The sequence below is a fragment of the Pseudanabaena sp. UWO311 genome, assembly GCF_006937785.1.
Classification (GTDB): Bacteria; Cyanobacteriota; Cyanobacteriia; order Pseudanabaenales; family Pseudanabaenaceae; genus Pseudanabaena.
Genome location: NZ_SJEE01000003.1, coordinates 1 through 55063, shown reverse-complemented (window position 1 = coordinate 55063; position 55063 = coordinate 1). Strand labels below are relative to the sequence as shown.

The 55063-nt window shown below is 43.0% G+C and carries 64 protein-coding genes, 1 tRNA gene and 2 pseudogenes (1 of these 67 cut by a window edge); 20 read left to right on the top strand and 47 right to left on the bottom strand.

The features are described 5' to 3' along the window. Positions 1–144, bottom strand: partial view of a phosphotransferase enzyme family protein gene (locus tag PseudUWO311_RS03760; protein ID WP_142653741.1) — the 5' portion only. The gene continues 981 nt to the left of window position 1, outside the view; 144 of the gene's 1125 nt are visible here — the first part of the coding sequence; its start codon is at positions 142–144; its stop codon lies beyond the left edge, outside the window. Between the two features lie 187 nt (positions 145–331). On the opposite strand from PseudUWO311_RS03760, the gene PseudUWO311_RS03755 reads away from it, so the two are divergent. Beyond that, a complete protein-coding gene (locus PseudUWO311_RS03755; protein WP_223807435.1) occupies positions 332–2083 on the top strand; it encodes a SulP family inorganic anion transporter in 1752 nt (583 codons plus the stop codon). A 35-nt stretch (positions 2084–2118) separates the two neighbouring features. Here PseudUWO311_RS03755 and PseudUWO311_RS03750 read toward each other — a convergent pair whose 3' ends face one another. Both PseudUWO311_RS03750 and PseudUWO311_RS03745 read right to left on the bottom strand, forming a co-directional pair. Next, entirely contained in the window at positions 2119–2325 is a 207-nt protein-coding gene (locus PseudUWO311_RS03750) for a hypothetical protein (protein WP_142653740.1), read from the bottom strand. 334 nt (positions 2326–2659) lie between these two features. Next, the gene (locus PseudUWO311_RS03745) at positions 2660–3319 is read right to left on the bottom strand and encodes a HEAT repeat domain-containing protein (protein WP_142653739.1); all 660 of its coding nucleotides are present in this window, start codon (positions 3317–3319) and stop codon (positions 2660–2662) included. 51 nt (positions 3320–3370) lie between these two features. On the opposite strand from PseudUWO311_RS03745, the gene PseudUWO311_RS03740 reads away from it, so the two are divergent. Beyond that, entirely contained in the window at positions 3371–3952 is a 582-nt protein-coding gene (locus PseudUWO311_RS03740; RefSeq protein WP_142653738.1) for a phycobilisome protein, read from the top strand. Positions 3953–4051: 99 nt separating this feature from the next. On the opposite strand, the gene PseudUWO311_RS03735 is transcribed toward PseudUWO311_RS03740, so the two are convergent. Beyond that, the gene (locus PseudUWO311_RS03735; RefSeq protein ID WP_142653737.1) at positions 4052–4783 is read right to left on the bottom strand and encodes a phycocyanobilin:ferredoxin oxidoreductase; all 732 of its coding nucleotides are present in this window, start codon (positions 4781–4783) and stop codon (positions 4052–4054) included. 336 nt (positions 4784–5119) lie between these two features. Between PseudUWO311_RS03735 and PseudUWO311_RS03730 the strand changes: the two genes are divergently transcribed. The 5 genes from PseudUWO311_RS03730 (at position 5120) to PseudUWO311_RS03710 (ending at position 10603) form a co-directional block, all read left to right on the top strand. Continuing rightward, positions 5120–7180, top strand: a complete 2061-nt coding sequence (locus tag PseudUWO311_RS03730) for a M48 family metalloprotease (RefSeq protein WP_142653736.1) — start codon at positions 5120–5122, stop codon at positions 7178–7180. Between the two features lie 82 nt (positions 7181–7262). Beyond that, a complete protein-coding gene (locus tag PseudUWO311_RS03725) occupies positions 7263–7502 on the top strand; it encodes a DUF433 domain-containing protein (RefSeq protein ID WP_142653735.1) in 240 nt (79 codons plus the stop codon). Between the two features lie 11 nt (positions 7503–7513). Beyond that, positions 7514–7897: a DUF5615 family PIN-like protein gene (locus PseudUWO311_RS03720; RefSeq protein ID WP_142653734.1), complete on the top strand. Its 384-nt coding sequence runs from the start codon at positions 7514–7516 to the stop codon at positions 7895–7897. Between the two features lie 104 nt (positions 7898–8001). Next, a complete protein-coding gene (dnaG, locus tag PseudUWO311_RS03715; protein WP_142653733.1) occupies positions 8002–9966 on the top strand; it encodes a DNA primase in 1965 nt (654 codons plus the stop codon). A gap of 52 nt (positions 9967–10018) precedes the next feature. Further along, positions 10019–10603, top strand: coding sequence for a Uma2 family endonuclease (locus PseudUWO311_RS03710; protein ID WP_142654007.1), 585 nt, complete (start codon positions 10019–10021; stop codon positions 10601–10603). 19 nt (positions 10604–10622) lie between these two features. On the opposite strand, the gene PseudUWO311_RS03705 is transcribed toward PseudUWO311_RS03710, so the two are convergent. Beyond that, positions 10623–11867: a chromate transporter gene (locus PseudUWO311_RS03705; RefSeq protein WP_142653732.1), complete on the bottom strand. Its 1245-nt coding sequence runs from the start codon at positions 11865–11867 to the stop codon at positions 10623–10625. 162 nt (positions 11868–12029) lie between these two features. Between PseudUWO311_RS03705 and PseudUWO311_RS03700 the strand changes: the two genes are divergently transcribed. Continuing rightward, positions 12030–12605, top strand: a complete 576-nt coding sequence (locus PseudUWO311_RS03700) for a gamma-glutamylcyclotransferase (RefSeq protein WP_142653731.1) — start codon at positions 12030–12032, stop codon at positions 12603–12605. A gap of 124 nt (positions 12606–12729) precedes the next feature. Here the strand turns inward: PseudUWO311_RS03700 and infA are convergent, their stop codons facing one another. The 26 genes from infA to PseudUWO311_RS03570 all read right to left on the bottom strand — a co-directional run bounded on the left by infA (position 12730) and on the right by PseudUWO311_RS03570 (position 28261). Beyond that, the gene (gene infA, locus PseudUWO311_RS03695; protein ID WP_142653730.1) at positions 12730–12969 is read right to left on the bottom strand and encodes a translation initiation factor IF-1; all 240 of its coding nucleotides are present in this window, start codon (positions 12967–12969) and stop codon (positions 12730–12732) included. 114 nt (positions 12970–13083) lie between these two features. Next, positions 13084–13641: an adenylate kinase gene (locus PseudUWO311_RS03690; protein ID WP_142653729.1), complete on the bottom strand. Its 558-nt coding sequence runs from the start codon at positions 13639–13641 to the stop codon at positions 13084–13086. Then, a complete protein-coding gene (gene secY / locus PseudUWO311_RS03685) occupies positions 13641–14981 on the bottom strand; it encodes a preprotein translocase subunit SecY (RefSeq protein WP_142653728.1) in 1341 nt (446 codons plus the stop codon). Before secY ends, PseudUWO311_RS03690 begins: the two co-directional genes overlap by 1 nt. Before the next feature lie 174 nt (positions 14982–15155). Then, positions 15156–15599, bottom strand: a complete 444-nt coding sequence (gene rplO, locus PseudUWO311_RS03680; protein ID WP_142653727.1) for a 50S ribosomal protein L15 — start codon at positions 15597–15599, stop codon at positions 15156–15158. Between the two features lie 51 nt (positions 15600–15650). After that, positions 15651–16268 (bottom strand): 30S ribosomal protein S5, encoded by a 618-nt coding sequence (gene rpsE, locus PseudUWO311_RS03675; RefSeq protein WP_142653726.1) that lies wholly within the window; start codon positions 16266–16268, stop codon positions 15651–15653. 43 nt (positions 16269–16311) lie between these two features. Then, positions 16312–16677, bottom strand: a complete 366-nt coding sequence (gene rplR / locus PseudUWO311_RS03670) for a 50S ribosomal protein L18 (protein WP_142653725.1) — start codon at positions 16675–16677, stop codon at positions 16312–16314. 66 nt (positions 16678–16743) lie between these two features. After that, positions 16744–17307, bottom strand: a complete 564-nt coding sequence (gene rplF / locus PseudUWO311_RS03665; RefSeq protein ID WP_142653724.1) for a 50S ribosomal protein L6 — start codon at positions 17305–17307, stop codon at positions 16744–16746. Between the two features lie 86 nt (positions 17308–17393). After that, positions 17394–17795, bottom strand: coding sequence for a 30S ribosomal protein S8 (rpsH, locus tag PseudUWO311_RS03660; protein ID WP_103667427.1), 402 nt, complete (start codon positions 17793–17795; stop codon positions 17394–17396). Positions 17796–17818: 23 nt separating this feature from the next. Then, positions 17819–18364 carry a 50S ribosomal protein L5 gene (gene rplE / locus PseudUWO311_RS03655; protein ID WP_103667426.1) on the bottom strand — a complete coding sequence of 182 codons (546 nt, stop codon included), beginning with the start codon at positions 18362–18364 and terminating at the stop codon, positions 17819–17821. Between the two features lie 48 nt (positions 18365–18412). Further along, positions 18413–18796: a 50S ribosomal protein L24 gene (gene rplX, locus PseudUWO311_RS03650; protein WP_142653723.1), complete on the bottom strand. Its 384-nt coding sequence runs from the start codon at positions 18794–18796 to the stop codon at positions 18413–18415. Continuing rightward, positions 18796–19164 carry a 50S ribosomal protein L14 gene (gene rplN / locus PseudUWO311_RS03645; RefSeq protein ID WP_094530971.1) on the bottom strand — a complete coding sequence of 123 codons (369 nt, stop codon included), beginning with the start codon at positions 19162–19164 and terminating at the stop codon, positions 18796–18798. The genes rplX and rplN overlap by 1 nt, the downstream gene beginning before the upstream one ends. Positions 19165–19167: 3 nt before the next feature. Next, positions 19168–19419 (bottom strand): 30S ribosomal protein S17, encoded by a 252-nt coding sequence (gene rpsQ / locus PseudUWO311_RS03640; protein WP_094530969.1) that lies wholly within the window; start codon positions 19417–19419, stop codon positions 19168–19170. Between the two features lie 33 nt (positions 19420–19452). Then, complete coding sequence (gene rpmC, locus PseudUWO311_RS03635) at positions 19453–19656, bottom strand: 50S ribosomal protein L29 (RefSeq protein WP_103667424.1); 204 nt, start codon at positions 19654–19656, stop codon at positions 19453–19455. A 5-nt stretch (positions 19657–19661) separates the two neighbouring features. Continuing rightward, complete coding sequence (gene rplP / locus PseudUWO311_RS03630) at positions 19662–20075, bottom strand: 50S ribosomal protein L16 (protein ID WP_103667423.1); 414 nt, start codon at positions 20073–20075, stop codon at positions 19662–19664. A 26-nt stretch (positions 20076–20101) separates the two neighbouring features. Next, complete coding sequence (gene rpsC, locus PseudUWO311_RS03625) at positions 20102–20848, bottom strand: 30S ribosomal protein S3 (protein ID WP_142653722.1); 747 nt, start codon at positions 20846–20848, stop codon at positions 20102–20104. Positions 20849–20850: 2 nt separating this feature from the next. Beyond that, complete coding sequence (gene rplV, locus PseudUWO311_RS03620; protein ID WP_009625485.1) at positions 20851–21207, bottom strand: 50S ribosomal protein L22; 357 nt, start codon at positions 21205–21207, stop codon at positions 20851–20853. Between the two features lie 18 nt (positions 21208–21225). Further along, complete coding sequence (gene rpsS, locus PseudUWO311_RS03615; protein WP_094530961.1) at positions 21226–21504, bottom strand: 30S ribosomal protein S19; 279 nt, start codon at positions 21502–21504, stop codon at positions 21226–21228. 57 nt (positions 21505–21561) lie between these two features. Further along, on the bottom strand, positions 21562–22428 hold the full coding sequence (gene rplB, locus PseudUWO311_RS03610) for a 50S ribosomal protein L2 (RefSeq protein WP_142653721.1): 867 nt from the start codon (positions 22426–22428) through the stop codon (positions 21562–21564). A gap of 62 nt (positions 22429–22490) precedes the next feature. Next, positions 22491–22805 carry a 50S ribosomal protein L23 gene (locus PseudUWO311_RS03605; protein ID WP_094530955.1) on the bottom strand — a complete coding sequence of 105 codons (315 nt, stop codon included), beginning with the start codon at positions 22803–22805 and terminating at the stop codon, positions 22491–22493. 28 nt (positions 22806–22833) lie between these two features. Further along, entirely contained in the window at positions 22834–23508 is a 675-nt protein-coding gene (gene rplD / locus PseudUWO311_RS03600; protein WP_142653720.1) for a 50S ribosomal protein L4, read from the bottom strand. Positions 23509–23549: 41 nt separating this feature from the next. Continuing rightward, positions 23550–24191, bottom strand: a complete 642-nt coding sequence (gene rplC, locus PseudUWO311_RS03595; RefSeq protein WP_103667419.1) for a 50S ribosomal protein L3 — start codon at positions 24189–24191, stop codon at positions 23550–23552. Positions 24192–24623: 432 nt separating this feature from the next. Next, complete coding sequence (locus PseudUWO311_RS03590; RefSeq protein ID WP_142653719.1) at positions 24624–25679, bottom strand: acyltransferase; 1056 nt, start codon at positions 25677–25679, stop codon at positions 24624–24626. A 26-nt stretch (positions 25680–25705) separates the two neighbouring features. Next, positions 25706–26101, bottom strand: coding sequence for a DUF309 domain-containing protein (locus tag PseudUWO311_RS03585; protein WP_142653718.1), 396 nt, complete (start codon positions 26099–26101; stop codon positions 25706–25708). Further along, entirely contained in the window at positions 26094–26582 is a 489-nt protein-coding gene (locus tag PseudUWO311_RS03580; RefSeq protein ID WP_142653717.1) for a hypothetical protein, read from the bottom strand. The genes PseudUWO311_RS03585 and PseudUWO311_RS03580 overlap by 8 nt, the downstream gene beginning before the upstream one ends. 123 nt (positions 26583–26705) lie before the next feature. After that, positions 26706–27359 carry a hypothetical protein gene (locus PseudUWO311_RS03575; RefSeq protein ID WP_142653716.1) on the bottom strand — a complete coding sequence of 218 codons (654 nt, stop codon included), beginning with the start codon at positions 27357–27359 and terminating at the stop codon, positions 26706–26708. Between the two features lie 221 nt (positions 27360–27580). After that, positions 27581–28261 carry a glutathione S-transferase family protein gene (locus tag PseudUWO311_RS03570; RefSeq protein ID WP_142653715.1) on the bottom strand — a complete coding sequence of 227 codons (681 nt, stop codon included), beginning with the start codon at positions 28259–28261 and terminating at the stop codon, positions 27581–27583. Between the two features lie 86 nt (positions 28262–28347). On the opposite strand from PseudUWO311_RS03570, the gene PseudUWO311_RS03565 reads away from it, so the two are divergent. Together PseudUWO311_RS03565 and PseudUWO311_RS03560 are read left to right on the top strand one after the other, a co-directional pair. After that, positions 28348–29118 (top strand): hypothetical protein, encoded by a 771-nt coding sequence (locus PseudUWO311_RS03565; protein WP_142653714.1) that lies wholly within the window; start codon positions 28348–28350, stop codon positions 29116–29118. A 172-nt stretch (positions 29119–29290) separates the two neighbouring features. Then, the gene (locus PseudUWO311_RS03560) at positions 29291–30376 is read left to right on the top strand and encodes a PotD/PotF family extracellular solute-binding protein (RefSeq protein WP_142653713.1); all 1086 of its coding nucleotides are present in this window, start codon (positions 29291–29293) and stop codon (positions 30374–30376) included. A gap of 50 nt (positions 30377–30426) precedes the next feature. On the opposite strand, the gene PseudUWO311_RS03555 is transcribed toward PseudUWO311_RS03560, so the two are convergent. Both PseudUWO311_RS03555 and PseudUWO311_RS03550 read right to left on the bottom strand, forming a co-directional pair. After that, positions 30427–30993: a hypothetical protein gene (locus tag PseudUWO311_RS03555; protein ID WP_142653712.1), complete on the bottom strand. Its 567-nt coding sequence runs from the start codon at positions 30991–30993 to the stop codon at positions 30427–30429. After that, complete coding sequence (locus PseudUWO311_RS03550) at positions 30990–32072, bottom strand: sensor histidine kinase (protein WP_142653711.1); 1083 nt, start codon at positions 32070–32072, stop codon at positions 30990–30992. The genes PseudUWO311_RS03555 and PseudUWO311_RS03550 overlap by 4 nt, the downstream gene beginning before the upstream one ends. Positions 32073–32353: 281 nt before the next feature. Here PseudUWO311_RS03550 and PseudUWO311_RS03545 point away from each other — a divergent pair, with 281 nt between their 5' ends. Both PseudUWO311_RS03545 and PseudUWO311_RS03540 read left to right on the top strand, forming a co-directional pair. Further along, positions 32354–32662 carry a hypothetical protein gene (locus PseudUWO311_RS03545; protein ID WP_142653710.1) on the top strand — a complete coding sequence of 103 codons (309 nt, stop codon included), beginning with the start codon at positions 32354–32356 and terminating at the stop codon, positions 32660–32662. A gap of 42 nt (positions 32663–32704) precedes the next feature. Beyond that, positions 32705–34000, top strand: a complete 1296-nt coding sequence (locus tag PseudUWO311_RS03540) for an NAD(P)/FAD-dependent oxidoreductase (protein ID WP_142653709.1) — start codon at positions 32705–32707, stop codon at positions 33998–34000. On the opposite strand, the gene PseudUWO311_RS03535 is transcribed toward PseudUWO311_RS03540, so the two are convergent. Then, on the bottom strand, positions 33961–36903 hold the full coding sequence (locus tag PseudUWO311_RS03535) for a CHAT domain-containing protein (protein ID WP_142653708.1): 2943 nt from the start codon (positions 36901–36903) through the stop codon (positions 33961–33963). The two genes, PseudUWO311_RS03540 and PseudUWO311_RS03535, sit on opposite strands and share 40 nt — an antisense overlap. A 164-nt stretch (positions 36904–37067) precedes the next feature. Here PseudUWO311_RS03535 and PseudUWO311_RS03530 point away from each other — a divergent pair, with 164 nt between their 5' ends. Beyond that, positions 37068–37283 (top strand): hypothetical protein, encoded by a 216-nt coding sequence (locus PseudUWO311_RS03530; protein ID WP_142653707.1) that lies wholly within the window; start codon positions 37068–37070, stop codon positions 37281–37283. Positions 37284–37305: 22 nt separating this feature from the next. Here the strand turns inward: PseudUWO311_RS03530 and PseudUWO311_RS03525 are convergent, their stop codons facing one another. The 3 genes from PseudUWO311_RS03525 to PseudUWO311_RS03515 form a co-directional block, all read right to left on the bottom strand. Then, complete coding sequence (locus tag PseudUWO311_RS03525; RefSeq protein WP_142653706.1) at positions 37306–38217, bottom strand: Rpn family recombination-promoting nuclease/putative transposase; 912 nt, start codon at positions 38215–38217, stop codon at positions 37306–37308. 103 nt (positions 38218–38320) lie between these two features. Further along, the gene (locus tag PseudUWO311_RS03520) at positions 38321–40978 is read right to left on the bottom strand and encodes a CHAT domain-containing protein (protein WP_142653705.1); all 2658 of its coding nucleotides are present in this window, start codon (positions 40976–40978) and stop codon (positions 38321–38323) included. Between the two features lie 299 nt (positions 40979–41277). Next, positions 41278–43311: a hypothetical protein gene (locus PseudUWO311_RS03515; protein WP_142653704.1), complete on the bottom strand. Its 2034-nt coding sequence runs from the start codon at positions 43309–43311 to the stop codon at positions 41278–41280. A gap of 53 nt (positions 43312–43364) precedes the next feature. Between PseudUWO311_RS03515 and PseudUWO311_RS03510 the strand changes: the two genes are divergently transcribed. The 3 genes from PseudUWO311_RS03510 to PseudUWO311_RS03500 all read left to right on the top strand — a co-directional run bounded on the left by PseudUWO311_RS03510 (position 43365) and on the right by PseudUWO311_RS03500 (position 45436). Then, on the top strand, positions 43365–43940 hold the full coding sequence (locus tag PseudUWO311_RS03510) for an Npun_F5749 family FMN-dependent PPOX-type flavoprotein (RefSeq protein WP_142654005.1): 576 nt from the start codon (positions 43365–43367) through the stop codon (positions 43938–43940). Positions 43941–44051: 111 nt separating this feature from the next. Then, positions 44052–44618 (top strand): sigma-70 family RNA polymerase sigma factor, encoded by a 567-nt coding sequence (locus PseudUWO311_RS03505; RefSeq protein ID WP_142653703.1) that lies wholly within the window; start codon positions 44052–44054, stop codon positions 44616–44618. A 2-nt stretch (positions 44619–44620) separates the two neighbouring features. After that, complete coding sequence (locus PseudUWO311_RS03500) at positions 44621–45436, top strand: anti-sigma factor domain-containing protein (protein ID WP_142653702.1); 816 nt, start codon at positions 44621–44623, stop codon at positions 45434–45436. A 229-nt stretch (positions 45437–45665) separates the two neighbouring features. Here PseudUWO311_RS03500 and PseudUWO311_RS03495 read toward each other — a convergent pair whose 3' ends face one another. Then, positions 45666–46469 carry a Uma2 family endonuclease gene (locus PseudUWO311_RS03495; protein ID WP_142653701.1) on the bottom strand — a complete coding sequence of 268 codons (804 nt, stop codon included), beginning with the start codon at positions 46467–46469 and terminating at the stop codon, positions 45666–45668. A gap of 211 nt (positions 46470–46680) precedes the next feature. Here PseudUWO311_RS03495 and PseudUWO311_RS03490 point away from each other — a divergent pair, with 211 nt between their 5' ends. The 3 genes from PseudUWO311_RS03490 (at position 46681) to PseudUWO311_RS03480 (ending at position 47504) form a co-directional block, all read left to right on the top strand. Beyond that, complete coding sequence (locus PseudUWO311_RS03490) at positions 46681–46902, top strand: DUF433 domain-containing protein (RefSeq protein WP_142653700.1); 222 nt, start codon at positions 46681–46683, stop codon at positions 46900–46902. Between the two features lie 61 nt (positions 46903–46963). Continuing rightward, on the top strand, positions 46964–47215 hold the full coding sequence (locus tag PseudUWO311_RS03485; RefSeq protein ID WP_142653699.1) for a hypothetical protein: 252 nt from the start codon (positions 46964–46966) through the stop codon (positions 47213–47215). Then, positions 47208–47504: a hypothetical protein gene (locus PseudUWO311_RS03480; protein WP_142653698.1), complete on the top strand. Its 297-nt coding sequence runs from the start codon at positions 47208–47210 to the stop codon at positions 47502–47504. The genes PseudUWO311_RS03485 and PseudUWO311_RS03480 overlap by 8 nt, the downstream gene beginning before the upstream one ends. A 37-nt stretch (positions 47505–47541) precedes the next feature. Here the strand turns inward: PseudUWO311_RS03480 and PseudUWO311_RS03475 are convergent. The 5 genes and pseudogenes from PseudUWO311_RS03475 to PseudUWO311_RS03455 all read right to left on the bottom strand — a co-directional run bounded on the left by PseudUWO311_RS03475 (position 47542) and on the right by PseudUWO311_RS03455 (position 50421). After that, a pseudogene (locus tag PseudUWO311_RS03475) lies at positions 47542–47918 on the bottom strand (DUF5615 family PIN-like protein). Then, positions 47915–48247 carry a DUF433 domain-containing protein gene (locus PseudUWO311_RS03470; RefSeq protein WP_142653697.1) on the bottom strand — a complete coding sequence of 111 codons (333 nt, stop codon included), beginning with the start codon at positions 48245–48247 and terminating at the stop codon, positions 47915–47917. The pseudogene PseudUWO311_RS03475 and the gene PseudUWO311_RS03470 overlap by 4 nt, the downstream one beginning before the upstream one ends. 249 nt (positions 48248–48496) lie before the next feature. Next, a complete protein-coding gene (locus PseudUWO311_RS03465; protein ID WP_142653696.1) occupies positions 48497–49066 on the bottom strand; it encodes a hypothetical protein in 570 nt (189 codons plus the stop codon). A 303-nt stretch (positions 49067–49369) separates the two neighbouring features. Continuing rightward, positions 49370–50107, bottom strand: a complete 738-nt coding sequence (locus PseudUWO311_RS03460) for a Uma2 family endonuclease (protein ID WP_142653695.1) — start codon at positions 50105–50107, stop codon at positions 49370–49372. 83 nt (positions 50108–50190) lie between these two features. Next, positions 50191–50421 (bottom strand): hypothetical protein, encoded by a 231-nt coding sequence (locus PseudUWO311_RS03455; protein WP_009627882.1) that lies wholly within the window; start codon positions 50419–50421, stop codon positions 50191–50193. A gap of 137 nt (positions 50422–50558) precedes the next feature. Here PseudUWO311_RS03455 and PseudUWO311_RS03450 point away from each other — a divergent pair, with 137 nt between their 5' ends. After that, entirely contained in the window at positions 50559–51935 is a 1377-nt protein-coding gene (locus tag PseudUWO311_RS03450; protein WP_142653694.1) for an NAD(P)/FAD-dependent oxidoreductase, read from the top strand. A 31-nt stretch (positions 51936–51966) separates the two neighbouring features. On the opposite strand, the gene PseudUWO311_RS03445 is transcribed toward PseudUWO311_RS03450, so the two are convergent. The 4 genes and pseudogenes from PseudUWO311_RS03445 to PseudUWO311_RS23830 all read right to left on the bottom strand — a co-directional run bounded on the left by PseudUWO311_RS03445 (position 51967) and on the right by PseudUWO311_RS23830 (position 54306). Continuing rightward, a complete protein-coding gene (locus tag PseudUWO311_RS03445) occupies positions 51967–53571 on the bottom strand; it encodes a TROVE domain-containing protein (protein ID WP_142653693.1) in 1605 nt (534 codons plus the stop codon). Positions 53572–53712: 141 nt separating this feature from the next. Next, positions 53713–53836: pseudogene (locus PseudUWO311_RS23835) on the bottom strand. 151 nt (positions 53837–53987) lie between these two features. Then, positions 53988–54161 carry a hypothetical protein gene (locus PseudUWO311_RS23905; RefSeq protein WP_190303388.1) on the bottom strand — a complete coding sequence of 58 codons (174 nt, stop codon included), beginning with the start codon at positions 54159–54161 and terminating at the stop codon, positions 53988–53990. Positions 54162–54182: 21 nt separating this feature from the next. Next, positions 54183–54306: transfer RNA gene (locus tag PseudUWO311_RS23830), tRNA-OTHER, on the bottom strand. Positions 54307–55063: the final 757 nt, after the last annotated feature.

Sequence of the window (55063 nt, the reverse complement as noted above, 5' to 3'; positions counted from 1 at the left end):
TTGTAAAGAGACTAAAAAAGTATCATTGATATTGCCACTGCCAAAGGGTTGAATATCAGCAACTTGTTTTTGAGCAGAGAACTTGTGAGCGATCTCAATAATTTTCAATCTGTCGAATTCATCAAACTGATAGTTTTGACCCATAATTTTTAGGTGACATAGCTATAGACACTTAATGTTAGGACATAAAACCCATAAGAGAGTTACAGCGCTTTGCGCAGCAACTCTCTTGTCGCTTAACTTGCTATATCAGCAATACTTTGACTAAGCATAGTGTCATTTTTTAGGTAATCTAGACAATCTATCTAAAAACTTACATTGAGGTGCATTGTTGACAACGCCCCCACCAATTATTCCAGTTGCAGTGCGTCCTCATGGGTTGGCTAGATGGATGCCAATTATTGCTGTGTTGAGAAATTATCAACGCTCTTGGCTAATGCAGGATATCAGTGCAGGACTAGTATTAACCGCGATTTTGATTCCCGCAGGTATGGGTTATGCCGAAGCAGCAGGTTTACCCGCCATTTATGGACTATATTCCACAATTGTGCCGCTAATTGCCTATGCCATTTTTGGTCCTAGTCGGATTTTGGTATTAGGCCCTGACTCTGCGTTGATTCCCCTAATTTCTGCAACAGTGCTGCCACTAGCTAATGGTGACCCGCTGCGAGCGATTACGCTTGCAGGGATGTTATCAATTCTTGCGGGGGGAATGTGCGTTATTGCAGGACTAGTCAAATTTGGCTTTATTACCGAACTACTATCTAAACCAATTCGATATGGGTATCTCAACGGAATTGCAATGACGGTTTTGATCAGTCAATTACCGAAGATGTTTGGATTTTCTGTGAATGGCAATACAATTTGGGAAGAAATAATTGGCTTTGGGCAGGGCATTTATGATGGGAAGACTAACAATACGGCTCTGGCGATCAGCTTATCTTGTCTAATCATAATTCTTATTATCAAACGCCTTGCTCCTAAGATTTCAGGAGTTTTGATCGCCGTAGTTGGTGCAACTGTGGTTAGTTCTATATTCGACCTCTCCCAGCAAACAGGAATATTCGTGGTTGGGGCTTTGCCACAGGGATTACCCACTTTTCAAATTCCTAATATTGCTCCTGTCGAATTCAAAACCTTGTTTTCTAGTGCTTTGGCGATCGCCTTAGTATCTTTCGCGGATTTGAGTGTACTATCACGAACTTTAGCCATACGGGGCGGATATAAAGTTGATCGTAATCAAGAGTTAATTGCACTTGGAATAGCCAATATTGGATCAGGTTTATTTCAGGGATTTGCGGTTAGCAGTAGTGCGTCACGCACTCCTGTCGCTGAGGCAGCAGGATCAAAAACGCAGATTACAGGTTTGGTAAGTACGATCTGCATTGCCATAGTTTTATGGCTTGCCCCAACGTTACTACAGAATTTGCCTCAAGCATCTTTGAGTGCAGTGGTTTTTGCGGCTGGTCTAGGGATTTTTGAAATTAGAGGAACTTTACGCCTGTACCTGTTACGACCATTTGAGTTTGTTCTATCAATAGTCTGTTTTTGTGGTGTAGCGATACTGGGAGTAATTCAAGGTATCTTCGGGGCTGTGGGTTTGGCTTTACTTGCTTTTGTGTGGAGTGCATGGAGACCACACTATGCGGTGCTTGGTCGGATTGATGGCATCAAAGGCTACCATGATGTCCAACGTCATCCTGAAGCTAGACAGATCCCTGGGTTAGTAATCTTTCGTTGGGATGCTCCGTTGTTTTTTGCTAATGCCGAAATCTTTTGTGAGCGGGTGCTGAATGCGGTTGCCACAGCACCAACGGTCACAAGATGGGTATTAGTAGCCGCAGAACCAGTAACTGATATTGATCTTACGGCTGCCGATGCGATCGCTGAACTCGATAAAACCCTATGCGAAGCACACATCGAATTATGCTTCGCAGAGATGAAGGGCCCCACCAAAGATCGCCTAAAACGTTACGGACTCTTCACCAAGATTGGTAAAGATGACTTCTTTCCCACAATTGGACAGGCTGTGGATATGTATTTGGAAGTAAATAAAGTCGAATGGCATGATTGGGCTGAATAAAAGAGAAAGCGGTGCAATGCAACGCTTTCTCTTATTTAGGACTTAATGGCAATCCAATCTTTTTTAAGCAATGTGACAAAAGTAGCAATACCTTTAGAAAAGCCGACTGGGTCTTGCATCGCATATTCAGGGAAATCTTCGTAGTGTCGCCATTGTTCCGCTGCGTTATGACGTAAATGTAAGACACGTTCGCCGTCTTCAAGCTTCCAAATCATTTGACCGCCAGTTGGGATATTAGACATAGTCTCCTCCTGTTATATTAACCAGAACACTCAACATTGGCATGAGCTACCAGTTGTTATTCACAATTTTGGCGATCCCAATATTAAATTCTGTAAACATTGTTACTTTTAGTATAGCGTTTTGTTCCACATTAATGTACTGGCAAACGTTTTATGCTTATCTATACCTAAAGTAATGAAAAAGCATCAGAAAGTGCTATTTTCACATTACTAAACTGAAGTAATGTGATTTCAGAATTTCTTGAAACTGTTTCTGAGAGATGGTTTGCATAGCAAACCATCTCTCAGAACAAAAGGGAGTTGCGGCGCTTCGCACCGTAACTCCCTTTTGTTGTTAAGGAAGTAAATTTTCCATAGCAGCGCCAACTACTCGATAGTCACTATCTTGTCTGAGCGTAGACATGGCTTCCTTAGCTTCTGTAGTATCAAATTGCATTAAGGCATAGGCAAGTCTGACTCGGATATATTCCAATTCCGAATCTTTGAAACTTAAAAGTTTTGTAAGAGCTGCATCAGACTGACGTGATGAAGATAAAGCTCCTAAGCCATCGATACAAGCTTCTTTTACCCCTGCATCCTCTCCTTCTAGCCCAAGACTACAAATTTCCAAGACTTCTTCATGACATTCCATTTCTACTAGAGCCGCTAAGATACTGCGCCGCACTAGCCAATGATCATCTTTAACAAAAGCTTGAACTAGATGAGAAGCAGAAATTCGATCAAATAGAGATAGTGAGTTAGCTGCTTCTGCTCTAACATTGGGGGTATTGTCAAATCGCATGATTTGCAGAAGTGCCGCAAAGGATTCTGATGTTTTTTGTCTACCGAGTTCACGAGCAACAAAGGTTCGCACTAAAAATTCTGGATCTTTTATCTGTTTCGTTAAGATAGGAACGGCAATATCTGCTGAATAATCTTTAAGAGCTGCGATCGCTTTCAGCCGATATTGAAAATCAGGATTTTGGAGATCGGTTTCGATTTGAGTGAGATCCATAGGGTGAGATACTTCGATAGGATAACAATACTTTAATTAAACCTTTTAACTATGTCTCAATTTCAACTGAGTGATAAAGTTCGTGAACTAATTACAAAATCGCGAATCGTAAGTTTTATTAATTTACAAGATGTCTACCCTATTGAAGTAATGCATTGCTTACAGGCTGCCGATGATCAAGGTCGCTATCTTACGGATGCAGATTTGCAACAGATACAAGAGCTTGCTCCAGAGCTTGCCAAGTTTGTTCCTATTGTGCAGCTTCTGCGCGATCGCGTTAATGACATCATCGACGAAGCCAGAGCTGAGGTTTTACAGGCATTTCCACAAATCACCCAAGAGGGCGGCGGATTATATCCTGCCGAGAGAGCCAATGCTTGCTGGCGAGATTTCTGGCATTTTTTACGTTGTATTACTTATGGCATCACAGAACAGCGTACTGACTATCTAAGTACAGAGGGATTGCAATATATGAACTTGTTGTATCAGGAGTTGCAAGTACCGCTAGATGCGATGGTTGTTGGTTTAGAGGGGATTAAGACTGCAAGTTTAAAACGTTTGGATTCAGAGCAGAAATTTGAATTGCCTCCATATTTTGATTGCCTGATTGAGCAGCTAAAAATGTTTATATAGCAATGAAAGAGGATAGCTAAGATCTAGAGCCCAAAAAGTCTGTCTCGCACGCGCAGAGTGCGAGACAGACTTTTTGGGCTCTAGATTATGCCGATTTAACTATGCAACAGAATCAAATAACATCGTGGTCATGTAGCGATCAGCCCATTCTGTACCAAAGGATTTTTCTAGCACCCGACGAGTTTTGTCGTTTTGTTGTTGCTTTTCGCAATAGTATTGCTGACCTGCGATCGAGCTTGCCACGTCAATCTCAGAGATTAGAGGCATAGTCTCGCTAGCTATTTGGCAATGGAGAGTCAAAAAGTCGCCCACTCGTTGCAAAAATGCTTGCTCTTCCAGTTCACCCATTGGACGCACAAACAAACAAAATTCCGAGAAAATATCCGCCCATTCTGGCAAAGCACGGGGCTGAGAGAAATTGAGATCAGGCAAGGCTGATAGAGCTTGATTGTATCGAACAGGTAGCGATCTCTCAGCATTTACAGGCGAAAGATCTGCGATCGCGGCACTAATCGCACCGCCACGACCACCAACAATATCAGCACCAAATATAGGCAGTGCATATTCGGGATTAGGGAACATCACACAATGCAAAATATCCAGCCCGTTACCAACTTGAGCGAGCTCAAGATGCAGCTTACGAAATTGGGGAGCTTGATAGCAAAGATTTTCGATCACCAGCTTTTCGCCTTCCAGATGACCTTCAATATAGCCAAGTCCTTCTGGAACTCTATAGGAGGATAACTCTAGATTGCTCTGCCATACTTTTTCGATGCATTCAGCTAACTGGCAAATTAAAGCATGTTGGCGGTTTCGCAATGATGCTGGCATAAACTTTGATATACGTTTCTATTTGAGTATAGAACGGTGCTCGTAAAAACTCTACAAGAAATAAAAAGCTTTGCAAAGTAAAGTTTTTTAAAATAAAACCCAAAATTGTGTCGGCGGGCTCCGCCCGCCGACACAATTTTGGGTTTTATATGCACATGTTATTTAATCTTCATTCCTAAGTACCTTAAAATAATCAATTAGCCAGAGCCAAAATCTGTACCTCCCGCTACGCGGGAGGTACAGATTTTGGAGTTTTATATTTAATTGAGCCTAGCTACTTAATTAGTGCGGTAAGTGTCAAAATAAGTTTTAATGTTGCGAGATTGAGGCGAAACGATGTCACTAAAAGCTGGCAAAGCAGCCTTGCTGCGAAAGCATTACACCGAAGCGATCGCCATCTTGACTGAATATAGCCAAGAGAGTACCGATCTAACCTCCAAAGACTATGTACAAGCCCAAATATGGCTGGTTTCGGCATACAAAAAAACGGGGCGGGCCGATAAAGCGATCGCTATTTGTGAACAATTAGCAACAACTTCTGACCCACAGTTGCAAAAATGGGCGCAAAAATCCTTGATTACACTTCAGCAAGCGCTTGATGCCCCAACTGATGATCGGATCAAGCGAAATGAAGATGTCGCTTCGGTCATCAAATCCGATCCTCGCCGCTATCGCAAAAAAGACGTTACCTTATCGCTCCCCTCTAGATACAATTATTTTCTCGTCGCGGCGATGGTGTTGACTATCCTCGCAATCATTGGTTTGCAATTTTTAATCGGCTATGTAATTTCGCGAATTTTCACAGACTTCTTTTCTGAAGCATGGTTAAAGACAACGGCGATCGTTACGGCGATATTCAGCATCTTGCTGTTTTTTATGTCACCTTGGATTATCGACATTACCCAAAAGCAATATCACCGCATTCAATGGATTACGCTTGCCGATTTAGATGAAAGAAGTCCTGAATCCGTGGAGATCATTGAGAACTTCTGTGAAAAGTACAATATTTTTGTGCCGCGATTGGGATGGATTGAAGATGATGCTCCCGTTGCCTTTACCTATGGGGTAATCTCCAACTCAGCAAGAATTGTGGTCAGTCGTGGGTTATTTGACTGTCTAGATGATGACGAAATTGCAGCGGTTTATGCTTATCAGCTAGGACGAATTCGGAACAAGAGCTTTGCTGTTTTAACCTTTGTTTCTGCTCCTGTTCAAATTCTCTATTACATCTATGTTCTATTGAGCCGCCAAAGTTATCGCGCTAAAAGTGCTAAGCAACTCTGGCAAGTTGCTGCGAGCTTTGCCAATGTACTATATTCCTTGAGTAATTATCTATTGGTTTGGCTTTCACACGCGAGTACGATTGTCAGCGATCGCTTTGCCGCAGAAGTCACTGGAAACCCCAATGCACTGGCAAGAGCGCTCCCAAAAATGGCGCGGCAAATGTTGCCTTACAATCAGCCAGCCATGCCCACCAATCGACTTTTAGAATCTACAAGAGCCATTGGCATCTGCGATCGCCAAACGATGACTGCGATCGGGCTAGCAATGGAAATTGCTCATTCAGGACAAACCGATCAAGATCCCTATCGAGTATTTCTATGGGAATTATTTAATCCTTGGCGGCGTTGGCTAGAGATTCATTCCACACATCCCTTAGTTGGCAAAAGGATGAGATTTTTAGCTGGCTATTCCAAACAATTGGGGCTATCTACCGAATATGACTTTGCGGAACTATTAAAAGAAGAAAAGAAACTTAATAAAAAGCTTTTATATCAAAACTTTTGGCGCGATTTATTAATTCAAGTCTCTCCAGTTGTTGGTGTTGCGATCGCATTAATTACAGCGTTGCTATTATCGCAACTGTATAACCGATGGCTACTACTAAGTCTATTAATGATTGGCTTAGGCTTAGGATTTATGCTACAAGGCAGTTTACGCTATCCAGACTTTCGTAAAGTTACCGACACCGATCTGGTGAGCTTACTCATTGATCCGTATGCCAGCTATGTCCAAGGGCTTCCTGTGCAAATCCCAGGGGAGTTGCTCGGCTATGGTACTGATGAGTTTTATATTGGCTATTCGATGCGTTTGGAGGATCAGGGCGGTTTAGCTTTTATTAATTACATTCCCAATTTCCGTCAATGGATTATCGATCCTTCCAGTACCATCAAAAATCTAGAAATGCTTTGCGATCGCTCAGTAATTGCGACAGGTTGGTTTCGGCGTGGTAAGTTCCCAATTATCGATCTATCGACGTTGCAACCCATCATGGAAGATCGCCCCAAGCAACGCGCTTCTCTCACCAGCTATCACCAATTCTGGAATAATATCGGCAGTTCCATTCTAGTTCTGCTAGGTTTATCGCTTTTACTACTGACTTCACGGTTGTTCTAAAATGTAGAAGCCTTTTCTTATGCAAGTTAAGAAAGGGCTGTAAGATGTAAAATAAGAACAGCGATATATTCGAGATACTCCTATGGAAAACCTACTTTCAAGAATTACATTTAGCAGAGAAGTTCTTTGTGGTAAGCCCATCATTCGAGGTTTGAGAATCTCAGTTGCCATGATATTAGAACTGCTGGCAAAAGGAGCGAGTATCCAAGAAATTTTAGAGGATTATCCAGAGCTAGAAATAGCTGACATATACGCGGCTTTACTCTATGCACAGCGTCTTGTTGCTAATGAAGAAGTCTTTGATCGAGTGGCAGCATCCTAATAATGAGAATAATGAGATTTCTACATGATGTCAATGCCAGTGGTGCTTTATCAACATGGCTTTTAGAGTTAGGTCATGAAGTTATATCTGTCAGCGATGTAAATCCGAAAATGGCTGATGATGATATTATTGCTTGGGCTGTGAGAGAAGAGCGGATTATCATTACTACCGATGTTGACTTTGAGCAAATGATTTGGCTACAACAAAAGTCTCATCGTGGGGTTCTACGTTTAGAGAATCTGCCTAGATTAGAGAGAAAGAAACTACTTCAAGAAGTTTTGATAAAACATGGTCAAGATTTAGAATCGAGAGCAGTTGTAATTGCAACTAAGCAAAAAATCAGAATTCGCTGGAAACCTTTGGATGCAATAGAACCTGATGAATTGAATTACTAACGCGCAAATTATTTAGCCTACAGAATATTGGCTCTACTTTTTTGATGGTGATTGATATAAAATATATTGAGCATACTGCGGTTTACAAATAGGCGATCGCGATCATGTCTGCACAGTTCCAAATCCACAAAGACACCATTGACCAAGTAAGTCAAAGGGCAGACATCGTAGATATCGTCTCCGAGCGCGTTGTGCTACGCAAAAGTGGGGCAAATTTTCGGGGCGCTTGCCCTTTTCACAATGGGACAAACGCCACAGCGCTGACAGTGAATCCAGCGAGGCAGATGTATCACTGCTTTAACTGTGGGGCGGCGGGTGGTGCAGTCAAGTTTTTGATGGAGATCGATAAGCGATCGTTCTCTGACGTAGTTTTAGATTTAGCGAAGCGATACAACGTTCCCATAGCCACTGTCGAGCCTGAAAAAGCAAAGGAAATTCAGCGTCAAATCTCCCATCGCGATCGCCTTTATGAAGTGATGGCTTTGACCACCAGTTTTTATCAACATGCCCTCTATGCCCACCAAGGCAAAGCGGCTCTTGCCTATCTCAGCGAAAAGCGGCAAATGAGCAAAGATACAATCCAGAAATTCCAACTGGGTTATGCTCCTGCGGGTTGGGAAACTTTGATGGGTTATCTGGTGCAGCAGAAGCAGATTCCTGTGAGTTTAGTTGAAGAAGCAGGATTGATCGTTCCGCGCAAAACTGGTAATGGATTTTACGATCGCTTCCGCGATCGCTTGATGGTTCCCATACACGATACTAGAGGTCGGGTAATAGCCTTTGGTGGGAGATCCCTCGGAGATGAAGAGCCGAAATATCTTAACTCTCCTGAAACAGAACTATTCAGTAAAGGTTCAATTCTATTCGCAATGGATAAGGCTCGCGATGCGATCGCTAAGTCTGACCAAGCAATCGTAGTAGAAGGATATTTCGATGCGATCGCCTTGCATCAGGCGGGAATTGAACAGGCGATCGCCACGATGGGTGTAGCGCTTAATGCTGACCAAATGAAGCAGTTATTGCGATATACCGAAACCAAGAATGTAATTCTAAACTTCGATGCCGATAAGGCAGGGATTACGGCGGCGGAAAAGGCGATCGCAGGTTTCAAGGAATTAGTATTTAATGGAACCGTGCAGTTGCGAGTTTTGACGATGCCCGATGGCAAAGATGCCGATGAGTATCTCAAACAGCACAGTGCAGCCGCCTATCGCGATTTACTTAAAAATGCACCATTATTCCTCGATTGGATGATTGAGAAAATTCTTGATGGTCAAGATCTTAACCAAGCCAGCAATTTACAAAAAAGTAGCCAAGAGATTGTCCAGTTACTGAAAAAGTTGACTGTTGATGCTAACTTTCGCGAGAAATACATTTCTAGTTCTGCTCAACTACTCTCTCAAGGAAAATCCTATACCTCATTGCAGCTTATAGAGGAAAGCTTACGAAAACAGTTAAGCAATAATGATCGCTGGAATAACACGAAGCCTATTCAGATTACTACGACTGCAAATACTCTGTATTCTGCTGAAATCCAACTTTTACAGATTTATTTACATTATCCAGAGTATCGAGCTTGTGTCTATGAATCAATGGAAGAAGAAGACATTAGCTTTAGCTTTTCTAATCATCGTTATCTATGGCACAACATTCTCGAACTTATCGAGCAAAAAAAGACTTCCTTAGCAACACAAGAACCTTACCCTAATCATCTTGTTAGGCAATTACAGATTTTTTGTGCTGAACAAGATGAAGTTGCTCATCAATTACAACATCTGTTGTGGCTTGATGAGAATTCGCGTATTGGTATATTACGTCCACAAATGGTCATTAGAACTGCTATTGCCACGATCCAGTATGTAATGTGTGAAAAGCGTGAAAAATATTGGTTAGAGATGTTTACAACTAAAGATGTAATTGCCGATCCAGAGTTTGGATATCATTGTCAAGCAAAAATTCAAGAAGAAAAGCGACGAAAGATGGAATTTCAGAAACTCATTGGAGTTAACTATCTAGACCTATCTGGTACTGGTACTAACACAAGTGAAAAGAATGTTATCGAGTTTTAAAATGCTATAAGCTATAACAATCACATTAGTTTAATCTGTGGACTTAAATCTAATGACCCAAGCGATCGCCAATCTAGAATTAGCTAACCCTAAAGCTTTGACAGATCAAGAGTTTATGTCATTGCCTGAAAATGGCAACCTTTATGAATATGTGGATGGAGAGCTAATTGTTGTGGCAAATTCAGGTGTAGAGCATGGCTATTTAGCACTTACTCTCGGATATTTTTTGACAGGCTTTGTGCGTAATCATAAGCTCGGCGTGACCTGTGACTCTAGTACAGCTTTCAAGATGAAAACAGGCAATAAGCGATCGCCTGATCTTGCGTTTATTGCTAGAGAACGCTTACAAGGATTAAAGCGACTACCAAAAGGATTTTTTGATGGGGCTCCAGATTTAGCTGTAGAGATTATTTCTCCCAATAACACTTTTGAGGAAATCCATAACAAGCTCGTAGAGTATTTTGAGAATGGGACTCGGTTGGTATGGGTAATCTTACCCGATGAAGAATGCGTATTGGTTTACCATAAACCTAAACCATCAAAGCTTTTGCAGTTAGAAGACAACCTTGATGGAGAAGATGTTATTCCTAATTTTAGCCTTCCCTTATTAGAAATATTTCAAGAGTTATCTTTTTAATCACTGATATGATCATTTTTTATTGGTTGAATTTAATCAGCCAGCCGATCGCAGCACCAGCAATTACTAACCAAGCAGAATTAACTTTTGGAAATTTAAGTAGAACGAAGAGACTAGCGATCGCGACGATGATTGTCCAAAAATCGATCAAAGTACCTCGCCCTAATTCCCATGCTACAGCCGCCATTAACCCCATAGAAGCCGCATTTACGCCATCAAGAAAACCTGCTGTCCAAGGGGATTTGCGTAATTTCGCCACAAATGGATTAATCAATGGAACGAGAATAAAAGCTGGTAAAAATATCCCAATCGTCCCTGCGATCGCACCCATATTCCCAGCAACAAGATAACCGATAAAAGTCGCGGTCGTAAATACAGGCCCTGGGGTAAACTGCCCGATCGCTACAGCATCTAATAATTGCTGTGAAGTTAGCCAATGGGTGCGATCGACAAATTCTTGTTGCACAAAAGCTAATAGTACATAGCCACTGCCGTAAAGGACAGAACCAATTTTGAGAAAGCTGAGAAATACGGCTGTCCATGTTTTGGGATAAGCTGCGGTAGTAGCTATGGCTACTAAAGGAAAAGGGAAAAAGGAAAAAGGAAAAAGGAAGATTGAGAGGGATTTGTTTTTTTGGAAGGATTTTAAATTATGAACGAGGCTAACGGTGATTCCTGCGCCGAGCATTAGTGCAATTTCATTGATTTTCAGAAAATATAGAGCTAGGACTAAAATCCCTGTGCACCAAGTTGGGATATTTTTTAAGGCTGATCGTCCTAATTTCCATACAGCTTGAGCAATAATTGCGATAATTACTGGCTTGACTCCATACAATAACCAGCCAACGGTCGGAATAGTTTGGTATTCCACATAAGCGATCGCTAATCCCCACACTAATAACATCGCAGGGGTTATAAAACAGACTCCCGCGACTATTGCTCCTCGCCATCCCGCCTGCTCTAGCCCGATATGAATTGTCAATTCGGTAGAATTAGGACCTGGGATGAGGTTGGTAACACCTAACAAATCTAATAGCTTTTCACGACTGAGCCATTGACGACGCTGCACTATTTCTAACTCGATCTGAGCAATATGCGCGGCTGGGCCCCCGAAGGCAATCGCACCAAGCTTGGTAAAAACTATTGCTAATTCCCGCAATCCTGTCTTTGGCAATAACAGAGTTTCTGGCACTGGATCGCCCACTTGAGGATCTAAATGGGCGTTAGATTCTAGATCTGGATCTTTTTTTGTATACTCAGGCATAGTTTTCACAAATTAGGCGCGACATACTTGATCACATCAATTAGCAATAAAGCCTTTAACGCTTGAATTATCTAAATAGTTAATTTAAATGAGCATACACAAAGCTTTATACTTTTTGCAGGTATCCCAGAATACTAAATAGCTTTTGCCTAGCTTACAGATATGGTAGATTCGCTCAAATCAGATTCAATACAGCACTTACAGACTTCAGAAAGTTCTCATCTGGAGTCAGGTCATCAATCCGAGCTAATGTTTTACTATTTTGCTTACGGCTCTTGTATGTGTCCTGTGGATTTGAAGCGATCGCTTGGTGAGACAGCCCATCATTATGTTGTTGGCGTAGCACGATTAAGTGGATATAAACTTGGCTTTTATTATCGATCTCCTCACCGTGATTGCGGTTGTTTAGATATTGTCAAAGATGCAAATTCTTATGTAGAGGGTGTTTTGTACTGTTTACCCATGCGTTTAAGCGATCAGCTTGATATGCGCGAGGATGTGTCGAGAGGCGGCTATCAGCATGAATTGATCACGGTTAGCGTTGATCAAAAGGTTTACGCAAATGTAAGAACTTATAGCGTTGTGAATAAGCTTTCTCGTGAACTTGCTCCAAATGATTGGTATTCAAATGTAGTGCTGCGAGGTGCTTCCACCTGTGGGTTGACCGAAAAATATTTTTGGCAATTGTTTTATCATATTTACCAATTGCAGTCACTTCACAAACGACAATACAGCTAGAGAGTTTCGGCGCTTCGTGCCGAAACTCTCTAGCTGTATTGATTGGCTATATCTAGCTTTGCACAGCAAATTATTTTTTGGATATTAACAAAAAGCAACGACTGTACAGTCGTTGCTTTTTGTTTTATTTCTTGCCGCCGCCTTGATTTTTAAGGCGGTAGGTAATGCGTCCTTTGGTAAGGTCATAGGGCGTTAGTTCCACCTTCACACGATCGCCTGGCAAAATCTTGATGTAATTTCGACGGATCTTGCCCGAAATGTGAGCAAGTACAGTAAAGCCATTATCGAGAGCAACCCGAAACATAGCATTAGGAAGTGACTCAGTTACCGTCCCTTCCATTTCAATAGAATCTTCTTTTGACAAACAAACTCTCCCAAATATAGTATTAGTTCTTTATGTATTAGGTTGTGAGCGCAAAGTGCTTACAACATGAGATAGATATTTGATTAAGCATTACTTAATCAAATATCACTGTATCTATGCAAAGAATTTTTTGATAGTCTCAGTTACTTCTGGCATCGACGGTGTGCCATCAATCTGCGTAACCTTATTTCCATAAAATTCTAGCAAAGGTCTAGTTTTGGAATTGTACTCTTGCAACCGATTACTGATCACTTCCTCAGTGTCATCAGCACGCCCTTGATCGATCGCCCTTGCTAACAAGCGATCGATCAAAAACTGATCTGGCACATCAAGATTAATCACCGAATCATAGGGCTGATTGATCTCCGCTAATACAGTATCTAAAGCCTCAGCTTGAGCTACTGTACGTGGAAAGCCATCAAGAATCCAACCAACTTGAGTATCAGGCTGTCTCAATCTTGCCTCAATTACCTCAATCACAACAGCATCAGGAACTAATGTGCCCGAATCACTAAAAGACTTAACCTTTAGTCCCAATTCAGAGCCTTGCTTAATCTCAGCCCGAAAAATATCTCCTGGAGCAATTCTGGGTACTTGCCAAGATTCTGCCAAAATCTCGCCTTGTGTACCTTTACCAGCACCAGGGGGGCCCATCAAAATCACTCTAGGCATTACTGTTTCACCATGCCTTCATAACGTTGAGAGATCACATAGGTTTGGATTTGCTTAGAGGTTTCGATCGCGACACCAACCAAAATCAGTAACGAAGTCGCACCAATGCCGCTAAAGGTTGATACACCAGTGGCTTTTTCAAGGGCACTAGGAATAATAGCAATGCCACATAAGAAAACTGATCCAAGTAAAGTCAATCGGTTCAAAATACGACTGATATAGTCCGAAGTTGCTGTTCCAGGTCGTACCGTAGGGATACTACTCCCCATCTTCTTTAGGTTCTGAGATAGTTCTACAGGATTTAGAACTAGAGTCGAATAAAAGAAGCTAAATCCTAAAATCAGCAACATATATACAGGAATATGACCAGGACCACTAGGAGAAATCCAAGTAGCGATCGCCACAAATACCTCGTTATTAATACTTTGACTCAAGTAAGCAGGCAGAATCATCACCGATGAGGCAAAAATGATCGGCATAACGCCGCCTTGGTTTAAACGCAAAGGTAAATAGGAAGCTTGTTCACGGTATAGTTTGCGGCCAACCTGACGACGCGCTGAGATAATCGGAATCCGCCGCGTTCCTTCCTGAACGAACACAATCCCCACAATCATGATCAAGAAGATCACTAGCAATAAGATTACCCCGCCAACTCGTGAGCTATCTTTTTGAGCAAGTGAAATAGTGTCACCCAAGGATTTCGGCAAGTTTGCAACAATACTAATAAAAATAAGCAATGAAGCACCATTACCAACCCCTTTTTCGGTGATTAGTTCGCCAGCCCACATTACAAACATAGAACCTGCTGCAAGTGCCACAGTTGTCTGGAAAATAAAGCTAGACAAAATAACTCGACCATCGCCAATGGTGATCCAGTTAGAGGCTGGATCGGAGAGCACGCCAGAGTTTTGTACCCAAACGCCAAGCCCCCAGCTTTGGATTACACCCCAAACAAAGGCAACATAGCGGGTGTATTGAGAAATTTTTCTTCTACCTGCCTCTCCTTCGTTCTTTTGCAGATTTTCTAAACTTGGGAGAGCAGATGTCATCAATTGCATGATGATCGAGGCATTAATGAATGGCAAAATACCAAGGGCAAAAATACCCAGTAGTGATAAGCCACCACCAGAGAAAATATCTAAGAAATTAACTACGGGATTATTTTTAACAATTTCCGTAAATCTTAGGCGATCAACCCCCGGTAATGGCAAGTAAATCCCAAGTCTAACCAATATCAAAACACCAACAGTAACTAGCAAACGACCTCTTAGCCCTGCGGCTTGAGCCATCTGCATAAAAGTTTCTTGTGCTGTTGGGTTCTTTCCCTTACTAACAACCATAACTAAACTTACCTCAAGCTAGTGATTGGGTTAGGAGGAGCAAAACTTCTCCTAACTTAAGATATTTAAATATTGTAGTTGCATAGAGAAAAGCGTAACGCGAGGTTCTTCTAAAACAACAAAAGAGAATATGTGGCGAAACGCTAAGCGCTCCGCCACATATTCTCTTTATAACTAGGCAACTTCTACAGTGCCGCCAGCAGCTTCGATTTTGCTCTTAGCAGATGCTGTAAACGAGTGAGCGCGGACTGTAAGCGCTACAGTTACTTCGCCTCTTCCTAATACACGTAATACACCATCGTTTTGAGTAATAATTCCTGCTTCCATTAAAGAATCAAGGCTTACTACAGTACCCTTAGGTAATCCGCTTAATTGGTCAAGATTAACAATTGTGAAATGCTTAGGATTTACAATTGTAAAATGTTTAAGTTTGGGTACTCGTCTGTAAAGGGGAATTTGACCACCTTCAAAACCAGGTCTGGTGGGACGACCTGAACGAGATTTTTGACCACGCATACCGAAACCACCGCTCGCGCCTTGCCCTGCGGCAATACCACGTCCTAGGCGACGCTTGCGATGCTGAGAGCCTTCTTGAGGCTGAAGATCGTCAATTCTCATAGTTTTTCCTTTCCAATTTTGGCAATAACGGCGCGTAGCGCCGTTATCGCATTAATTAAATAACTGTTCAAGCGTAATGCCACGCGCTCTGGCAACTTCACCAAAGGTACGCAAGGTTGCAAGGGCATTAATTGCCGCACGAGCATTGTTCAGAGGGCTGCTAGAGCCGAGTTGCTTTGCCAAAATATTTTTGACACCAGCTAGTTCTAGTACGGTTCTGACAGCACCACCAGCAATTACCCCAGTACCTGGAGATGCAGGACGGATCATCACTTTAGCGCCACCGCCGATCCCATTGGTAGGATGTGGAATGGAGTTACTCTTGGTCAAAGGTACGTCAATCGCGTGCTTTCTAGCATCAGCGACTCCTTTCTTGACAGCGTTAATAACATCGGCAGCTTTGCCAACGCCAACACCGACCTGTCCTTTCTCATTACCGACGACCACGATCGCACGGAAGCTGAGCTTTTTACCGCCCTTGACAACCTTGGTTACGCGGCGGATTTGGACGACACGTTCTTGCCATTCAGATTCTTTTTCAGTACGAGCGCGATCGCTTTTTTTACTATCGCGCTTGCCTTTGCGTTTTTCATCGCGGTTGTTGTCGCCACTGTCGCCGCTGCCACTGTCGCGACCAGCACCTGGTCTTGATTCTCTATTCTTAGCCATATTTGTTTCTATCTACTGATTCACTGCTGGATGATTCGATGCGTTAGAAATCTAGACCTGCTTCGCGGGCAGCTTCAGCGAGAGCTTGGACTCTTCCATGATAGAGGTTTCCACCACGGTCGAACACAACTTTGGTTATTCCCTGCGCGATCGCTCTTTCAGCAATCAAAGCCCCAACCTTAGCCGAAGCTTCAGAATTAGCAGTAGTGCTGAGACCTTCACGGACATCGGATTCGAGGGTCGATGCAGCAACGAGCGTATGCTGTGCTACATCATCAATCACTTGCGCCACGATGTGATTGTTAGAGCGATAAATTGACAAGCGAGGACGTTCAGGTGTGCCTGACATACCTTTACGAATTCGCTTATGGCGGCTTATGGTTGCTTGTCTACGACTATTAGCACTCATGTTTTTTATATATGAAGATTACGAAAATTAAGAAAATTAAATAAAGAAGCCAGAAAATTCTTGTCCTTACTTCTTACCGGTCTTACCAGCCTTACGTCTGACGAATTCGCCGAGGTAGCGGATGCCCTTACCTTTGTAAACTTCAGGTGGACGTACAGCGCGAATTTTTGCTGCTAAGTTACCGACGATTTCCTTGTCAATTCCTTCGACAACAATAAATGTTCCTTGAGGGACTTTTTTGCCTGTAGCATCTTCAACGCCGAGAGAAACTCCTTCGGGAGGAATGATATCAACTGTATGGCTATAGCCAACAGTAAGAACAATATTGCTGCCGTTTAGGTTGGCGCGATAACCAACACCTTGAATTTCCAACTTGCGCTGAAAGCCTGTAGACACACCTTCGACCATGTTGGCAACGAGGGTGCGGAAAAGGCCGTGCTGTTGCTTTGCGGGACGAGATTCATTAGCGCGGTTAACAATCAAGTTGCTTTCTTCTTGCAGAATTTCTACAGTGTTTGGCAACACACGCTTTAGTTCGCCTTTAGGTCCTTTGACAGTAACCTCTTGCCCTACGATGGAGACCGCAACTTTAGGGGGAAGAGGAATGGGACGTTTTCCAATACGAGACATGTCTGTTTTCCGTTGCTTGTGATGTGATTTGCTGAGTTAACAGCCTGAGTTAACAGATCTAGATTAAATAATCTAAAAGATCTGAATTACCAGATATAGCAAAGGACTTCACCGCCGACTCCCTGTTTACGGGCTTCGCGATCGGTCATGATCCCTTTAGAGGTGGAGATGATCGCAATGCCGATCCCACCTAATACACGGGGTAATTCTTTAGAGTTTGAGTAAACCCGTAAACCAGGTTTGCTGACGCGTTTGAGGCGCTTAATAATCGATTGACGGTTCTTGCCTTCATACTTGAGAGCGACGACCAAGGCGCGGTCGATGTTTTCGCCTGTTTCTTCAAAATCTGCGATAAAACCTTCTTGTTTCATCACTCGGGCAATGCTCAACGTCATCCTTGTGGCAGGGATAGAAGTTGTCTGGTGCTTTGCAAGTGTTGCATTGCGAATGCGGGTAAGCATGTCCGAGATGGTGTCGTTGGTAGCCATCCTTATCTCCTAATTCGATCTACTTATGATTCTCTAAAGGGCATACCAACTGCTTTCAGGAGCGCACGTCCTTCTTCGTCCGTGTTGGCAGTGGTGATGATGGAAATATCAAGCCCCCGAATTTGCTCAATACTGTCGTAGCTGATTTCGGGGAAGATAAGTTGCTCGCGAACACCGAGGGTATAGTTACCACGTCCATCAAAGCTCTTAGGGCTAACACCGCGAAAGTCACGGATGCGAGGCAATGAGAAGTTGATTAGACGATCCAAAAAGTTGTTCATCTTATCGCGGCGCAGAGTGACCATCATACCGACGGGCATTCCTTGGCGCAATTTGAAACCTGCGATCGCTTTCTTAGCTCTAGTTACTACGGGCTTTTGACCAGCGATCGTCGCAATTTCGATCAGAGAAGCTTCCAGAGATTTCGCGTTCTGAGCAGCTTCACCGAGACCACGGTTGATTACTACTTTTTCAAATGTAGGAACTTGATGGATATTGGTGTACTTAAACTGCTCCATTAACTTGGGAACAGCCTGATTTTTATAGACTTCGGTAAATCTTGTTAGCATTTTATCTTCCTCGATGAGTTTTCCTGGGCTTGGTCAGGTTGTATAGAATTATTTCTTTGTGGTCTGGACGGAATCGACGATTTCGCCAGTCTTTTTCAACATTCTTACTTTCTTGCCATCATCCGTAAAGGTGAAGCAAGAACGGCTGGCGGTCTTTTCCTTTTCGGAATACAACAGCACTTTAGAACTGTGAATCGGAAACTCGCGGGTAATAATTTGTCCAGACTCGCCATCAGCCTGAGGCTTAACATGCTTAGTCTTGACATTAACACCTTCAACGATGATGGTGCTGTCCTTAGGGAATACTTGTAGTACCTTAGCTACAGTCCCCTTGGAGCTTCCTGAAATTACTTGAACTACATCATCTTTTTTGACGTGAATCTTAAAAGAATTGCGGTTGCCGCGATAGACAGGCTTTGACTTGAATGACATTACAGTACCTCTGGCGCTAGGGAGATAATTTTGGTGAAGTTTTTATCCCGCAATTCACGCGCAACTGGACCAAATACGCGAGTTCCTTTGGGGTTGCCGTCTTGGTTGATGATTACGGCAGCGTTGTCGTCAAAACGAATTCTCATACCGCTTTCACGATTGATAGAGGCTCTTGTACGAACAATGACAGCGCGGACAACATCCGATTTTTTGACTGGCATGTTAGGGGCTGCGTCCTTGACCGTGGCGATAATCACATCACCAACTCCGCCAAAGGCACGGTTACCACCAGCCAGTACGCGGATACATAGTAGTTTTTTAGCTCCACTATTATCCGCCACATTTAAATAAGACTCTTGTTGAATCATGGCTTATGCTTCCGAGCTAGATGAGAGAATCTCTACAACTTCCCATCGCTTTGTACGGCTGAGGGGACGGGTTTCCCGAATTTTGACGCGATCGCCTTCACGGGTTTTATCTTCTTCATCGTGGGCTTTAAACTTAGTCGTTTTGACCACGATTTTTCCATATTTGGGGTGAGAAGTACGGTTTTCGACCGCGACAACCACCGTTTTCTGCATTTTGTCGCTGACGACAACGCCAACTTTTTCTTTAACTGCCATTGCTAAAATTCCTATGTTTTGTAAATAGCTTTCTTAAGCTCTGGACTGACGTTCGCGTTCGACGGTCATCAGTTGAGACAAACGATGCTTAGCATGTTGGAACTGATGTGGCTGGACGGGTTGTCTAGTGGCCTGCTTGAAACGCAGATCAAATAGCTCTTTCTTGACAGACAAGACTTGGGCTTGCAACTCTTCATCAGATAGCTCTCTAGTTTCTTGGACTTTTGGGAGTGCCATATCTTTTACTCCTTTTCACGGATAACGAATCTGGTTTTGATTGGCATCTTGGCAGCCGCCAAGCGAATTGCCTCTCTTGCGGTTTCTTCAGTCACACCAGCTACTTCAAACATGATGCGACCTGGCTTAACCACTGACACCCAAAACTCAGGAGCACCTTTACCGGAACCCATACGGGTTTCAGCAGGACGCATGGTTACGGGTTTGTCTGGGAAAATACGAATCCAAATCTTGCCACCGCGACGGATATAACGGTTCATGGCACGTCGAGCAGCCTCGATTTGACGAGCGGTAATCCAAGAAGGCTCTAAAGCCTGCATGGCGTAATCACCAAAGTTGATTTCGGTTCCTCTGGTAGCAGGGCCCGCCATCCGACCGCGTTGCTGCTTACGAAATTTTGTACGTTTAGGACTTAACATGTTTCAAAACTCTAGATGACAGAAGTTTATCCTTCAGCGCTAGAACGATCCTCAAATTGGGGACGACGTTGCTGGCGACGACGGGGTTGAGCGGCAGGAGCAGGAGCTTCTTCGCCTTGAATGATTTCGCCTTTAAAGATCCAGACCTTGATGCCAATAACACCATAAATAGTTCTGGAAGTCTTGTAGCTATAGTCGATATCAGCACGCAATGTATGCAAAGGAACACGACCTTCACGCACCCACTCAGTTCTGGCGATTTCAGCTCCGTTAAGACGACCACTGATTTGCACCTTGATCCCTTCGATGCCTGCGCGTTGTGCTCTTTGAATAGCTTGACGAACGACACGACGGAAGGAAACACGACGTTCGATTTGCTGAGCAATGTATTCAGCGATGAGAGGCGCTTCCGCATCAACTCTGGTTACTTCGGTGACATTAATCCGAACTTGGCTAGTACCCGTCTTCTTCAGAGAACCATCTTGTTCGAGGTACTTAACTAGTCCGACACGCAATTGTTCGATACCAGCGCCACCGCGACCAACGACAACACCTGGACGAGCAGTGCGGATTTCGAGATCTACTTGATCAGCCTTGCGATCAATCAAGATTTCAGCGATGCCAGCATTACTTAGAGTTTTTTCGATAAACTTACGAATTTTGCTATCTTCTTCAGCAAGAATGCCGTAGCGATTGACATCAGCGTACCAACGGGAAAGATGGGACTTGGTGATGCCGAGGCGTAACCCTGTTGGGTGAATCTTCTGACCCATACCTATTCTTCCTCCGATGGTTTGACGGTGATCGTAATGTGGCACGTTGGCTTACGGATTTGGTAAGCACGACCTTGAGCGCGGGGACGGAAGCGTTTGAGGCTAGGTCCCATATCGGCAAAGGCTTGGTTAACTACTAGGGATGCTGGATCAAGTCCTGCATTATGTTCAGCATTAGCAACGGCAGAACGCAATACTTTCGTAATTGGTTCGCAGGAGCGATATGGCATGAACTCAAGAATCATCAATGCTTCGCGGTAGCTACGACCACGGATTTGGTCGAGTACTCGACGCACCTTGTGAGGTGACATACGAATATATTTGGCTACGGCAGGGATTTCGTTTTGGGCGAGGATCATTTTTAACTACCTGTCTACCTATCTCTTGGCCTTTTTGTCGCTCTTAGCATGACCGCGGAAGGTGCGAGTAGGGGCAAACTCACCGAGTTTGTGTCCTACCATTTGCTCCGTGACATATACAGGAACGTGCTGTTTTCCGTTGTGACAAGCAATGGTATGCCCGATCATTTGAGGAAGAATGGTGGAAGCGCGTGACCATGTTTTGATAACTTGCTTTTCGCCTTTGGCGTTAAGCTTTTCAATTTTGGTCATTAAGTGATCGGCAACAAAAGGACCTTTTTTTAGCGATCGCGTCATAATTTGTACTCTCTGTAAAAACTTTGAATATATATTTCGTATTGGAGAAATATATGATTAGGCGTTACGTCCGCCCTTACCGCGCTTCGAGGACTTGCGACGGCGACGAACAATAAAGGCATCACTGAGTTTACCTTTCTTGCGAGTCTTATAACCCAAGGTTGGTTTACCCCAAGGCGTAACAGGTCCACTGCGTCCAACTGGAGCGCAACCTTCACCACCACCATGTGGGTGATCGATGGGGTTCATCGCCATACCACGAACTTTCGGACGACGGTTTAACCAACGGCTACGACCTGCCTTACCAAGACTGGTATTGCTGTGATCGAGGTTGCCAACTTGTCCAATGGTGGCAAAACAATCTTTACGAATCAAGCGAACTTCACTAGAAGGAAGCTTAAGAGTAACGAAATCACCTTCTTTTGCCGCAATTTGAGCACCAGCACCAGCCGATCGCACAATCTGCCCACCCTTGCCAGGAACAAGTTCCACATTGTGGACAATTGTACCGAGAGGGATGTTTACCAATGGCATCGCGTTACCGATTTCAAAGGGAACATTACTTGTGCCTGCTAGGATTTTGTTGCCGACAGCAATGCCTTTTGGTGCCAAGATATATCTCTTTTCACCATCCTCATACTGGAGAAGAGCAATCCGAGAAGTGCGGTTAGGATCGTACTCGATCGCAATTACCTCAGCGATAATGTCGCGTTTGTTGCGTTTGAAATCGATGATCCGATATAGACGCTTGTGACCACCGCCACGTCTGCGGCTAGTGATGACACCACGATTGTTGCGTCCTCTTTTACGATGGACGTGGCTGGTTAAAGACTTTTCGGGTTCTGATTTGGTGATTTCCGAGAAGTCCGAGACAACAGTTTGTCTTGTACTAGCGGTATACGGTTTATATGCACGAACGCCCATAATTGTCTGATTTTGTTAAAGAACAGTTCTCTGATTTTGCCTTTTTTGTAAAAAGCTATTGCTTACACATCGGGGAACAAATCGATTTTGCTGCCTTCTGCGAGGGTGACGATCGCTCTTTTGATTTGAGCGCGTTTGCCTGCGAACTTACCAATACGACGCGCTTGTGCGGGTGGGTTATGGGTGTTCACTTTTTTGACCGTAACTGAGAAAAGGCTTTCGATAGCTGCCTTGATCTCAGGCTTAGTAGCATCATGAAAAACATCAAATGTGTATTTGTTGCTTTCAAGTTGTCGGGTTGCCTTTTCATTGAGCAAAGGGCGACGAATGATGTCGGGCAAGCGACGGGGATCGAATTCAGTGGGGATCTTAGCCATGTTGTTTCTTTCTTCTACTTAGATTCCGTTATTCTGCGTCTTCGACCGTAGTTACGATCTCTGTTACCAACTTTGCGTCGCCACCATATACTTCATGAATCTTGGCGATCGCTGAGCGGGTTGCCACAATCTTTTCAGAATTGAGAATGTCGAACATATTGAGCTGATCGGCAGCGATCAATTGCAAGTTTTGAATGTTACGCGCAGATAAAACGATGTTTTCTTCTTTACGATCAGTGATGATCAGGGTCTTTTTGCCAACGGTGACACCCCAACGCTCAAGAGCTTGACATAATTCCTTAGTCTTGGGTTGAGCAAGGTTTACGGCAAAATCTTCAACAATAATCAAATCTGCGGTACGACCGATAAATGCGGTGCGAAGTGCAAGACGACGTTCCTTGCGGTTCATCTTGGTTTCGTAATCTCTAGGCTTAGGCCCAAAAATTGCACCACCACCACGGGTCAAGGGAGATCTAGTCGAACCTGCACGGGCGCGACCTGTACCCTTCTGTCTAAAAGGCTTACGACCACCACCACGGACTTCAGCGCGAGTCTTGCTGCTGGCTGTACCTTGACGGGCATTAGCTAACTGTCTGACGAGGGCACGATGAACTAAACCTTTTGCACTTGCTTCTTTGGCAACACGCAGCTCAAGGCTTACTTCACCGACTTCATTCCCTGTCCAATCTATTACTGTAGGCATAACTTATATTCTCTCGATCTCACGAACAAACTACTTAGTCCTTATTTCGCCTTGCCGATAATTACGGTAGGAATGACGTTAAGCAATGCACCAGGCTTGCCAGGGACTGCTCCTTTAATTAGCAACACATTGTTCGCTGCATCGACTTTGACTATAGTTAGCTTCTTCACGGTGATTTGCTTACCGCCAAGACGACCAGCCATGCGCTTACCTGGGTATACACGACCAGGGGTTGTACCTGCTCCAGTCGAGCCAGGTTGTCTGTGGTTCTTAGAACCGTGAGCCATTGGACCGCGAGCAAAGTTGTGGCGCTTTTGGTAACCAGCAAAACCTTTACCGATGCTAGTTCCAATCACATCAACGATGTCGCCATCCTTGAACTGACTTACATCTAGAGTCTGACCAATAGTGAAATCACTAACATTATCAAGACGATATTCACGAAGATGCTTAACAGGTTCAGCACCTGAGACTTTCAAGTGTCCCAGTTCTGGCTTGCTAAGAAGCTTTTCGCGGGTCTTACCGTAGCCAATTTGAATGGCTTTGTAGCCTTCTTTGGTTTCGGTCTTGACTTGTGTGATTGTGCAGGGACCTGCTAGGACAACGGTTACAGGAACAGCGTTGCCATCCGAATCGAATACTTGGGTCATCCCAAGTTTTGTGCCGAGAATTCCGACAGTCATTAAAATTAGCTCCGCTTGCTTGACTTCAAATTTTCGCGCAGAATATTTCTGCCGATTTTTGACAGGCTCAAAAGAGATCGGTTTCGATCTTAGTAAGAAGTATTGGTATTGAAGGCTGTTTAACGGACTTCGAGACGACTTACAGAAGATATCTAGTCAAACTACTAGACGTGAGAAACTCAATCTCTTGGGTTGGTTGTTATAGGTTTAAAAGACTTTTAAGTTTCTTTATGTCTCTATACCAAAGCGTGACTCAGACTTAAGGAAGCAAACGCATTGGTTTATTTCACTTAGTTTCTGTTTTTAGTCACGATTAGCAATCATAACTCTATGTGGGATATTTTGTCTATAGTTTTCAGGAAAAAGTTGAAAATTTAGTAGTCAAGGCAAATTCTTACTATCACTTTTTACAGTAAAAAATCCAGCGATAAATTAAAGTGACACCGCAAAGCGTTGTAAAAGTTGCCAGATCACAATACCAATTAGCCAAGAAATAATTGTTGCTAATGGAACATATAGAATTCCTCCAACTATTTCTAGAGGAGCGATCGCACGCAGCACCCAGACATGAACTAGATAAGTAGTAAAGCTTGCTTTGGCAAAAGTTGTAATTGAAGCAACCTGAAGAGCTTGAGGCAGTCTGAAGGTCTGCCTCAAGCTCTTTGACCAAGACATTGACCATAGTAAGAAAGTCAATGTCAGCAAAACTACAGTTGGTCGAGCATAATGACCAACAGCTTCAGCAGAGTTCTTTAGTATCGCAGTCCAATAGAATTCGCTCAGTTCGATAATTGCGGCGATCGCAAATAAATACCCCCATATATGCGATCGCCATTTTGCTACCAACAGACTAGTCCATCCGCAATCTTTAGCAAGCCAAATGCCAAATTGAAAATAGGACAACCAATAAATTATATGATTTCCATTAGGTAAAAAAGTCGTAATATTTATCAGTAAATCAAAAGTTGCAGATACCCATCTCAATCCAAACAAAGCGAAGGTAATAGATATCAGAATATACAAGTTCCATTTTGTAAATAAGATGTTCCTAAGGATTGGATATAAAACATAGCATTGGAAAATGATGCCTAAAAAGTAAAGATGATAGTCACCCATACCTGTAGAAAGTAATTGGAGGATTTGTTGCCCACGCTCTAGCCAGTCTGCTTTTTGAAACTGGCTCTGTCCAATGATATTGAGTAAAGTAAATAGAATATATGGCGGCACAATGCGCCACAGACGGCGCTGAAAAAATATTTGCAAATTGAAAGGTCTTTTTTCTTCTGACTTCGCTAGGGCAAAGCCTGACAAGATTACAAATATTGGCACTGTAAAGCGCCCAACTTGGTTGATGATGGTATCTATAAAAATCTCAAGATTGATCGTAGTTGTATCATGCACTCCAAACCACCAATGATGCGAAGCATGGATACCAATGACGATAGTTGTAGCGATCGCACGCAGTAGATCAGAGAGTTCCCAAGTCATATTTTATAAAGATTATTTTGATAGCGCTAAGCATTTTCCAGATTGGATCTAGTGATCTTAGGAATCTTTAAATCGCCCAGCACCATCTGTTTCCATATCTCTGCAATTCCTTCTTTTCCATTTGTTTGTACTTTTCGTAAGATGAGCAAACTATCTGTTAATAAAGTTTCAACATCAATGGATTGATAGTTGGGAAGATACGCTGATAAGCGACTTGTCCCTTCCCCTAAGAGAATCGCTGCACCATTCCAATTTTGGCTCTTGAGATGATATAGACCAACGGCAATTTGTAAAATCCCTTGATAAAAAGCCCGATCGCTTTGCCAAGCATCATTCCAAATCGCCTCTAAAGAGTCGTGACAGGCATAATAATCCCCACTATTGAACTGGGCGATCGCCTCTTCAAATGCTGGATCAACCATTGGCTAGTACATTAGCGATCGCTTGTTTTTGCTCGGCATCATATCCCCATTTTTCGAGGAAAGATACATAATTCCCTTCGTTTGAGATTGCCGAGTTACGCATTTGAGTAGCAATTTCATAAACTTCAGCAAGTCTTACTTTCTCAATTAAAAGCCCAGTTCGTCTAGCGACACGATCAGAGCCTTGGGCTTGTTCTTCATTACCTACGCGACGATGGAAAATCGCCATAGCCGTGGACATAGCGAGATTTTTGACAAGCAGTTCTGCGATCGCATCGGGAGCAGATTGAAAAGCCTTAATAATAGGCATGCTAGGCGCATCTGCAAGCTGCCATTCCCCAGTCAAGAAACACACAAAAAAGCCCCTTGCTCCATTAGAAGTTTGTACAAGTGCCGAGATTTCTGATTCTAGCTGTAATTCATCTAAGTCTTTGCGCGAGAGCAAAGCTTCTGTATAGGCGATCGCCTCTTCAAAGGTCATAGTTTTAAAACTTAGTTTTTTGTGATTTAACCAAGAAACAAATTTTTAGTGGCGCGGCGAAGCCGCGCCACTAAAAATTTGTTTCTTGGTTTTGAAAGGGGGGCGTTGCAATCCTTTTCAATTTTAAGCAATGTGATCTAAACAATGATTAGGTAAAAATGCTGTCCAACCATTGTCTAGTTTGACACGACAGCTAACGCTAATTACCTGCTCAACGACCCCTTTATGATTGGCATATTGTTGACGATTCGCATTTACTGCCACGCGATCGCCTACTTTAAAGGTCTTACCTTGAGTTTTAGGCTCTACACCTTGTTTCTTGTCATTGATACTAGGGATGGCAGCTTTTTTGAGGGTTGGTGCAGAATGAAAAGTTAGAGAAGCAGCTTGAAGTCCATTTACTTGATAGTTATAGCCCCGCCCTTGGATAAGCTGCAAACTTCCGATCTGAACATTTGCTAAATATTGCACAAAGATATCAACAGATATTTCCATGGTTTCGGCAAGGTCTTCAAACATGACAGGATAGCTCCAGTAGTTTTCCCCTACCTGTAAATCGGCTAGCTCCTTCCATGCATCAAAGAGTTTTTGCCCAAATTGTGGTGCTAGCTCATCGCGATCGCTGTTTGACTTTTGCACAGAATCTACAGTACTGCTAGATGTCAAAGCTTTAAGTGTTTTAAGCAAATTTTCGGCAATGCGATCGCTCGCTTCAGTCCTTACTCGAAGATATTCGAGAATCTGCTCAAACAAAGATTCACTAACATTAACAGTCATAAAACTACCCGCACTAATCGCCTTTAATAACCTATCTGAAAACTGCTGCTTAGCACTCTGAGTATTATAAAAATTCAGCTTTTAGATTTTTTGAAATATTCTCTAACTTAACATCAATAAGCTAACACCAAAAATATTTACAACACTTTGCAATAAATCAAAACCCAAAAGATGAGAGGCGGCAGTTTGAGATGCTTCTCATCTTTTGGGTTGCTAACGAGTCAATCAAGTCCAGCTTGCCAATTTTTGGGCAATGGCTCATTACAAATCTGATGAATTTCTGTAATACGCTCAAATAGCCAAGGATAATTACGCCGATAGGTGGGAATTAACCCTAAAGGCGACAGCAATGCTGCCGCTGTCAAGTCAGCGACACTAAAGCGATCGCCTACCCAATGACCGTCTTGCCAAAATTCGCTGAGTATAGCGATCGCATCTGCAATTTTCTGGGTAGCAAGTTTTGCTGAATTGGCATTAATACCATATTGAAATCGGACGATTGTAATTACAGCTTGACTCATTAATGAAGGATCGATTTTTTTGCCCTCATTAGCTCGAAACTGATAGTAAACAAATCTTGCCGATGTCCCGACAAATTCATCAAAATGATCTTCTAGCCGTAATGCTTCTTTTTGTTGGATAGCATCTTCTAAATAAAGTGGGGGATCGGGCTGATAGGCTTCAAGAAACTGAATAATTTCTGTGGAATCACCAACTACAGCGGGACAATTTTTTTGCTGCGGTAATAGAACTGGCACAGTATATAAGCCCGAAAGAGGTTTAACTCGTAAAATATGTAATCCAGGAGTCAGATTTTCGACTTGATAGGGAATCTGCTTGTAGCCAAGGGCTAGTCTAGCTTTACGACAATAGTGAGAAGTACTGAACTGTAATAAAAGCATAAATCCTATTTTAAATTAGCGAAAAAGCAGCAAATCATATGGTATAGTCTCGACTAAATTTTTTACGGTCTACGGTGCTGCCGCCTATGCAAGCCAATCCAGTCTTTAAACCTACAACTTCTCATTCTGGTTATCAGACCTCTCAATCTGGTTATCAGGCTTCAGTACCTGTGACTGTGTATCGAGAGCTGGCTGCGGAGTTGCAATCTACTCAAGCAAAGTTATCTTTTTTTCAGTTGCAGAATGAGCAACTAACGAAGCAAAATCAAATGCTATTGCAAGAGTTTGAAGCGATCGCCCAATCCACAGATCGAGTACAAACTATTCTCACACAGTCTAATTTACCTGATTCAAAGTTGACTGACGTTTTAGCAGGTATTCGTGCTTCTTCACAAGTTAATCCTGCGCCATCAAGAAGCAATCCCCAGCCCCAAGGTCGCCCTCCTGCGGCTAAACCTCGCCCTGTAGATAAACCTGCAACACAGGTTAGCCCTCGCAAAGTCGCTGCACAGCAGAAAAATAGTGCTATCCAAGAAGCAATTTCTAGAGCAAGACAGCTCGCCAATGATTCAGTAACTCCAAATGATAATGAACCAAAGGTGAGCGAAGCCTTATATTACGATAGTTCTTTTGCTGCCTTTGAGGCTCCTGAACCTGCACCGACTCCAAAAACAAAAGTATTGCCGAAGTTAGAAATTCGTGAAGAAATATCTTCTCGTCCCCTACGCACTGAGTCTTTAGAAGACTCTAGCGAGAAATCTGGTTTAAGTGGCTGGGTTCTAACTGTCACAATTGTGGCGATCGTCCTGACTTCCTTTGGTGCTGGCTATTTACTGATGCGTCCATTTGTAAAATAAGATAAAAAATGGCGCATAGCGCCGTTTTCTATCTTTCAAACCCTTAAGGTTGCTCCCCTGCGGTGAGCAACCTTAAGGGTTTGGGGTTGAGCGCAAAGCGCTGTAAAACCGATTTTGGAGTTTGCTGCGCCGAAGGCGCAGCAAACTCCAAAATCGGTTTTATAATTAAGTCATGGATAGACGTAAGTTTCTAGTTTTAAGCGGTGCGACAGTCACGACGATTGGGGGATGTCAATGGTCAAATCCTTTTGATCAACGTGATCGCATACGCATTGCGGGTTTGCTAGGAGCAATACCCAGTAAAGTAGTTAATCAGTTTGAGTCAGCTTCCCAAAAGAAACTCGAATTTAAAGCAGAGAATCTGCCCTCAAAACTTTGGCAAGAACTACAAAACTATTCCAGCAATCCTAAAGATAAAGCACCGCATTTAGTGAGTATCGGTGATAGCTGGTTGGATCAGGCGATCGCGCAATCTTTAATCCAACCAATCACGCCCAACCTGTTAGAAAAAATTCCAAAATGGCAAAAACTTTCGCCTTTGTGGCAACAAAGCGTTACACGCAATGATCAAGTATGGGGCATTCCTTATCGGTGGGGTGCAACTGCGATCGCCTATCGTAGTGACAAGCTGAAATTTGAGATTACGCAATGGGCTGATCTCTGGCGACCAGAATTAAAACTAAAACTAACATTGCCAGACGATGCCCGTGAAGTGATCGGACTGGTCTTAAAAAAGATGGGGCTACGCGATCAGCCAGAAAACTTAGTTGAACGCCCTGACCTTCTCGTAAAACTTACCCAAGAGCTTAAGAGCCTTAACGCTCAGGTTTTAACCTACTCTTCTGATAATTATTTACAGTCGCTACTAGCTGACGATACGCTTGCCGCCGTGGGATGGACGAGTGATATGTTCAAAGCCCAAAGGACAAACCCTAATCTCAAAGTGGTAATTCCCCAAGATGGCACATTACTTTGGAGTGATATTTGGGTAATACCTAAAGGCGAGGTTGCGATCGCGGCAATGGAATGGATAAATTTTTGTCTAACACCTGCGATTGCGGCTCAGATAACATCTTTAACTGATGCAGTTAGCGCTTCAAGTGAGTTAGAGCAAGTTCCTGCCAGTGTTAAAGCTGATCCGATCAAGTTTTTCTCTCAGGATATTTTGGCAAAGAGTGAATTAATGTCACCTTTGCCGCCATCAACGCTTACGCAGTATAAGGATATCTGGACTAAACTGCGATCGGGAACACTATGATTTATAACAATTCTCAAAATGGCGTTGCCATTTTGAGAATTGTTATAAATCTATTGAGTCGGATCACAGATAGGAGCTTCTTGAGTCTCTTCAATGTCTGGGGGATGATCGATCGTTAAACTGGCTGCCTTAACATGAGGAAGCGATGCACCTTCTAAACCTTTATGAATACGAGCTGGTGAATAATCGAGCGTGACAAAAAGCGGATAATGGTATTCACCGCGATCGCTAATGATACTGCGATGCTTCCAAGGTAACAGCCAATAATATTCTTCGCCGAGAGCCACTTCTACTTGTCGCCAGCGTTGCAATAATGCGGAGTAGTCTTCGTTAGGTCGATGGATAAATACAAAAATTTCTTGACCAGTTTTGACTTTCCAGTCAGGATCACACATGATCAAGGCTAGATCGCATTGCAACTGAACATGACTTTGAGTCAAGTTGGGACTAGTAAGTTGCACGACTGGAAAGGGAATCGAAATCAAGCTGTCAACGGGACGACGCAGACTGGGAATCAGCTCAAAATATGGACGATATTCTCTCAAGAGTGAGATCGCTTCGAGAGGATTGCTGTAATGGCTGAGGAGCGTGTCGTACTGAAGTTGAAGAGTACTCATGGCTTAATAATGGGCAAATGCACGAAGAATGTAGAACCTTTTTGGGAGCCTTGGTTCGGTGACTTAACTAAAATCTTGCCGTCATGGGCGTTGACAATATAGTGAGATAGATATAATCCTAAGCCACTACCTTGTTTTTGATGATTGCCTTGGCTAAATCGTTGGAACAAGAACGGCTGCTCTTCTAAAGGAACCCCTGTACCTGTATCTGCGATCGCAATTATTGCCTCGGATCGATCTGATTTCAGGCTAACATGAACACTGCCAGATTCGGTGAATTTGAGAGCATTACCGATCAGATTATTAAATACACGCAATAGTTCCAAGCGATCGCCCTTAACGAGGCAAATATCTTCAAGATCGGCAATCAGTTCAAGATTTTTAGAAATAGCGATCGGTTTAAGTTCCTGCACAACTTGATCGAGTAATTCTTTCAAGTCTAACGACTGCAAATTAATAGTTTTACTACCAGATTCATAGCGATACACATCTAAAAGCTTATTTACCATTTCTAGTAAATTGCTATTGCTGCGTCCCATAATTTTTAGAGCTTCACAAATTTCGGGCGAAATCTCCCCCAATACGCCATCTTGCAGTAGTCCTAACATGCGATCTGCGGCAACTAATGGTGTCCGCAAGTCATGGGTTAGACGTGATACAAAATCCTGTCTTTGCCGATCAATGCGATCGCGCTCCGCAATACTATGTTTTAAACGCAGCAATGATCTTACTCTTGCCAATAGCTCATCAGCTTCAATTGGCTTGCGAATAAATTCATCTGCGCCGAGGTCTAAGCCTTTGACGGCATTAGCGCGATCGTAAGCCGTAATCAACAAAATCGGAATAAATGGCAAATCTTTCATGGCTCTGACGCGCCGTGTCACCTCGTAACCATCCATCACTGGCATCATTACATCCAGCAAGATCAAGTCTGGAGGCTCAGTCTCAATAATCTTTAGTGCATCTTGACCATTTGATAATGTGATAATTTCATATCCCTCTTCTTCAAGGATCGTGCGAACAAGAAATAAATTGTCTGGCACATCATCAACAATTAGTAAACGGTCAGGAGATTTCATTCAAACGCTCAATCAATACGGGATGACTATATAGATGTTGTCATGAAACCGTAATCTATGCAGTCATCCCGATGATAGAAATTGCACAAGTCAAAAGGCATTACATCGCCGAGATTTAATAAGGAACCAGTTTTTTTGTGGCGCGGATTCCCCCCGCCACAAAAAACTGGTTCTTGCTTTGCGACAAGATATATTTTGGCTTCAGGGAATTACAAAGCGCTGCTTCTACTTGCTAATATAATCATCTACGCGCTCAGCAACGATTATCAACAAAAGTAAATATGCGCCACTATCTACTTGCTCTCGCCACATTTGTGTTAGCTGTCTCTGGGATCTCTATGGCTGGGGCAGAAGAGAATAAGCCTGCTACTCAAGAGAAGTACGAATATCCTCAAGAAGTAACTAGGACTTTCATGAAAGGTTGTGGATTTACTAATAGCAAAGAATTTTGTGTTTGTAGTTTAGACAAATTGCGATCGCAATATACCTTTGCGGAGTTCTTAAAGATTGACACCGCCGCAAGAGAGACTAAGCAAGTACCTCAAGATGTAATCAATATTTTTCAATCTTGTCGAAATGGTAAAATCTAAGATAGGCAGCGCTTCGCGCCGCCTATCTCATTAGGGTTAATCATGGCAAGTACAGAAGTTGTAGTTATAGGTGGCGGGGCAGCAGGCTTTTTTGGCGCAATCCATGCGGCGCAAGCACCACATACGCGAGTAACTTTATTAGAGGCAGGACGACAGCCGCTTGCCAAGGTGCGAATTTCAGGCGGAGGACGCTGCAACGTTACCCATCATTGTTTTGAACCTTCGCAATTAGTTCTGAACTATCCTCGAGGGAGTAAAGCTTTACGGGGAGCATTTTCACGGTTTCAGGCTTTAGATGTCGTGCGCTGGTTTAATGCAGAAGGAGTGAAGCTAAAAACGGAGGCAGATGGCAGAATGTTCCCTATTACAGATGATTCAGAAACGATTGTGGAAGCACTGATGTTTGCTGCTAAAAAAGCTGGTGTGGTTCTCCGCAATAATGTTTTAGTTCAAAAAATTGAGCATTTGGGAGATAGCAAATTTGATGTGATTCTCAAAAATGGCGAGAATATAATTTGCGATCGCCTATTACTTGCTACTGGTAGCAGTCCATCTGGCTATGCGATCGCGCGATCGCTAGGACATGAACTAGAACCTCCTGTACCTTCACTTTTTACATTTAATATTAAAGATTCTAAACTTCATGAACTGGCTGGAGTCAGCGTTAACCCCGCCACAGTAAAGCTGTTAATATCAAATTCTAATCCTGACAAGAAAAAATCTGCTCGAAATCAATTGGAACAATCGGGTGCTCTGTTAATTACCCATTGGGGATTGAGTGGCCCCGCCGTTTTAAAGTTGTCAGCATGGGCGGCGCGAGAATTGCATGATTGCAACTATCAGGCAAAATTAGCGGTTAATTGGATTCCTTCGCTCAAGGTAGAGGCAATCAAGCAGATTTTGCTGAGTGCGAAGACTGATCAGCCCAAGAAATTTGTATCTAATTATTGTCCTGTAGATATCTCACTTCGTCTATGGGAATATCTGCTCGATAAAGCTGAAGTGGAACTAGAGAAGCGCTGGGCAGATATTTCTAATAAAGCTATTCAGCAAATTGTGAATGTACTAAGCGCCAGTGAATATGCGATCGCGGGCAAGGGTGTGTTTAAAGAAGAGTTTGTAACTTGTGGCGGGATTCGTTTGCAAGATGTTAATTTTCAGACGATGGAAAGTAAGATTTGCCAAGGTTTGTTTTTTGCTGGTGAAGTGTTGGATATAGATGGTGTGACGGGTGGTTTTAATTTCCAGAGTGCATGGACTACGGCTTGGATTGCTGCGCAGGGTATAAATGCTGAGTTTTACAATCCATTACCGATCGCAAAAAATGCTGACCAGTAATTAGGATGATTGAATTGAGGCGATTTGATTAGCGATATTTGCGCTCTGCGTAAAGCTTCTGTAACTGTGACATCGCCTTTTTGCAACTCGCTATAAAAAGCAGTCATGAGTGCTTGAGTCCCAACATCATTGACTAACCAGAGCGAGGCGATCGCAACTCTGGCTCCTGCCGCTTGCATTTGATAGCCTAATCCTAAGATCTCGACACCAGTGCCTAATTTGCTGCCAATACCTGACTGACAAGCACTGAGGATTACTAAATCCACATTGCTCAATGACCAATCTTGAATCTCTCTAATCGTTGCCTTGTCACCATTGCCAAACAGGATAAATGAGTCTTCGGGAGTTCCCACTGATAACTTTCCGTGGGTAGCCAGATGCAGAATCGTATGGGAATTAGCTTTGGTTTCGGTGATTTGTTTGCTAAAGGCGGCTTCGGTAAAGGTGGTGGTGTTAGGGAAGAGACTGGCAATTTTTTGGACTTCGGTGAGAGTAGCAGGTAAGCCAGTAAATCCTGCATAGCTCTTCACTCCTGCTTTGCCACCAAATGCGCCTGCAAAGATGTGTGGTTTCGCAAGTGGTTTTGGTGCAAAGGAGGTGAGGGATTCAGCAGTGATGTTGTTAACGCGATAGCGTTCGACTAGCCATTGTTTGCCATCATGGAGCGCCGAGAGGGGAATATAGCGCAGTTGTCCATCGGGAGCATAAATAATCGTATCGATTTTTAGCTCTTGCAGTTCTGATTCAAAGGGTTGAATTAGTAATTTATAGAGTGTTTGGGCAGGTTCTTTGACATCTTCGGAGCCAGCATCACGTAGCCCTTTCAGGAAGTCAACTATTTCTTGATTGAGTTGTTCGCGTTTGATTTTGACAGTGCGGCGTAGGGGTGGGGTTTTGGCGTTGATGATGATTAGCTCGATGCGATCGTCTAGGATCAGGGGATAGAGCAGGACTGCATTGGGAATTTGAATAAGCACATCTTTTTGGAGTTTGCGATAGCTAGTGAGGTTGAGGTTTTGCTGGTCTTCAACGCGACGCAGTTCGGTAATCAGTTTTTTGATTTCGGGGCTATTGAGGAAGGAGTTAAATTGTTTGTTTTGGTCGCGTTCTGTTTGGACTAATTGGGCGAGGCGTTGTTGTTCGGTTTCACTGAGTTTATTCTCGCGGTCTTTTTGTTGGAGGTTGGTGAGTTCGGTGGCGAGGGCGATGATGTTTTGTTCGGGGCGTTGCAGGTCTATTCCTTGGGAGGTTTGGCTGTTGCCGCGCACGGTTCGGAGGTAGTCGCCTAGTTCTTGGACTTTGAGAAGATCTAGGACTTGTTGGGCTTCGAGGATGCGGTCTTGTTTGAGCAGTAGGTCGGCGAGATTGCGATAGGTTTCTTCAACTGTGGATAGATAGGATTTTTGTTCTTCTTTGCTAAGTCCACGTATATCTTTGCGAATCGATTCACGAAGGTTGACAGATTGTTTATAAAAAAGAATTGCGAGTTCGGGCTGTTGCAGTTTGGCGAATAATTTACCAAGGTTATTTAACGTGTCTGCCTCACCTTTTCTAGAACTAATTTGTTTAAAGAGAGCTAAAGATTGCTGATAATAAACAATTGCTGTTTGGTTCTGTCCTAACAAGTTGTTAACAACACCTATGTTGTTGAGCAAATCACCTATTTCATAGTCATCCCCAAGAAGATTGTTTTGAGTAAAGATGTTTAAACCTTGTTGATAATAGGCAAGCGCTTTTTGGTAATCCCCTAAATCTTTATATGAACTGCCAAGACCGTTGAGAGCAGCTCCTTCTGTATGAAGAGCTTTCATTTGTTTGGCAATTACAATAGATTGTTGATAATATTCAATTGCTTTTTGAGGTTGCTTTAATACATTATATGCAGCACCTATGTCTCCAAGCGTAGCACCTTCACCATATCGATTACCCATTTTCTTGTAAATCACTAAGGATTGTTGAAAGAAATCAATCATTTTTTGGTACTGTCCAAGATTCCTGTAAATACCGACCATAGACCTAAGCGATGATGCCTCATAATAGCCATTGCCAATTTGTTTGGAAATAGTTAGGGATTGTTGATTGTAATCGAGAGCTTTTTGGTAATATCCGAGCGAATTATATGCTTCACCAAGAATGAATAGTGAAATTGCTTGACCTTTGCGGTTGTTGATTTGCTGATAGATTTCTAAAGATGCTTGGGAATAGTCAATTAATTTTCTATAATCTTTTGCTAAATAGAAAATAAGCCCTATTCTAAAAAGTGCATCTGCTTCATATTTGCGTTCACCAATTAGCTTTGCGAGTGTTGCAGACTGCTGATAGTAATCAATTCCTTTTTGAAACTGTCCTAGATTGCCATAGACAAAGCCAAGACCATTGAGAGCTTTTACTTCACCAAGACGATCGCCTATTTGTTTGGAAATAGCTAAGGATTGCTGAAAGAACTCGATCGCTTTTTGTGTTTTCTGTGAATTTCCATGACTGGCATAGGCAGAACCATAACCATTGAGAGACTTTGCTTCGCCAAGACGATCGCCTATTTGTTTGGAGATATCTAAGGCTTGCTGAAAGAACTCAAGCGCTTTTTGAAATTGTTGTAAACTTTCATACACATCTCCCAATCCGATTAGAGCGGTTACCTCACCCTTTTGATTCTTTATAAGTCGATAGAGATTTAATGCTGATTGATATGACTTTAAAGCATCCTGATACTGACCATTCTCGTTCTGTTGCTTACCCAGCTCGACTAATTTATCTACCTCAGTCTTGCGGTCTTGCACAGATTGCGCTTGAACGCTTTCACTCATCACTATCTGCACTTGTCCACAAGCCAAAAAAGTCAACATCGCAATCCCAACAACCTTATTCATCGCCAAAACCTTTGCATTTACATCAAAACCCACAGTCGCCTACCAGCCAGCATAAAGTGATATTCCAAGAAACAGGTATTCGTTACAAAAAACATAACCAAATATTCACAATCACCTATTCCCCGTAATTTAGATCTCCGACTTTTTCTGCACGTTTACCAATTAGTTGTGCTAGTCACAAAAAAAGTCGGAGATCTATGAACTGCAACGAAGAAACAGACAATCTCGGAGGGGAGAAACATTACCACCATCGTTTATGTATATCAACGCGATTATCAAACGGTAATGCGATCGCCCAAGCCCCGCGATCGCAGCCACAATTTATCTACGAGAGCGAAGAGGGTTTAGCATTTGCGTACAGAGATTTTTTTGTGAGGAGTTTTAAAATGGTGGCGCAAATGCTTAACCCCTAAAGATTTTTTTACTTTTGCCCTTTTACTTTTTACTTGTCAACCATGCCTCCAAATCAGCAACCTTCTCAAAATCCAACACCGCCTCCGCCAATTCCTCCAACTGCTCCGCCGATAGCTTATCTAACCGCTTCACCATCTTCAGCGTCACCTTACCAAACTTCCGCGTTAGTAGCCGTACCGCAACCTGTTTGAGAGCCTGCTGCCGTCCCAAGACTTGACCGCGCTGTGTCCCAATCTTTTCACCCTCAAGTTTGCCCTCAAGTTTGCCCTCAAGCTTGCCCTCAAGCTTGCCTTCGCGAATACCCTCAAGCTTTGCATCTCGATATACTCTTGTTTTTTTGAGATCACTTAACGTAAACATCGCCTCAACCTCTTCTCGACTCATTTGGGGAAACTTATACAGCAAAACTGTCTCAATAAATTCTATCATCCTTTCTCTATCTACTTGCCCCACCTGACCAGCCAACCGCTGTGCTAAAGCCACCGTTTCCCTCTTCGGGGCAACAATCAGCCTCACCAGTTCTATATGCAGCGACTGATTTTCTGGTAACTCATCAAGATATATCCGTACAATACGCTCACTCGCTAATAGCTCTCTAAATTGTTTTGGTATCTCAGGCTCAATATTGCGCTTTGCTAAAATGGCGACGGCTTGCCAATCATGTTCTGGTTTGTACTGACTCAAATACAGAAATATTTCGCCAACAAATTCCCAATAAAATTCGGTCCGTTTTTGAAACTGCACCTCCACAAACCAGATATTTTTATCCACCGAATCTGGTATAAAAATGCCATCAAAACGAAAGGCTTTTTCCTTGATTTCCACAGAAGTAAAGCGATATCCTGCTGCTGTTTCGGGTGGTAATCCCACCAATTCAAACAGCAAGCTATCAAAGGTTTGAAATAACTGAAAAAATATTGTGTCAGTTCGCATTTGATTATATTAGCGAATTTTAATTGATTGTTGCAAATAGTTAAATCCATAAAACAAATTCAAGAAAAACTTTCCCCCTTTTCCTTTTTCCTTTTTCCTTTTTTCACAGCCCATTACCGATCGCAAAAAATGCTGACCAGTAGTAGGGATGGTTATAGTCTTTGGATTTGATTAAGGCGATTTGCGATCGCCTTAATGACTCAGCAATCGCCGCATTTTCTTTTTGCAGTTCCGCATAAAAAGCCGTCATCAGAGAACCTGTGCCTGCATCATTAACTGACCAGAGCGAGGCGATCGCATTCTTTGCACCTGCTTTCTGGACTTGATAACCAAATCCTAAAATTTCTACACCGCTGCCAAGCGAACCTAATCCAGTCTGACAGGCACTTAAGATAATCAAATCTACATTTGGGATTTGCCACTCGGTGATTTCATGGAGGCGAATTTTGTCACCATTGCCAAAAATAATAAAGGAGTTATCTGGCACACCAGTATTGAATTCGGCATGAGTGGCTAGGTGAAGAATATTATGATTTTTGAATTTTGACTCGATCGCTTGGCGACTGAAATTAGCTTCGGTTAAAGTGACTGAGTTTTGGAATGTATTCGCGATCGCTTTGACTTCTTTAATCGTCGCAGGCAGAGCGATTTGACCAAACTTTTTCTCTCCTTCTTTACCACCAAAAGCCCCAGCTAAGATACTAGGGGAACTTTTTTGCTTTGGAGAAAAGTCGGAGAGACTATAGGCAATGAGATTACTAATTCGATATTTCTCAATTAGCCACTTTTTGCCATCATAGATGGCAGCGATGGGAACATAGCGGAGTTGTCCATCAGGCGCATAGAGAATTGTTTTGGTTTTGGCTTTGACAAGTTCAGTTTCGATGGGCTTAATCAGCAAATTATAGAGTTCTTCAGCTGGCTCCTTGACATCTTCAGAGCTGGTGTCGCGAAGTCCAGATCTAAACTCAGCAATTAATTTTTCTAGCTTCTCCCTAGAAATTTTTACAGTGCGGCTGATAGGAAGGGAGTTGGGTGAGAAGAGAATGATTTCTAAGCGATCGCCTAAGATCAATGGATAAAGTAAAACTGTACCCTGTGGGATTTGTTGAAGATATGCGGGGACTTTGTTGATTTCTGATTTGGGAAGTTGTTGGATTTGATTGGTAAGTTGGCTATTGATTTCCTTGCTATTGTCAAAGCTTACCGATAAAAGCTTATCGCTAATAGCCTGCTCTGGTTCTAAAACCCTTACTCCCTGAGCAGTGCGATCGCTACCCTTAATGTTTTTGAGGTATTCTTCAAGTTCTTGGACTTTAAGCAGATCAAGGATTTGCAAAGCTTCCATGACTCGACCTTGTTTGAGCAGCAGATCAGCGAGGCGGCGATAGGAGCTCTCAACCGTACCTATGTAGGATTTTTGGATATCTTGATCGAGGCTACGAATATCTTTGCGAATGGATTCGCTGACATTGACAGATTGCTTATAGAAGACGATAGATAAATCCGTTTGGTTTTGTGCTTGAAGAGTTAAACCAATATTGCTGAGGGCAACTCTTTCGCCATCACGGTTTTTGATTTTACGGGCGATCTCTAATCCAGACTTATGATAGCCAATTGCTTTAGCATAGTCACCCAGTGCATAGTAGGTACTGCCCAGCGAGCCCAGAGTTTTACCTTCGCCACGGAGATCTTTGACTTCTTGAGCAATCTTTAAACTGGCTTCATAGTTAGCGATCGCTTTGGCATAATTTCCTTGAGCCTCATAAGCATTACCCAGATATCCCAGCGATTTGCCTTCACCACGGCGATCGCTAATTTCCTGAGCTGCCTTTAAGCTTGACTGGTGATACTTAATTGCCTCGTTATAATTGCCCAGATCGTAATACACATTACCTAAGTAACCGAGGGACTTAGCTCGACTGAGACGATCGTTAATCTTGGTGGCGATCGCTAAGCTCTGCTGATAATATGCTATCGATTTGGGATAGTCCCCAAGCGCACGATAAACAAGTCCTAAAAACCCAAGAGCCTGTCCTTCGCCACGGATTTCTTTGATTTCGCGAGTGATTGCTAAACGCTTCTCTTGAAATTCAATCGCTTTAGCATAGTTGCCCTGAGAGCGATAGGCATTGCCGAGATTGCCCATTGCATTGCCTTCGCCTTGACGGTCGTTGATCTCGCGAGCAATGACTAGTCGTTGCTGGTGATAGTCGATGGCTTTAGCGTAGTCTCCTAATGCGTAGTAGTTCATTCCCAAATTACCCAGAGATGAGCCTTCCCCACGGCGATCTCCAATCTCACGGGTAATGGCTAAACTCTGTTCGTGATAAGCCATCGCCTTGACATAGTTACCGCGCGAACGGTAGATAACACCTAAATTGATTTGAGATTCTGCTTCTCCACGGCGATCGCCTATCTCTTTAGCGATTTCTAGACTCTTGCTATGGGATGCGATCGCCTCTTCATATTTCCCCAGTGATTCGTATGTTTTCCCTAAATTTCCGAGTGTATTCACTTCACTCTGACGATCTTTGATTTCGCGATAGATATTTAGTGCTTGTTGATATGACTGTATTGCAGCTTCGCACTGACCAGCTTGGCATTGCTGTAGCCCTTGTTTATTCAGCCGATCTGCCTCTGCTTTGCGGTCTTGATTTGTTTGCACTTGAGCTGTCACTAAGGGCAGATTAGGAGATATCACCATCCCAAAAAGCCCAGTTGTAAACACAAACATTAACGAATAGAACCGAGAAGACATGACATCACCATCAAGTTTGCATCACAATTGTATAGCAATCCTAAATGATTTGTGTAAGAGCGCTTTGCGCTCAAAAGAAAGTACCGACCGCTGCGCGGTCGGTACTTTCTTTTGGTGTTAATTACGTTCTAATGTTACTTGGAATGTAGATGATAGACCTCTTGCTGCTAGCGAGGCAGGGCAACCACGGGGGGATAGCCCCTACCCCAAAATTTAAAGGTTACCGTAGTGACTGCGCCCCCGTGCTAGCCCTATACCTATGCTATGACAGGAATTCCACATTAGTTACGTGGAGGTGCTTATGCAAATTGTGTCGTACTGATCTCAATTAATGGAATTAACACACCATTTTGGAGTTGTCCATTGGTACTGAGTTCACTATGACAGAGATATAAACGATCGTCTGTGCGATCGAGTAAATCCCTAAGTAACCTTTGCAAACGCTGCATATCTGCATCACGCTGATTTTCGATTGTCCATAATGTGCCATTCCAACCTTTAAGAAAAAGCGGCGCACCGAATAGAGAAGCAGCTCCACCCTGCAACCATAGATCAGAACTTGCATCCAGCCAAAATTGCCAACGATGCGATCGCCTTGCCATACGATATTGGATAATTGTTGCGAGGACAACGCTATCTTCAGGCAAATTGGGGGCATAGGGATCTGCCGTAACAGTGCCAAGCCGAATTAGTTGAATAAAATTTTGGAGAATTACAGGGTCTTCTTGATCGAGGCGATATCCCAATTGCCAATAATATTGGGCAGTTTCAATCAATGATTGCAAGGTAGAAGTATGTTCATAATTCAACTTGCGTGGTTTGAAGAATGCTTGAATAGCACGATCGATAAATAGTAATGGAGTATCTTTTGGCGATTGCTGTTCTATCCATTGCCGCACTTTTTCATAGGCTTGAGTCGCTTCATAGCCAAGGCGATTCCATTGGTTATAGGTCTGTGCTTCTAGAAGTTTCGGGCTTTCTGGATGCCTCGCAAAGCAATAATCGGCAAGCATTCCTGCACGCACTGGATCGATCGCACCCGTAAGCACCACCAACATTTCGGCAATATGATCGCGGCTTACGAGTTGCCCAAGGTTCGGATAGACTAATGTAATGAGGGTAAGTAGCGATCGCACTTGAGCGGAATACGACAATGGGCGCTGATCGTTTAAGGGAGTAATATTAATATTTTTTTTGCGCAGAATTTCCGCGATCGCATAGTTGGCAATATTATCTAATCCGGGGGCAATAATGGCGATCTCGTTGGCTTTGATTTCCTCCGATGCGATCGCTTCAGCAATGGTTTCAGCAACATTACGAAATAATTTTGCGCGAGAAACGGATTCAATTGATTTAATCGAGTTGTAGGGTTCGATAAATTGTAAAATTGGTTCGCTGACAACTTGCAGAACTGATTCAGCGATTTCAGTTCCCAAAGTATGACTAGCATGGGGTAAACTTATGATTTCGCATTCAGATTTGAGTGATCGCCAATATTCAGGGTCGCCACCTAATCCTAATCTTGCCGATCCGTCAGGATTAAAAGTAAACATGCCGATCACATTATTTTTAAGTAGAAATTTGCATAGGTCGCAGGCGATCGCAGGCATTTCATCAGCGCGATCGACGATAATATATCGAAATCTTTCCTTAAGTTTGCGTTGATATTGTGGATTGGGAAGTAAATAATGGGCGAATAAATCCGTAATAATGCCATAGGTTAGTAAACCTCTCTCCCAGCAATACTTGCGCCATTCTTGTAAAGCTTCGCCAATTTCTTGCCATTGTTCTAATATATTGTTCTCACCACCTTCAGGATTTTCTGGAATATTAGTCTCGATACCTGCATTTAAAATTGCAGGAATTTCACTAATCTCGCGACCACCATTGGCAGCTAATAGAAACAAATCTAGCAATCTGCGGACAAGGCGATCGCGCCCGATCCCTTCCATTTGCAAGGTTCCTGTTTCGATGCGATCTTTCCAGAGCTTATTAGCGAGTTCCTGCTCATTCTCAACTCTGAGGAGCAATGGAAACTGAGCTTTGAGATCGAGCCTTTTGACTAATAATGTCCAAAACAAGCGTACTTCATCACGGAAAAAACTTAGTGGTGTGACAGCGGTGACGGGATAGCTGCCATGGGTGGCGATCATCAGGCGATCGCCTAGCTCCCGACGTTGTTGAGAATCGACGGTAAGCACCAAAACTTTTTGGGAAGCTGCTTGAGGATTAGACTGGTATGCAAAATCCGTTTCGGTCCAATCACAAAATCGCTGAACTATTCGCTCAGTCTTGCCGCTCTTACTACCGCCCTCAATCCACAAATTCGACATAAAACCATTTAGAATAAAGTTGCGCTTTGCGCAACTTTATTCTAAATGGTTTTATGTGGCGATCGCATCTAGCTCGAAGTTTACACCAGCACCGTAACCAACCCGAAGCAAGATTTTTACAACTTGCCACGATCGACTTAGATCAACGTCCACGCAATCGCACCGTAGTATTTCGTGGGTTTCTCGAAAATAGCGATCGCTTTCCAGATTGTCTAAAAATCATTACCGACTCGCGCAGTCAAAAGATTGAGCAAATTAAGGCTAACCCTTGGGCAGAGGTGAGTTGGTATTTCACGAAAACGCGATCGCAATTTCGGATTTTGGGCAAACTAATATTAATTGACAGTGAATTTTTAGATTTAGAATTACAAACTGCGCGATCGGTTGTATGGCAAGCGCTATCGGAACCAGCCAGAATGCAGTTTACATGGGCGCATCCAAGGGAGTCAAGAGTTGATTTTCTAGAGATAGCGCCACCCGATCCAGCGCAGCCACTGGATAATTTTTGCTTGCTATTGCTACAACCCATCGAAGTTGATCGTCTCGAATTACGAGGCACACCTCAAAATCGCTGGATATATCAACGCGATGAGCAAGGAAATTGGAGCGAACAAGAAGTTAACCCTTAATCCAAAGATGAAAGGCTCCGCGAAGCGCCGCCTTTCATCTTTGAGGTTGATAACTCATCCATTCTGGCTTAGGATGCGTATGTATAGTAACGAAGCCTATTCAATTTCCCTATGAAACTCTCCGAGCAAACCGATGTAGAAATACTGCAAGCTTGGCGATCGGGAAGCAGTCAAGCTTTTGGCATCTTTTACGATCGCTACGGTGAGTTGGTTTACCGCTTATCATTAAGGATCTTAGGTAGCCCCCAAGAGGCGGAAGACCTCACTCAAGAGATCTTCATTTTGCTTAGTCGCAATAGTACTTACGATAGTAAACGCGGTTCGATCGCCACTTTTTTGACAGTCTTGACCCGATCGCGAGCGATTGACCGCATTCGCAAAACGCGATCGCAACAGCAGCATCTCCAAAAATGGGAACAGGGTATTGCTTCAGAACTTGACATCAGAACCTCATCACTCATGGAAAATGCTTCACTAGCCGAACGTTCGGAAAAAGTAAAATTAGCTTTAGCAAAGTTGCCTGACAATCATCGCCAAGTATTAGAAATGGCATATTTTGATGGACTCAGCCAATCCGAAATTGCTAAAATGTTAGGGACTCCATTGGGGACGGTCAAGTCTTGGGCGCGTAATGGATTGATTCGATTGAGAGAAAGCTTGCAGGATACGTTGGAGTGATTATGACGACACCACAAAATAAATATCCCCATGAATGGGAAGAACTATTAGCAGGATATGTCTTAGGAGATCTCGATCCTGAAGAAGTTATCGAGATGCATAAAATTATCCTAGAACATCCAGAAATAGTCACAAAAATCGATCACTTTCAAGAGACTTTAGCAATGCTGCCTCTGGGCTTGAGCGAAACCTATCCAGCCAAAAATCTTCGCGATCGGATTGCGGCACAAGCTATCCCAATCACCGTGGAAAATCTATCAACAGATCCTTTAGCTCCATCAATAGACTCCTTAAATGCTCCCTTAGTAACAATTAATCGATCGCCTCGTCGTAGGAATCTCTGGAAACTAGCCACAATTAGTTTAAGTAGCATTGGTGCGATCGCGCTAATTGCTCTTGGCTTTGACAATTACCAAATGCGCCAACAAATCGCCTCTAATCAAATCGAGTTACAAAAACATAGCGCAACCATTGCGATGTTGCAAGGTTCCGACAATCGCATGATCTCGCTCAAGGGGATGGGAGCAATTCCTGCCGCTTCTGGAAGTGTGATGATTGCGCCTACTGAAAAAACTGCGATGATTAGCATTCAGAATCTGAGGCAAATTCCTCAAGACAATAGTTATCGGCTTTGGGCGATCGTTGATGGCAAAAAGGTCGATTGCGCTCAGTTTCGTCCTGATGATCAAGGCAAGGTTTTTGTGAAAGTGCCACTAGGCAATGCCCTTAAACAAACTACAACCTTAATCATCACGATTGAGCCAAATAAAGATATGCCTGAACCAACTGGCGAAATGGTCATGAAAGGAGAAGTCTAGCTATGTCTTTAATCGCTTGTCCGTCTAAAAATGAAGATGCAGAGGCAAAGATCCTAAACTTTTTCTGCGCGATCGCTAATAGATTTTGCCAGTCATATAAAAGTAAGGGATCTGAGCAGTTACAGGTTTGTTACTTTCGTTCAAATTAAGATAAGGTGCGTTACATTTTATGAATGCACTCTACGAGAGTGGCGATAGCACTTTGCTTGCTCTACGATCGCCTTTTTGATTATTCAGAGATTTCACCGAAGCGATCGCGATATTTTTGTAATAACGCCTCAGCTTGTTGTTTTGCCAATTCCGCTTGATCGGCTCGTTGAGATGCTTGGTTAGCGATCTCCTCAGCTTTTACTGCTCTCTCATCACCTGTGAGCAACAAATTACCTAACTCATCCCACCAGCGTAACCAATATAAACCAGCCTCTTGCTTAAGTCCAATCTCTACTCCCATTGGAGCAATTGCATAATGTCCGCGATCATTAGGTTGCATTTTTACATACTTGCGATCGACTAGGTGATAGACCTCAGTTAAAGCTTTACTAGCTTCAAAAATGACATAAAAAGGAATACCGATCGCCTGTTCATAAACCCAAAACTTTCCAGCTTTTTCACTTTCATTTGGAGAATTTGTATCTCGCTCTTCTTTACCACTACCAGATACAAATTCAATTGCTATTAGAGGAACGACAAATTCTTTCCACAATACATAAGAACGTCGAAACTCTCCATTCAAGAGTGGTGGCACATTAGGAACATAAAACCAATCAGGTGCTTCTGCGCCTTTCTCTGGAGGCTCGGTTATCCGCCAATAAATACCGCTATCTTGACCAATGCAATAGCGTCCATCGGGATGTAGTTTCTGCAAAATCGGTTCAATGGAACTCGTTAAAACAATGCTTTGCGGATGTTCTTGAAAATTCTTCACGAAAGTACCATCAGACTCTGGTAGTTGAGTATGATCAGGGACATTGATTTTAGGTAAGTGAACTACATTTGGGTTAGCTGTTGGCACAAGTGTTTGAGTACTTTCCATTGCAATACCGAGATACACATTGGTTTACTTTAGCATAATCTGAATATGGCGATTGCTACAGCCTATAGGATACGCAATAGCTAGCAATCGCATTACAAAAAATGGCGATCGCACTAAATTTTATTACACTCTGAAAGATTGGCGATCGCACTTTCAAATTAGTTTATAATCAGGTTGTTGAGTACATTTTTACTTTGCAGAGGTGTTTTATATGAGGCAATGGGAAAGTCTAGATGCCATCGAAAGGGAATCTTATAAAGTGAGTGGTGCTTGGGTATTTCGGAAGACACGAGTTCCAGTTTCGGCATTATTTGAAAATTTGCGCGATGGTGCTACGGTGGATGATTTTTTGGAGTGGTTTCCGCCTGTACAGCGATCGCAGGTCGAGGCTGTATTAAACTATGAGCTTGATATGTTAGCTATTGCGGCTTAAATTATGAGGATTCTTTAGTGAAAAATGATATAATTTATCGAAATTACTGCTGTTTTTTCCTATGAAAGGCATTGAATATATCATAGATGACCAAGGAGAGAAGACTGCCGTTGTCATTAATTTGGAGCAATGGGGTAAAGAATGGGAAGTGTTTTACAATCTTATATTGAAGCAATCATTTCTTTCTGAAAGTTGGGTGCATGAAGATTCTTTCTCGAAAAAACTAGATAAAGCTCTACAGTGGAATCATGATCATCCTTCTCAGATATCGAATCTAGACTTATTAGAAGCTCAACTATTGAATAATGAGTAGAATTTTACTCGATCTAAATAACCCTATCTTTCAACAAGATTTATTTGCTTTACAGAAATCTGAAGCTCTTGCAGTCTTAAAAATCCTCAAAAAGGTTTCTCAATTGACTTGGGATCAATTGTACAAAGATCAGGGCTTAAAATGGGAATTGATTCGTTCTAAGCAAGGAAAAAATGGTGAAAAACTCTATAGTTTGAGAATTACTCAAAAATGTCGAGCCGTTGCTGTACGGGAAGGTGATTATCTAAGATTTTTATCCTTGCATTCCGATCATGATTCAGCCTATTAAGCAATAAGCGATCGCACTACAAAATTGGCGATCGCGCTCATCCTAAATCTTCTAGATCTTCAGAATGGGATAGAGACATTATTTGATTAATCCATTCTTCAGCAGTAGAGGCTTCCCAAATGAGATGATCGCATCAATTGCGTCAATAACTGGCAATTTCTGGGAGAGAATCAAAACTCCTGAACTGCTTTTTGTCAGTATGAATTTGCCAAATTCAGCAGGCATCGTTTTACGATCATGGGTCACAAGTACTCTGCGATCTTGTGCTGCTATTGCTAATATTTCTGGGTCTTTCTTGCCTTCCAGCCTTGCTGTATAAGCTGATTGAAAACTCAGATTGGGTTGTCTGCGTAACGCACCAGTAACAATTGCTTGATTAAGGTCAGCATCTGCTTGAAAGTGAACTACCGTCATGATTTGATTAGCTTCTGAGCTTGAGCAGTTTTTAACTTCTGATACAGAAGTGGATTCTTTTGTCTATAGGATTTTTGCAATTTCTCAAATTCTTCTTCGCCTTCCTTGAGATATGCGTCAATTAACTCTCGGCTGCCCAGATAAAAAGTAATCGCTCCATAAACCTGTTCTAATGAGAGTAATGGAAAGTCTTGGGCAATGCTTTCAGGTGACTTACCATTCAAAAAGGCATAAACAACTGAATCAAGAGAAATACGGGTTCCTTCGATCCAATATCCTTGATCGCGTTGCTCGATATATCGTTTTGCTAAGGTTGGTGCTGCGGTCATAAAGTTTTTGGTTACTCTTTATGTAACTATTTTAAGCGATCGCTTAGCCACATAATTAACAAGGTAATCACGATCTTCCTTCAACGCACCTTACTAATTGGCGATCGCACTCAAGAAACTTGAAATAAATCACTAACCTCGTAGCGTGTGTTAGCAGAGCGTAACGCACAAATAGTCAGCATTAAAAAGGTGCGTTAAATTTCATTAACGCACCCTACAATATCTATAAGTTAAGCGATTGCACTCACATTAATTAATAGGAATATCTCGAAATTTAATAGACCCATTTGCACCATCTGGAGCCTCCAGTAGATTGATTTGAGAAACTGAAGCAGGTACATCAGCAAATTCAAAAATAGTTTTGTAACGCGCTCCTTTTGCCATAGAATTGCCGACGTTATCATACGGATGTCCACCACCAGCAATCTTTTGAGATCCAAATTGAACCAAGCTTGCAGAGTATGAAGTACCTTCAGAGTCAACTATTCTGGTAGATGCATATACTCTAATGAACGTATCTTGGTTAGAGCTAAGTGAAAGAATACAACGCACTTTTTTCTGAATTCTAGTACAAGATTTAAGATCCCACGTTACAGACCAATGGGACTGCGAATCTATTGTTACGTCGCTGTCAGTTCGATTTGAGCTAGAACTTGACTTTGGTACAAGCGTTCCACAAACAACATTCCCAGCCGATGTTTTGACACAAGCTTCTTCAGCAACAGCCGTCATAGGAAGGCTAAACGTGGTTACGCCTAACGCACAAACATACATCAGTGAATTGAACTTTAAGACGCGGGATGAAAAGAATGATTTCACGCTGACACTCCTCTATTTTGAACTTATTAAGACTTGAATTTGATTGCTGTCTAAAACTAGATTTTTAGACGAAAAAATTCTGCGTAATCCGACTATAGAACATAAAGGGTGAAAGTCAAGGTTTTCCTTAATCATCCTAAACAATTTGCAAAAAAATAGATGCTTTCTATTTAGCTACTGCGTGATCGCATCCATCCAGAACAAAAAGATATTTTTATTTACATATACAATAATTTTTTTTAAAGATGCCACCAGCAAAATCATCACATCCTGTTGCGAAATTAATTTTGCTTGCTCAGCGATCTATTCAGAGATATCACCGAAGCGATCGCGATACTTTTGTAATAACGCCTCAGCCTCAAGTCTCGCCTGACGCTCTAGATTCACCCGCTCTTGAGCAGTGAGATATCTCTTACCAGAGCGATCGTACCAGTAGACCCATTCGCGTTGCCAACCATCGTAAATACCCTGTTCACAACCAATTCCCAAACCAATCTCAGGAATCCATACCATCTTCCCACCCTCTGCTAAAAGCGCCACCGCAGGCAAAAGTTGATATTTCCCATCAACTAACTTGTACACCTCTAAAGATTGATGATCCTTATACAATCGACGACCAGTCGTGGAATTGTACACCACATAATAGAGAATTCCCACCTCTGCATACTTGGATAACTTCGTGTCGTATTCCCCATTGTATTTTTTAGAAACAACTTCTAAAGCTAGAATTGGCATTACTTTTTCCTGCCAAACCACATAGCTCAAGCGTCCACCTTCACTAGTTTGCTTCGGTACACCCAAAGCGAGAAACCCATCGGGAACGATTGCCTTAGACTTGGATGGCTCCTCAATGTTTGGCTCGTAATAAACCCCCATATCCACACCCCAAAACCAATCAGAGCGATCGCTCCAAATCTCTCGCAATAGGTTTAATAGAATATTGGGAATGTCATTTTGGAGTTCATTATCCACAGGCGTTTCATCGGAATCGGGTAGGTCTTCCGCAGTTGGCAAACGGTATTGAGAAGGTACAGTAACCATAGTTTTTTGTACTTTACGTTGCAAATCTCAGTCTAACTGATAAGCCGTAACGATTCTATCATTCGCAGGATTATAGACAGCCATCACACTATTATGTTTTTTAACTGATCAAACGGAGTATGCCACGAAAAATAATTGGGAAGCACAAACCCAAACCCAATAAACGTAGGAACCACAAAAGGATAGTAAAAAGGCTCATCGTCCACCTCAGTACCACCGAACTGAATCACAAAATTTCCGCACCAAAAATATACCCCAACCATTTGGATATCTAAGCTATAGGTTAGCGATCGCAGTTTATCCGATACATTCATAACGAGTATTTGGGGTTGTTAATCTAAACATTAGCATTCCAGAACAAAAAGATACAAAAAGATATTTTTATTTACATATATAATAATTTTTTAAAGATGCCACCAGCAAAATAAGCACACCTAATCAAATACTTACCATGTCTCTAAGCACTCAAAATGAAAGCGCACCACATCATGTTGTTATTATTGGCGGTGGTTTTGGGGGACTCTATGCCGCTCAAAAGCTAGGCAAATCAAAGGTTCCCGTTAAAGTCACCCTCATCGACAAACGTAACTTTCACCTCTTCCAGCCCCTACTTTACCAAGTTGCCACAGGCAGCCTCTCCCCCGCCGATATCGCCTCACCATTGCGGGCAGTCCTCGCCGAAAACAAAAATACCAGCGTCGTCATGGGTGAAGTGCTAGATATTGATCCCCAAGCGCAAGTAGTTAAATTAAAAAATCACTTAGACATAAGCTATGACTCGCTGATCGTGGCGACGGGAGTTAGTCACCATTACTTTGGTAACGATCAATGGTCAGAGCAAGCCCCCGGATTAAAAACCGTTGAAGATGCGATTAATATGCGTCGCCGTATCCTGAGTGCTTTTGAGGCAGCCGAAAAGACCCACGATCCCAAGTTTAAAGAAGCATTAATGAACTTCGTGGTCATCGGTGGTGGCCCAACAGGCGTAGAACTTGCGGGAACCTTAGCGGAACTTGCCCATCGCACCCTCAGTGATGAATTTACGAATATTGATACCAAGAAGGCGCGAATCATCTTGATTGAAGGAACCGATCGCGTATTGCCTCCATACCATGTCGATCTCTCGGCAGCAGCGAAGGAATCCTTGCTTAAGTTAGGAGTGGAAGTCAAAACTAGTGCGATGGTGACGAATATTGAAGATCATGTCGTTACCTTCAAATGTGGTGAGCAGGTTGAGCAAATCCAAGCGCAAACGATTCTCTGGGCGGCAGGTGTGAAGGCTTCACCGATGGGTCAAGTATTAGGCGATCGCCTGAATGCGGAACTAGATCGCGTTGGTCGTGTGGTTGTGCAGCCTGATATGTCGATCGCTAATTATCCTAATGTCTATGTGATTGGTGACTTAGCGAACTATCCCCACCAAGGCGATCGCCCACTTCCGGGGGTTGCGCCTGTGGCGATGCAGCAGGGTGAATATGTCGCGCATCATATTGAGGCGAAGGTGCAAGAAAAGGAACCCTCAAAATTCAAGTATTGGGATTTTGGTAGCCTAGCTGTAATTGGTCGCCATGAGGCGGTTGTGGACTTTAAGTTTATCCGTCTGAAGGGTTGGTTAGCATGGTTTATTTGGACATTTGTGCATGTTTATTATTTGATTGAATTTGATAATAAACTTCTTGTAATGATCCAATGGGGATGGAACTATTTCACCCATCGTCGTGGTGCAAGAATTATTACTGGTAGATATTTACAGGTATTAGAAGAAATGGAAGGAATCCGTGCAGGTGGGCTTTCCTTAGAAACAAGGGAACCAGCCGAGGTTGCCTAATAAAAAAGGAGTCGCTTTGCGACTCCTTTTTTTAGACTTCACCCATTGCTACCATTTGGATCGCACGGGGCATTGCGGGATCGAAACCTCCCATATCCCAAGAATTTGGATCTTTAGGATCGACTAGCGAGAGCTTGTAGGGAGCCAAGGTCACATAGATCGCCTTCGCATTAGCATTCACCTTGCGGCGATATTCAGCCAAGGCTTCACTAGGATGGCGACGACCTGCCCAAGATTCGGAATCAGTCCAGAAGCAGAACACATCCGCATAGAACTTATTCTGAATCGCCCAATCGTAAGCTACTGAAGCATCTGTACCACCGAAGTTTTGGTTCGATGCCTTCTGCATTGCCGATGTGAAGGAATCCTTTTTAGTGATTCCCAAATCGCGGAAGTCGGTCGCAAATCCACGGATCGCATAGTTTGTTTCTGCCTTCACCGTTGCCAAAGCCATCGTTGCCGCGATTTCGCAGCAGGTCAAGCCAATGGAACTTACGGTGTAGTAAGCCATCGAACCCGACACATCGATCGCATGGAGGAAAGTCGTACCCGTAGGCGCGATCGCGTCGAAGGACATTTCCAGAGCAGTTTCCAGAATATCGACAATGCGAGGAATTGGTTCCCAAGTCTTTTGGCTACGTCCAAGCGCACCACCAGACTGATAGGTTTTGAGAGCTTTCAAAACATCAATGGGGTGAATACGTCCTTTCTTGAGACGATCGCGATTGTTCAACACATTGGCGACATGCTTCAAGTTATCCTTGTTTTTCGCAGTCAAGACACCAAGTTCGGTCAAGGAGCCAAGGTTCCGCAATAGCGCACCGATGGGCATTTCGTTAAAGAGCAACTGCCATGCACGCACATCCATCTGTCCGATGGGAGCCGCCATTTCATGGGTGAGTTTACCCTTGGCGATCGCTTCATGGGTCTTGTCAGGGTGGCGCTTCAGCCATTCGTACCACCAGATTTGCGCCAGAGCATCCGATGGAATTTGCGAAGGAAGTTCATCCCAACCCTTGACCACCCATTGATAGAGCGCTTGTTGATCGTCGGTTTCAGGCTTGACGTGAAACAAACGCAACGCATCACGGTGCGAGAAGCCTTGCCGTTGTTGGTACTTCAGCAATTGGTAGGCAAGCGCCTTGGTGTCAGGATTGGAGAGCCAGGCCTTACCGCTTTCACGAATGACTTTACCGAAGCCACGCATGGACTTGGTGTAGTTCATCCATTCATAGAAGTGGCTACCCGTACGGACAACTTGCGGAAAGATTTCCACGAAGTTCCGTTTCGCCGCTTGGCTGTCGCCCATCGATAGCAAGACTAGAGCCAGAATGGGAGCGCTGTTATTCACCGCCCGACCATCACTAGCATAGAGAATTTCGCTCTTCACGCGATCGGCATCTTCAGCGACGCATTTCTGCACCGTATCGATGAAATCGGCGGACAGTTCGTGCTTGCCAGCGTAGTAGGTGCTTTGAGCCGTACCAATCAGCAAGCAACGCCGCAACATGCGCCAGATACCTGCATCAAAGGCAAAGCCACCCGATCGCCCTTGGAGCATTTCGGCTTCACGACCAGCGATCGCTTGAGTTTGAGGAGTACCTTTAGATTTCTGGAATAAAAATTTATAAGACATGACATTCTCCGTCCCGTAAGGGAAAGTTAAAGAGAACTTCCTTCGCCTCGACCAAAGAGAAGGATATTTTCAGAAAATTTTGATTGCACTTACGGTGCAATCAAAATTTTCTGAAACCTAAAAGCTATTAGCTTTTAGAAGGGGGTGGAATGGGACTCGAACCCACATCTCGCGACATAAAGGGGGGGGATCGTTAGAAGCGATAACCTTAAAGTCTGCGTCCCTTAAGGGCAAAAGTGCGTTCTACCAGTTGAACTATCCACCCCAAGATTGGGGGTAGAGCTAAAGAAGTAGAGATTTTGAGTAATGAAGTGCCACACTACGCGCAACACTCCATTAATTCTTTAGGACTACCGATTTGGAATTTTGATTTTTTGCTTTGTTTAAGGAGAGATGGCAACCAGCAGGCAAAACCTCTAGTTTAGGAAGGGATGGGAATTGAACCCAATCACCTCATGGAGGTGATGCAACCAAAGCGATAACCCTCGCCAATTCGTCCCTTTAATTACTTCATGGCGCAAAGCGCCACATAGTAATCTAGGGCAAGGAGAAGTTTCGATTGCGATCGCATAACTATCTCTCCAAAACATTACTCAAAATCAAACTCCCAATTGACGGAGAGGGACTCGAACCCTCGACACTTGGCGTTTCAGGCGATAACCCTAAATCTGCGACCTTTGCAGGTAAGTGACGAAAAAGGATGTTTTCAATGCTCTACCACTGAGCTACCCGTCAATATTTATCGAATTTAAATTTTGCCATAGGCAAAATTCAAAATGAGAGTTTTGGTTTGGTGATAGATGCCACTTGCGAACAAGCAGCACCTATCTGGTAGCAATAACCCTGAATGCTTCAGCCCAGATAGGCAAGTCATTGCATAAAGGAATTCAGCAGTTTGCGAGGCTGCATCTCCTTTCCCAATTGCTACACAACTACTTGAGTAGTACTTGTAGTATCAATCAGGTTAGGCGTTCTAAGCGCTTGAACTACGCTGCACTACATTTATACTACACGTACTACAAGAATGCAATAGCGATCGCAAATTTATTTAGTCAATTCTTTTTCCATAGTAAAAACCAGCCAAATTTAAAAAATTTCACTGGTTTTTATGGCAGCACAAAGCGCTGTATTTTATATTGCTCACTACGCCCCAAAGCGATCACAATTATTTTTACTCATTTGTTTGTTGGTAAATATCGATTGGTTGTTCATAGGCTGTATTCATTTTGAGGCAAATAGTGGGCTAAGTTTGCGATTTTACTTTCTTGCATAATTGCCGTTATGTTCCTTGATTAGCTCTAATGATTACTCAGGTTCATCTTCTCCATAACATTGTTCTAAATTTTGCAAGACGAAGATTCTAAATTACAGCAAATACCGATCAAACCCGCCACAAAAGAAGCTAACTAAAAGGGTCGAAGCAGAGACCACAATGATGAAACCAATTAAGAGCATCTTCATCAGTAATAGAATTAATAGCCATAGTAATTGC

Excerpts from the sequence above, each read along its gene's own strand:
- PseudUWO311_RS03750 (WP_142653740.1), bottom strand. The coding sequence starts at position 2,325 with ATGTCTAATATCCCAACTGGCGGTCAAATGATTTGGAAGCTTGAAGAC.
- PseudUWO311_RS03745 (WP_142653739.1), bottom strand. The coding sequence starts at position 3,319 with ATGGATCTCACTCAAATCGAAACCGATCTCCAAAATCCTGATTTTCAA.
- PseudUWO311_RS03740 (WP_142653738.1), top strand. The coding sequence starts at position 3,371 with ATGTCTCAATTTCAACTGAGTGATAAAGTTCGTGAACTAATTACAAAA.
- PseudUWO311_RS03735 (WP_142653737.1), bottom strand. The coding sequence starts at position 4,783 with ATGCCAGCATCATTGCGAAACCGCCAACATGCTTTAATTTGCCAGTTA.
- PseudUWO311_RS03730 (WP_142653736.1), top strand. The coding sequence starts at position 5,120 with ATGTCACTAAAAGCTGGCAAAGCAGCCTTGCTGCGAAAGCATTACACC.
- PseudUWO311_RS03725 (WP_142653735.1), top strand. The coding sequence starts at position 7,263 with ATGGAAAACCTACTTTCAAGAATTACATTTAGCAGAGAAGTTCTTTGT.
- PseudUWO311_RS03720 (WP_142653734.1), top strand. The coding sequence starts at position 7,514 with ATGAGATTTCTACATGATGTCAATGCCAGTGGTGCTTTATCAACATGG.
- dnaG (WP_142653733.1), top strand. The coding sequence starts at position 8,002 with ATGTCTGCACAGTTCCAAATCCACAAAGACACCATTGACCAAGTAAGT.
- PseudUWO311_RS03710 (WP_142654007.1), top strand. The coding sequence starts at position 10,019 with ATGACCCAAGCGATCGCCAATCTAGAATTAGCTAACCCTAAAGCTTTG.
- PseudUWO311_RS03705 (WP_142653732.1), bottom strand. The coding sequence starts at position 11,867 with ATGCCTGAGTATACAAAAAAAGATCCAGATCTAGAATCTAACGCCCAT.
- PseudUWO311_RS03700 (WP_142653731.1), top strand. The coding sequence starts at position 12,030 with ATGGTAGATTCGCTCAAATCAGATTCAATACAGCACTTACAGACTTCA.
- PseudUWO311_RS03690 (WP_142653729.1), bottom strand. The coding sequence starts at position 13,641 with ATGCCTAGAGTGATTTTGATGGGCCCCCCTGGTGCTGGTAAAGGTACA.
- secY (WP_142653728.1), bottom strand. The coding sequence starts at position 14,981 with ATGGTTGTTAGTAAGGGAAAGAACCCAACAGCACAAGAAACTTTTATG.
- rplO (WP_142653727.1), bottom strand. The coding sequence starts at position 15,599 with ATGAGAATTGACGATCTTCAGCCTCAAGAAGGCTCTCAGCATCGCAAG.
- rpsE (WP_142653726.1), bottom strand. The coding sequence starts at position 16,268 with ATGGCTAAGAATAGAGAATCAAGACCAGGTGCTGGTCGCGACAGTGGC.
- rplR (WP_142653725.1), bottom strand. The coding sequence starts at position 16,677 with ATGAGTGCTAATAGTCGTAGACAAGCAACCATAAGCCGCCATAAGCGA.
- rplF (WP_142653724.1), bottom strand. The coding sequence starts at position 17,307 with ATGTCTCGTATTGGAAAACGTCCCATTCCTCTTCCCCCTAAAGTTGCG.
- rpsH (WP_103667427.1), bottom strand. The coding sequence starts at position 17,795 with ATGGCTACCAACGACACCATCTCGGACATGCTTACCCGCATTCGCAAT.
- rplE (WP_103667426.1), bottom strand. The coding sequence starts at position 18,364 with ATGCTAACAAGATTTACCGAAGTCTATAAAAATCAGGCTGTTCCCAAG.
- rplX (WP_142653723.1), bottom strand. The coding sequence starts at position 18,796 with ATGTCATTCAAGTCAAAGCCTGTCTATCGCGGCAACCGCAATTCTTTT.
- rplN (WP_094530971.1), bottom strand. The coding sequence starts at position 19,164 with ATGATTCAACAAGAGTCTTATTTAAATGTGGCGGATAATAGTGGAGCT.
- rpsQ (WP_094530969.1), bottom strand. The coding sequence starts at position 19,419 with ATGGCAGTTAAAGAAAAAGTTGGCGTTGTCGTCAGCGACAAAATGCAG.
- rpmC (WP_103667424.1), bottom strand. The coding sequence starts at position 19,656 with ATGGCACTCCCAAAAGTCCAAGAAACTAGAGAGCTATCTGATGAAGAG.
- rplP (WP_103667423.1), bottom strand. The coding sequence starts at position 20,075 with ATGTTAAGTCCTAAACGTACAAAATTTCGTAAGCAGCAACGCGGTCGG.
- rpsC (WP_142653722.1), bottom strand. The coding sequence starts at position 20,848 with ATGGGTCAGAAGATTCACCCAACAGGGTTACGCCTCGGCATCACCAAG.
- rplV (WP_009625485.1), bottom strand. The coding sequence starts at position 21,207 with ATGATCCTCGCCCAAAACGAAATCCCTGCCGTAGCCAAATATATTCGT.
- rpsS (WP_094530961.1), bottom strand. The coding sequence starts at position 21,504 with ATGACGCGATCGCTAAAAAAAGGTCCTTTTGTTGCCGATCACTTAATG.
- rplB (WP_142653721.1), bottom strand. The coding sequence starts at position 22,428 with ATGGGCGTTCGTGCATATAAACCGTATACCGCTAGTACAAGACAAACT.
- PseudUWO311_RS03605 (WP_094530955.1), bottom strand. The coding sequence starts at position 22,805 with ATGGCTAAGATCCCCACTGAATTCGATCCCCGTCGCTTGCCCGACATC.
- rplD (WP_142653720.1), bottom strand. The coding sequence starts at position 23,508 with ATGCCTACAGTAATAGATTGGACAGGGAATGAAGTCGGTGAAGTAAGC.
- rplC (WP_103667419.1), bottom strand. The coding sequence starts at position 24,191 with ATGACTGTCGGAATTCTCGGCACAAAACTTGGGATGACCCAAGTATTC.
- PseudUWO311_RS03590 (WP_142653719.1), bottom strand. The coding sequence starts at position 25,679 with ATGACTTGGGAACTCTCTGATCTACTGCGTGCGATCGCTACAACTATC.
- PseudUWO311_RS03585 (WP_142653718.1), bottom strand. The coding sequence starts at position 26,101 with ATGGTTGATCCAGCATTTGAAGAGGCGATCGCCCAGTTCAATAGTGGG.
- PseudUWO311_RS03580 (WP_142653717.1), bottom strand. The coding sequence starts at position 26,582 with ATGACCTTTGAAGAGGCGATCGCCTATACAGAAGCTTTGCTCTCGCGC.
- PseudUWO311_RS03575 (WP_142653716.1), bottom strand. The coding sequence starts at position 27,359 with ATGACTGTTAATGTTAGTGAATCTTTGTTTGAGCAGATTCTCGAATAT.
- PseudUWO311_RS03570 (WP_142653715.1), bottom strand. The coding sequence starts at position 28,261 with ATGCTTTTATTACAGTTCAGTACTTCTCACTATTGTCGTAAAGCTAGA.
- PseudUWO311_RS03565 (WP_142653714.1), top strand. The coding sequence starts at position 28,348 with ATGCAAGCCAATCCAGTCTTTAAACCTACAACTTCTCATTCTGGTTAT.
- PseudUWO311_RS03560 (WP_142653713.1), top strand. The coding sequence starts at position 29,291 with ATGGATAGACGTAAGTTTCTAGTTTTAAGCGGTGCGACAGTCACGACG.
- PseudUWO311_RS03555 (WP_142653712.1), bottom strand. The coding sequence starts at position 30,993 with ATGAGTACTCTTCAACTTCAGTACGACACGCTCCTCAGCCATTACAGC.
- PseudUWO311_RS03550 (WP_142653711.1), bottom strand. The coding sequence starts at position 32,072 with ATGAAATCTCCTGACCGTTTACTAATTGTTGATGATGTGCCAGACAAT.
- PseudUWO311_RS03545 (WP_142653710.1), top strand. The coding sequence starts at position 32,354 with ATGCGCCACTATCTACTTGCTCTCGCCACATTTGTGTTAGCTGTCTCT.
- PseudUWO311_RS03540 (WP_142653709.1), top strand. The coding sequence starts at position 32,705 with ATGGCAAGTACAGAAGTTGTAGTTATAGGTGGCGGGGCAGCAGGCTTT.
- PseudUWO311_RS03530 (WP_142653707.1), top strand. The coding sequence starts at position 37,068 with ATGAACTGCAACGAAGAAACAGACAATCTCGGAGGGGAGAAACATTAC.
- PseudUWO311_RS03525 (WP_142653706.1), bottom strand. The coding sequence starts at position 38,217 with ATGCGAACTGACACAATATTTTTTCAGTTATTTCAAACCTTTGATAGC.
- PseudUWO311_RS03520 (WP_142653705.1), bottom strand. The coding sequence starts at position 40,978 with ATGTCTTCTCGGTTCTATTCGTTAATGTTTGTGTTTACAACTGGGCTT.
- PseudUWO311_RS03515 (WP_142653704.1), bottom strand. The coding sequence starts at position 43,311 with ATGTCGAATTTGTGGATTGAGGGCGGTAGTAAGAGCGGCAAGACTGAG.
- PseudUWO311_RS03510 (WP_142654005.1), top strand. The coding sequence starts at position 43,365 with ATGTGGCGATCGCATCTAGCTCGAAGTTTACACCAGCACCGTAACCAA.
- PseudUWO311_RS03505 (WP_142653703.1), top strand. The coding sequence starts at position 44,052 with ATGAAACTCTCCGAGCAAACCGATGTAGAAATACTGCAAGCTTGGCGA.
- PseudUWO311_RS03500 (WP_142653702.1), top strand. The coding sequence starts at position 44,621 with ATGACGACACCACAAAATAAATATCCCCATGAATGGGAAGAACTATTA.
- PseudUWO311_RS03495 (WP_142653701.1), bottom strand. The coding sequence starts at position 46,469 with ATGGAAAGTACTCAAACACTTGTGCCAACAGCTAACCCAAATGTAGTT.
- PseudUWO311_RS03490 (WP_142653700.1), top strand. The coding sequence starts at position 46,681 with ATGAGGCAATGGGAAAGTCTAGATGCCATCGAAAGGGAATCTTATAAA.
- PseudUWO311_RS03485 (WP_142653699.1), top strand. The coding sequence starts at position 46,964 with ATGAAAGGCATTGAATATATCATAGATGACCAAGGAGAGAAGACTGCC.
- PseudUWO311_RS03480 (WP_142653698.1), top strand. The coding sequence starts at position 47,208 with ATGAGTAGAATTTTACTCGATCTAAATAACCCTATCTTTCAACAAGAT.
- PseudUWO311_RS03470 (WP_142653697.1), bottom strand. The coding sequence starts at position 48,247 with ATGACCGCAGCACCAACCTTAGCAAAACGATATATCGAGCAACGCGAT.
- PseudUWO311_RS03460 (WP_142653695.1), bottom strand. The coding sequence starts at position 50,107 with ATGGTTACTGTACCTTCTCAATACCGTTTGCCAACTGCGGAAGACCTA.
- PseudUWO311_RS03455 (WP_009627882.1), bottom strand. The coding sequence starts at position 50,421 with ATGAATGTATCGGATAAACTGCGATCGCTAACCTATAGCTTAGATATC.
- PseudUWO311_RS03450 (WP_142653694.1), top strand. The coding sequence starts at position 50,559 with ATGTCTCTAAGCACTCAAAATGAAAGCGCACCACATCATGTTGTTATT.
- PseudUWO311_RS03445 (WP_142653693.1), bottom strand. The coding sequence starts at position 53,571 with ATGTCTTATAAATTTTTATTCCAGAAATCTAAAGGTACTCCTCAAACT.
- PseudUWO311_RS23905 (WP_190303388.1), bottom strand. The coding sequence starts at position 54,161 with ATGTTTTGGAGAGATAGTTATGCGATCGCAATCGAAACTTCTCCTTGC.